General features: G+C 65.4%; 53 protein-coding genes (2 of these 53 cut by a window edge). 29 read left to right on the top strand and 24 right to left on the bottom strand.

From position 1 onward, the window contains the following. The 3 genes in view from ACNFH5_RS05915 to ACNFH5_RS05905 are tightly spaced (at most 53 nt apart) and all read right to left on the bottom strand, a layout consistent with a single transcriptional unit that may run on beyond the window. A protein-coding gene (locus ACNFH5_RS05915; protein ID WP_416744757.1) for a methyltransferase crosses the window boundary here: on the bottom strand, positions 1 to 222 show its beginning. 780 nt of this gene lie to the left of the window's left edge; the window shows 222 of its 1,002 coding nt (coding positions 1-222); the start codon lies at positions 220 to 222; its stop codon lies off the left edge, out of view. Positions 223 to 275: 53 nt separating this feature from the next. Continuing rightward, positions 276 to 1,040 (bottom strand): DUF3658 domain-containing protein, encoded by a 765-nt coding sequence (locus ACNFH5_RS05910; RefSeq protein ID WP_416744756.1) that lies wholly within the window; start codon positions 1,038 to 1,040, stop codon positions 276 to 278. Continuing rightward, the gene (locus tag ACNFH5_RS05905) at positions 1,037 to 2,002 is read right to left on the bottom strand and encodes a 2-hydroxyacid dehydrogenase (RefSeq protein WP_416744755.1); all 966 of its coding nucleotides are present in this window, start codon (positions 2,000 to 2,002) and stop codon (positions 1,037 to 1,039) included. Before ACNFH5_RS05905 ends, ACNFH5_RS05910 begins: the two co-directional genes overlap by 4 nt. Before the next feature lie 375 nt (positions 2,003 to 2,377). On the opposite strand from ACNFH5_RS05905, the gene ACNFH5_RS05900 reads away from it, so the two are divergent. Together ACNFH5_RS05900 and ACNFH5_RS05895 are read left to right on the top strand one after the other, a co-directional pair. Further along, complete coding sequence (locus ACNFH5_RS05900) at positions 2,378 to 3,691, top strand: DUF1266 domain-containing protein (RefSeq protein ID WP_416744754.1); 1,314 nt, start codon at positions 2,378 to 2,380, stop codon at positions 3,689 to 3,691. A gap of 72 nt (positions 3,692 to 3,763) precedes the next feature. Beyond that, positions 3,764 to 4,393 (top strand): LysE family translocator, encoded by a 630-nt coding sequence (locus tag ACNFH5_RS05895; RefSeq protein ID WP_416744753.1) that lies wholly within the window; start codon positions 3,764 to 3,766, stop codon positions 4,391 to 4,393. A gap of 150 nt (positions 4,394 to 4,543) precedes the next feature. On the opposite strand, the gene ACNFH5_RS05890 is transcribed toward ACNFH5_RS05895, so the two are convergent. Further along, positions 4,544 to 5,719 (bottom strand): thiolase family protein, encoded by a 1,176-nt coding sequence (locus ACNFH5_RS05890; RefSeq protein WP_416744752.1) that lies wholly within the window; start codon positions 5,717 to 5,719, stop codon positions 4,544 to 4,546. Positions 5,720 to 5,995: 276 nt separating this feature from the next. Here ACNFH5_RS05890 and ACNFH5_RS05885 point away from each other — a divergent pair, with 276 nt between their 5' ends. From ACNFH5_RS05885 to ACNFH5_RS05870, 4 genes are all read left to right on the top strand, one after another. Beyond that, entirely contained in the window at positions 5,996 to 7,678 is a 1,683-nt protein-coding gene (locus ACNFH5_RS05885) for a fatty acid--CoA ligase (protein ID WP_416744751.1), read from the top strand. 208 nt (positions 7,679 to 7,886) lie between these two features. Further along, the gene (locus ACNFH5_RS05880) at positions 7,887 to 9,809 is read left to right on the top strand and encodes a DUF1302 domain-containing protein (protein ID WP_416744750.1); all 1,923 of its coding nucleotides are present in this window, start codon (positions 7,887 to 7,889) and stop codon (positions 9,807 to 9,809) included. Positions 9,810 to 9,975: 166 nt separating this feature from the next. After that, complete coding sequence (locus ACNFH5_RS05875; RefSeq protein ID WP_416744749.1) at positions 9,976 to 11,343, top strand: DUF1329 domain-containing protein; 1,368 nt, start codon at positions 9,976 to 9,978, stop codon at positions 11,341 to 11,343. Between the two features lie 232 nt (positions 11,344 to 11,575). Next, a complete protein-coding gene (locus ACNFH5_RS05870) occupies positions 11,576 to 14,302 on the top strand; it encodes a LuxR C-terminal-related transcriptional regulator (RefSeq protein ID WP_416744748.1) in 2,727 nt (908 codons plus the stop codon). A gap of 175 nt (positions 14,303 to 14,477) precedes the next feature. Here ACNFH5_RS05870 and ACNFH5_RS05865 read toward each other — a convergent pair whose 3' ends face one another. Then, the gene (locus ACNFH5_RS05865) at positions 14,478 to 15,350 is read right to left on the bottom strand and encodes a hypothetical protein (RefSeq protein WP_416744747.1); all 873 of its coding nucleotides are present in this window, start codon (positions 15,348 to 15,350) and stop codon (positions 14,478 to 14,480) included. 162 nt (positions 15,351 to 15,512) lie between these two features. Between ACNFH5_RS05865 and ACNFH5_RS05860 the strand changes: the two genes are divergently transcribed. Then, complete coding sequence (locus ACNFH5_RS05860) at positions 15,513 to 16,451, top strand: alpha/beta fold hydrolase (RefSeq protein WP_416744746.1); 939 nt, start codon at positions 15,513 to 15,515, stop codon at positions 16,449 to 16,451. 211 nt (positions 16,452 to 16,662) lie between these two features. Here ACNFH5_RS05860 and ACNFH5_RS05855 read toward each other — a convergent pair whose 3' ends face one another. Continuing rightward, positions 16,663 to 17,502 carry a metal-dependent hydrolase gene (locus tag ACNFH5_RS05855; RefSeq protein ID WP_416744957.1) on the bottom strand — a complete coding sequence of 280 codons (840 nt, stop codon included), beginning with the start codon at positions 17,500 to 17,502 and terminating at the stop codon, positions 16,663 to 16,665. Positions 17,503 to 17,623: 121 nt separating this feature from the next. Between ACNFH5_RS05855 and ACNFH5_RS05850 the strand changes: the two genes are divergently transcribed. From ACNFH5_RS05850 to ACNFH5_RS05840, 3 genes are all read left to right on the top strand, one after another. Then, positions 17,624 to 18,643 carry an AraC family transcriptional regulator gene (locus tag ACNFH5_RS05850; RefSeq protein WP_416744745.1) on the top strand — a complete coding sequence of 340 codons (1,020 nt, stop codon included), beginning with the start codon at positions 17,624 to 17,626 and terminating at the stop codon, positions 18,641 to 18,643. A gap of 85 nt (positions 18,644 to 18,728) precedes the next feature. Next, positions 18,729 to 19,370, top strand: coding sequence for an MBL fold metallo-hydrolase (locus ACNFH5_RS05845; protein ID WP_416744744.1), 642 nt, complete (start codon positions 18,729 to 18,731; stop codon positions 19,368 to 19,370). Between the two features lie 84 nt (positions 19,371 to 19,454). After that, positions 19,455 to 20,168: an OmpA family protein gene (locus ACNFH5_RS05840; RefSeq protein ID WP_017519107.1), complete on the top strand. Its 714-nt coding sequence runs from the start codon at positions 19,455 to 19,457 to the stop codon at positions 20,166 to 20,168. Between the two features lie 155 nt (positions 20,169 to 20,323). Here the strand turns inward: ACNFH5_RS05840 and ACNFH5_RS05835 are convergent, their stop codons facing one another. The 4 genes from ACNFH5_RS05835 to ACNFH5_RS05820 all read right to left on the bottom strand — a co-directional run bounded on the left by ACNFH5_RS05835 (position 20,324) and on the right by ACNFH5_RS05820 (position 25,034). Then, positions 20,324 to 21,238, bottom strand: a complete 915-nt coding sequence (locus ACNFH5_RS05835; protein ID WP_416744743.1) for an acyltransferase — start codon at positions 21,236 to 21,238, stop codon at positions 20,324 to 20,326. A gap of 82 nt (positions 21,239 to 21,320) precedes the next feature. Further along, on the bottom strand, positions 21,321 to 23,447 hold the full coding sequence (gene pta, locus ACNFH5_RS05830) for a phosphate acetyltransferase (RefSeq protein ID WP_416744742.1): 2,127 nt from the start codon (positions 23,445 to 23,447) through the stop codon (positions 21,321 to 21,323). A gap of 61 nt (positions 23,448 to 23,508) precedes the next feature. Then, entirely contained in the window at positions 23,509 to 24,699 is a 1,191-nt protein-coding gene (locus ACNFH5_RS05825; protein WP_416744741.1) for an acetate kinase, read from the bottom strand. A 2-nt stretch (positions 24,700 to 24,701) separates the two neighbouring features. Beyond that, positions 24,702 to 25,034, bottom strand: coding sequence for a DUF3565 domain-containing protein (locus ACNFH5_RS05820; RefSeq protein ID WP_416744740.1), 333 nt, complete (start codon positions 25,032 to 25,034; stop codon positions 24,702 to 24,704). Here ACNFH5_RS05820 and ACNFH5_RS05815 point away from each other — a divergent pair. The 3 genes from ACNFH5_RS05815 (at position 25,003) to ACNFH5_RS05805 (ending at position 27,045) form a co-directional block, all read left to right on the top strand. Continuing rightward, positions 25,003 to 25,488, top strand: a complete 486-nt coding sequence (locus ACNFH5_RS05815) for an FKBP-type peptidyl-prolyl cis-trans isomerase (protein ID WP_017519102.1) — start codon at positions 25,003 to 25,005, stop codon at positions 25,486 to 25,488. The two genes, ACNFH5_RS05820 and ACNFH5_RS05815, sit on opposite strands and share 32 nt — an antisense overlap. 217 nt (positions 25,489 to 25,705) lie before the next feature. Further along, on the top strand, positions 25,706 to 26,191 hold the full coding sequence (locus ACNFH5_RS05810; protein ID WP_416744739.1) for a glutathione peroxidase: 486 nt from the start codon (positions 25,706 to 25,708) through the stop codon (positions 26,189 to 26,191). Positions 26,192 to 26,304: 113 nt separating this feature from the next. Further along, a complete protein-coding gene (locus ACNFH5_RS05805) occupies positions 26,305 to 27,045 on the top strand; it encodes a nitroreductase family protein (protein WP_416744738.1) in 741 nt (246 codons plus the stop codon). Here ACNFH5_RS05805 and ACNFH5_RS05800 read toward each other — a convergent pair. Next, positions 27,032 to 27,439: a tautomerase family protein gene (locus ACNFH5_RS05800; RefSeq protein ID WP_416744737.1), complete on the bottom strand. Its 408-nt coding sequence runs from the start codon at positions 27,437 to 27,439 to the stop codon at positions 27,032 to 27,034. The two genes, ACNFH5_RS05805 and ACNFH5_RS05800, sit on opposite strands and share 14 nt — an antisense overlap. Positions 27,440 to 27,546: 107 nt before the next feature. On the opposite strand from ACNFH5_RS05800, the gene ACNFH5_RS05795 reads away from it, so the two are divergent. The 4 genes from ACNFH5_RS05795 (at position 27,547) to ACNFH5_RS05780 (ending at position 31,576) form a co-directional block, all read left to right on the top strand. Continuing rightward, positions 27,547 to 28,437: a LysR substrate-binding domain-containing protein gene (locus ACNFH5_RS05795; RefSeq protein ID WP_416744736.1), complete on the top strand. Its 891-nt coding sequence runs from the start codon at positions 27,547 to 27,549 to the stop codon at positions 28,435 to 28,437. 74 nt (positions 28,438 to 28,511) lie between these two features. After that, positions 28,512 to 29,102, top strand: a complete 591-nt coding sequence (locus ACNFH5_RS05790; RefSeq protein WP_416744735.1) for a TetR/AcrR family transcriptional regulator — start codon at positions 28,512 to 28,514, stop codon at positions 29,100 to 29,102. 80 nt (positions 29,103 to 29,182) lie between these two features. Next, a complete protein-coding gene (locus ACNFH5_RS05785) occupies positions 29,183 to 30,295 on the top strand; it encodes an NADH:flavin oxidoreductase (RefSeq protein WP_416744734.1) in 1,113 nt (370 codons plus the stop codon). 321 nt (positions 30,296 to 30,616) lie between these two features. Next, complete coding sequence (locus tag ACNFH5_RS05780; RefSeq protein ID WP_416744733.1) at positions 30,617 to 31,576, top strand: DegV family protein; 960 nt, start codon at positions 30,617 to 30,619, stop codon at positions 31,574 to 31,576. A 3-nt stretch (positions 31,577 to 31,579) separates the two neighbouring features. On the opposite strand, the gene ACNFH5_RS05775 is transcribed toward ACNFH5_RS05780, so the two are convergent. The 3 genes from ACNFH5_RS05775 to ACNFH5_RS05765 all read right to left on the bottom strand — a co-directional run bounded on the left by ACNFH5_RS05775 (position 31,580) and on the right by ACNFH5_RS05765 (position 35,629). Further along, the gene (locus tag ACNFH5_RS05775; protein ID WP_416744732.1) at positions 31,580 to 32,776 is read right to left on the bottom strand and encodes a glycosyltransferase family 4 protein; all 1,197 of its coding nucleotides are present in this window, start codon (positions 32,774 to 32,776) and stop codon (positions 31,580 to 31,582) included. A gap of 83 nt (positions 32,777 to 32,859) precedes the next feature. Further along, on the bottom strand, positions 32,860 to 33,600 hold the full coding sequence (gene cysZ, locus ACNFH5_RS05770) for a sulfate transporter CysZ (protein WP_233298985.1): 741 nt from the start codon (positions 33,598 to 33,600) through the stop codon (positions 32,860 to 32,862). A gap of 97 nt (positions 33,601 to 33,697) precedes the next feature. Next, positions 33,698 to 35,629, bottom strand: a complete 1,932-nt coding sequence (locus tag ACNFH5_RS05765; protein WP_416744731.1) for a diguanylate cyclase domain-containing protein — start codon at positions 35,627 to 35,629, stop codon at positions 33,698 to 33,700. 424 nt (positions 35,630 to 36,053) lie between these two features. Here ACNFH5_RS05765 and trxB point away from each other — a divergent pair, with 424 nt between their 5' ends. Then, the gene (trxB, locus tag ACNFH5_RS05760; RefSeq protein ID WP_416744730.1) at positions 36,054 to 36,998 is read left to right on the top strand and encodes a thioredoxin-disulfide reductase; all 945 of its coding nucleotides are present in this window, start codon (positions 36,054 to 36,056) and stop codon (positions 36,996 to 36,998) included. A gap of 713 nt (positions 36,999 to 37,711) precedes the next feature. Here trxB and ACNFH5_RS05755 read toward each other — a convergent pair. The 5 genes from ACNFH5_RS05755 to folM form a co-directional block, all read right to left on the bottom strand. Next, complete coding sequence (locus ACNFH5_RS05755) at positions 37,712 to 38,050, bottom strand: HopJ type III effector protein (RefSeq protein ID WP_416744729.1); 339 nt, start codon at positions 38,048 to 38,050, stop codon at positions 37,712 to 37,714. A gap of 12 nt (positions 38,051 to 38,062) precedes the next feature. Continuing rightward, the gene (locus ACNFH5_RS05750; protein WP_138522088.1) at positions 38,063 to 38,374 is read right to left on the bottom strand and encodes a DUF1244 domain-containing protein; all 312 of its coding nucleotides are present in this window, start codon (positions 38,372 to 38,374) and stop codon (positions 38,063 to 38,065) included. A 125-nt stretch (positions 38,375 to 38,499) separates the two neighbouring features. Next, positions 38,500 to 38,871, bottom strand: a complete 372-nt coding sequence (folX, locus tag ACNFH5_RS05745; protein WP_416744728.1) for a dihydroneopterin triphosphate 2'-epimerase — start codon at positions 38,869 to 38,871, stop codon at positions 38,500 to 38,502. 1 nt (position 38,872) lies between these two features. After that, positions 38,873 to 39,433 (bottom strand): GTP cyclohydrolase I FolE, encoded by a 561-nt coding sequence (folE, locus tag ACNFH5_RS05740; protein ID WP_416744727.1) that lies wholly within the window; start codon positions 39,431 to 39,433, stop codon positions 38,873 to 38,875. A 32-nt stretch (positions 39,434 to 39,465) separates the two neighbouring features. Then, entirely contained in the window at positions 39,466 to 40,191 is a 726-nt protein-coding gene (gene folM, locus ACNFH5_RS05735; protein WP_416744726.1) for a dihydromonapterin reductase, read from the bottom strand. Positions 40,192 to 40,332: 141 nt separating this feature from the next. On the opposite strand from folM, the gene ACNFH5_RS05730 reads away from it, so the two are divergent. Together ACNFH5_RS05730 and ACNFH5_RS05725 are read left to right on the top strand one after the other, a co-directional pair. After that, positions 40,333 to 40,788: a flavodoxin gene (locus tag ACNFH5_RS05730; protein ID WP_416744725.1), complete on the top strand. Its 456-nt coding sequence runs from the start codon at positions 40,333 to 40,335 to the stop codon at positions 40,786 to 40,788. Continuing rightward, a complete protein-coding gene (locus ACNFH5_RS05725) occupies positions 40,788 to 41,258 on the top strand; it encodes a cupin domain-containing protein (protein WP_416744724.1) in 471 nt (156 codons plus the stop codon). The genes ACNFH5_RS05730 and ACNFH5_RS05725 overlap by 1 nt, the downstream gene beginning before the upstream one ends. A gap of 81 nt (positions 41,259 to 41,339) precedes the next feature. Here ACNFH5_RS05725 and ACNFH5_RS05720 read toward each other — a convergent pair whose 3' ends face one another. Continuing rightward, the gene (locus ACNFH5_RS05720) at positions 41,340 to 42,236 is read right to left on the bottom strand and encodes a LysR family transcriptional regulator (protein WP_416744723.1); all 897 of its coding nucleotides are present in this window, start codon (positions 42,234 to 42,236) and stop codon (positions 41,340 to 41,342) included. Positions 42,237 to 42,349: 113 nt separating this feature from the next. Between ACNFH5_RS05720 and ACNFH5_RS05715 the strand changes: the two genes are divergently transcribed. Continuing rightward, the gene (locus ACNFH5_RS05715) at positions 42,350 to 42,727 is read left to right on the top strand and encodes a CidA/LrgA family protein (RefSeq protein ID WP_416744722.1); all 378 of its coding nucleotides are present in this window, start codon (positions 42,350 to 42,352) and stop codon (positions 42,725 to 42,727) included. Then, positions 42,714 to 43,400, top strand: coding sequence for an LrgB family protein (locus ACNFH5_RS05710; protein WP_416744721.1), 687 nt, complete (start codon positions 42,714 to 42,716; stop codon positions 43,398 to 43,400). Before ACNFH5_RS05715 ends, ACNFH5_RS05710 begins: the two co-directional genes overlap by 14 nt. Before the next feature lie 6 nt (positions 43,401 to 43,406). Here the strand turns inward: ACNFH5_RS05710 and ACNFH5_RS05705 are convergent, their stop codons facing one another. Continuing rightward, the gene (locus tag ACNFH5_RS05705) at positions 43,407 to 44,120 is read right to left on the bottom strand and encodes a WbqC family protein (protein WP_416744720.1); all 714 of its coding nucleotides are present in this window, start codon (positions 44,118 to 44,120) and stop codon (positions 43,407 to 43,409) included. A 418-nt stretch (positions 44,121 to 44,538) separates the two neighbouring features. Here ACNFH5_RS05705 and ACNFH5_RS05700 point away from each other — a divergent pair, with 418 nt between their 5' ends. The 5 genes from ACNFH5_RS05700 (at position 44,539) to ACNFH5_RS05680 (ending at position 48,523) form a co-directional block, all read left to right on the top strand. After that, entirely contained in the window at positions 44,539 to 45,321 is a 783-nt protein-coding gene (locus tag ACNFH5_RS05700) for a class II aldolase/adducin family protein (RefSeq protein WP_416744719.1), read from the top strand. After that, on the top strand, positions 45,321 to 46,214 hold the full coding sequence (locus ACNFH5_RS05695; RefSeq protein WP_416744718.1) for an alpha/beta fold hydrolase: 894 nt from the start codon (positions 45,321 to 45,323) through the stop codon (positions 46,212 to 46,214). The genes ACNFH5_RS05700 and ACNFH5_RS05695 overlap by 1 nt, the downstream gene beginning before the upstream one ends. 100 nt (positions 46,215 to 46,314) lie before the next feature. Further along, positions 46,315 to 46,608: a hypothetical protein gene (locus ACNFH5_RS05690; protein WP_416744717.1), complete on the top strand. Its 294-nt coding sequence runs from the start codon at positions 46,315 to 46,317 to the stop codon at positions 46,606 to 46,608. Positions 46,609 to 46,719: 111 nt separating this feature from the next. Next, positions 46,720 to 47,631 (top strand): SDR family oxidoreductase, encoded by a 912-nt coding sequence (locus ACNFH5_RS05685; RefSeq protein WP_081516240.1) that lies wholly within the window; start codon positions 46,720 to 46,722, stop codon positions 47,629 to 47,631. Between the two features lie 124 nt (positions 47,632 to 47,755). Then, a complete protein-coding gene (locus tag ACNFH5_RS05680; protein ID WP_416744716.1) occupies positions 47,756 to 48,523 on the top strand; it encodes a crotonase/enoyl-CoA hydratase family protein in 768 nt (255 codons plus the stop codon). Positions 48,524 to 49,223: 700 nt separating this feature from the next. Here ACNFH5_RS05680 and ACNFH5_RS05675 read toward each other — a convergent pair. The 3 genes from ACNFH5_RS05675 to ACNFH5_RS05665 all read right to left on the bottom strand — a co-directional run bounded on the left by ACNFH5_RS05675 (position 49,224) and on the right by ACNFH5_RS05665 (position 51,899). Then, positions 49,224 to 49,571 carry a cupin domain-containing protein gene (locus tag ACNFH5_RS05675; protein WP_416744715.1) on the bottom strand — a complete coding sequence of 116 codons (348 nt, stop codon included), beginning with the start codon at positions 49,569 to 49,571 and terminating at the stop codon, positions 49,224 to 49,226. 40 nt (positions 49,572 to 49,611) lie between these two features. Beyond that, positions 49,612 to 51,033 carry an NAD(P)/FAD-dependent oxidoreductase gene (locus ACNFH5_RS05670; protein ID WP_416744714.1) on the bottom strand — a complete coding sequence of 474 codons (1,422 nt, stop codon included), beginning with the start codon at positions 51,031 to 51,033 and terminating at the stop codon, positions 49,612 to 49,614. A gap of 113 nt (positions 51,034 to 51,146) precedes the next feature. Next, on the bottom strand, positions 51,147 to 51,899 hold the full coding sequence (locus tag ACNFH5_RS05665) for a helix-turn-helix domain-containing protein (RefSeq protein ID WP_416744956.1): 753 nt from the start codon (positions 51,897 to 51,899) through the stop codon (positions 51,147 to 51,149). Between the two features lie 304 nt (positions 51,900 to 52,203). Here ACNFH5_RS05665 and ACNFH5_RS05660 point away from each other — a divergent pair, with 304 nt between their 5' ends. Further along, a complete protein-coding gene (locus tag ACNFH5_RS05660) occupies positions 52,204 to 54,015 on the top strand; it encodes a DUF1302 domain-containing protein (protein WP_416744713.1) in 1,812 nt (603 codons plus the stop codon). Between the two features lie 22 nt (positions 54,016 to 54,037). Continuing rightward, on the top strand, positions 54,038 to 54,381 hold the beginning of the coding sequence (locus ACNFH5_RS05655; RefSeq protein WP_416744712.1) for a DUF1329 domain-containing protein. Its footprint extends 1,027 nt past the window's final position; only the first 344 of its 1,371 coding nucleotides appear in the window; its start codon is at positions 54,038 to 54,040; the stop codon falls past the right edge of the window.

Here is a 54,381-nt window from a genome sequence, read left to right as displayed (position 1 = left end):
CACGGCCGCGTCGAAGGCGCCTTCGGGCGGCGTGGCGCCGAAGTGGCAGCGGCCGGGATAGCGGCCTTCCAACTGGCGGGCGTCGCCGGCGTGCCAGCTCCAGCCCCGGGCCTGCGGCAGGTCGCCGAGCAGAGCGTCGGCGGGCAGGCCGGCGAGCAGGACGCGGCCCTGGAAGCGCTCGATCTGGCGCAGCAGCACTTCACTGGTGGGGGCGTTGGACATGCGGCCTCCTGACAAAAAAGGGCGCGAGTTTAGCAGGGCTGCCGCGGCGGAGCCTAGGCGAGCCGCACCTCGGCGTTCTTCCAGAAGTCGTCGCCACGCAGCTCCAGCGTTCCTGCCGCGACTTGTTCGCGCAGGCGCCAGGCGGCCAGCAGGTCGCTGACGAAGAGGCCGTCGACGTAAGCCATGGTCGGGCCGATCAGCGATTGCACCGGGCGCCAGGACTCGCTGGCGCTGTCCAGCAGGATGCGGTCGATGTGCGTATAGCCGGCGCCGCTCAGTTGGCCATCCAGCCACAGGCGCAGCTCGGCGTTTTCGGCCAGGGCACGCTGCCAGTCCGCCGCCAGGCCATGGCGTTCGGCGGCGTCCAGCTCGCGGCTGGCGGCCAGGGCGTTGGCCAGCTCCTCGGGTTTGAGCATGGCGATGGCGTGGCGGTCTTCGCTGCGGCACTGGCCACTGCCGGCACCGACGCTGCGCAGGATGACGCTTGCTGGCAGCAGCGCGCAGACGCGGCGCAGTAAGAGTTGTTCGCTGGCGCTGTCGCCGTGCCAGAGCGTGACGGAACCGACGTCGGGGCTGTGCAGCCAGTTCACCTCGGTGGCCATCTCGATGGCGATTTCCCGCTCCCGCAGGACCTCGCCACCCAGCTCATGCCAGAACGCGGCGCGTTGCTGGCAGGGCGGGTTATCCACATCACTCAGTGGGCCGACCGCGAGATCGTCCGGCATTACGCGGATTCTCTTCTCGGTCAACACGCCTGCCTCGACGGCCCGGCGCAGGGCATCGGCGGCGCCGTCACCGCAAACCAGATGCAGGCTCATGGCGCCACCACCCGGCGCGGCTCGCCGGCGAAGAAGCCGGTGGCGTTCTCGCTCAATTGGCCGACGATGCGTTGCCGGGCTTCGCGGCTGCCCCAGGCGCTGTGCGGGGTAAGGATGAAGCGTGGTATATCGCCGGCCAGCAACGGGTTGCCGTCCCTGGGGGGCTCCACACTGAGCACGTCGAACGCCGCGCCGCCCAGGTGGCCGCGGCGCAGGGTGTCGGCCAGGGCTTGTTCGTCGACGAGACCACCGCGCGCCGTGTTGATCAGGAAGGCGTGGGGCTTCATCAGATCCAGTTCGCGCTGGCCGATCAAGTTGCGCGTGGCGTCGGTCAGCGGGCAATGCAGCGTCAGGGCGTCTACCTGCGGCAGCAGTTCGTCCAGCGCCAGGCGATCGGCGCGCGGCGGGCGGCCAGGCAGGGCGCCGAGCAACACGCGCATGCCGAAGGCTTCGGCCAGTTTCGCCACGGCGCCACCCAGTTCGCCGTGCCCGAGCAGGCCGAGGGTCTTGCCTTCCAGTTCGACGATGGGGAAGTCCAGCAGGCAGAACTGCGGTGCCTGCTGCCAGCGGCCCTCGCGAATTGCCGCCTGGTAGTCCGGCAGGCGGGTAGCCAGTGCGAGCAACAGCATCAGGGTGTGCTGGGCCACTGACGGTGTGCCGTAGCCCTGGCAGTTGCTCACGGTCACGCCGTGCCGGCGCGCGGCGTCGAGGTCGACGTTGTTGGTGCCGGTGGCGGCCACCAGGATCAGCCTGAGTTCCGGGCACTGCTCGAATACGTCGGCGCCGATGCGCACCTTGTTGCTGATCGCCACCTGCGCGCCCTGCAGCCGCTCGGCCACCTGCTGCGTATCGCTGCGCCCGTGCAGGACCAGTTCGCCGAACGGCGCGCGCAGCGGCGCGAGGTCGAGATCACCGAGGTCGAGGGAGGCATGGTCGAGGAAGACAGCGCGAGCAGGATTCATGAGCGATGACACCTTGATCGAAAGGGCGGGATGAAGGGGATTCTCGGCAGAACCGCCTCCGGGGACAACCCGGGCGGCCCCCGGGTGTGCGCCCTGCTCCCTGTGCACAGATGGTAGATGTTCGAGTGAAAAGTCTGACAGATGTTTCGGGTTTCCCTCATCTACCGTACGCCGCCGGCTCCGTAGATTGCACTCATCGAAACCTTGAGGTGACTTGCGATGATGGGTTGGATTCTCTCTGGCCTTACAGCCTTCCGTGCCCTCGGTGCGCGCGTAAGGTGGCGGAGTGCGGCGCGGGATGTCAGTCCGCGGGCGCTGCCACGCAGATCAAGCGTCGCGGTTGGCCCCGAGCCTTTGCTGTGCTTCGGTGCACTGATGGCGGCCTGCAGTGGCTCGGTCGCGCCGCAACTGGACCGGGAGTGCCCCGAGGACGCCGCTCGCCTGGCGAAGGAGTTGGACGAGTGCTGGGGCATTGATGATCCCCACACCGCGCGAAGCACCTTGCAGGAAATGTTGCTCGAGGCCCACGGCGAGATGCTCGATGACGATTTCCGGCGCTTGCAGCGCAACGAGTCCGGCGCCTTTGATGGGGAACAGCGGCTGCGCTGGCGGCTAGCGAAGCAGGCGTGGTTGAAGGCCGGCCTGGCAGTGCCGCGTGATCTCTCCATGGCGGCTCACGACTTTGAATGTATCGCCTGGCTGGCGCGATGCTGCCATGGCTGCGGTTATCTCAGCGAAGCCGAGGCCTGGCTGACGCTGGCCTGGGTAGCCGACGCGGCGATCCGCCGTTTCACTGACTGGCAGGGCTACGCCGCGTCCTTCGTCCTTGGGCGGGCCGCCCTATTGCGCGACACGCGGCAGACTTCGCTGGCGATCCGGGCATTCAAGGAGCTGATGGGCGGCAAGCAGGAAGAGGCCGCTGCGGCCGGTCTGTGGCAAGCCTACCCGCTTGCGGGCATTCAAGTAGCCGAGGTGGTCCTGCAGTCGGCGCATCTTGTTGAGCCATTCGAGTTGCCTCCCCGGCGGGCGTTGCTGGCCTTCGGCGCGCTGATCGCGACCAGTGGAGGGGCGCGGTCGGATGCGTTGGCGATCGCTGCCCATGAGCGTGAGCAGAACCGGGTATGGTTGGCCGAGCGCTGGGACGCGGCGGATCAGGGCAAGGTTCTCCAGCGCATGGACTGGCTGATGAACCATGGCAGCCGGGTGAAGCTCGACCCCCTGCTTGGACGAGCCGGCGGCGCGGGCTACGTGCGGCAGAGCGGCGGAGACGGGGGCCGGGGCGCGCGCTTCGAACAGGCGCGCCGGGCGCTGCTCAAGGTCGGCCATGATCCGGAGTTGATCGACGCATGCCGCAGCCTGCTCGCCTACGACCTGGAGCGTGCAGCCTTCGGGGCGCGGCTGGCATTCGGCGCCGGCCTGCTTGCCGAGGACAAACTCTGGAATGCCTTGCGCCACATGGCCCGGCAGGCTCGCTCGGCATTCGGCTCCTGGGAGCAGTACCTGATCTCGGCCGTTCTCGGCCATGCCCTGGCCAATGAGGACTGGGAGGCCGGCAAGCGCCTGATCCGCAGTGGCATGGAGTTGCTCGATGGCATCAACCCCTTTGCCGAACATCTCTCGCCCTGGCAAGCCTGCCCGTTGCCGCGACTGCCGGTCCTGCATGGTGTAGCGCAAGCCGGCGCAGGCTAACCTGCGCGACTTGCCGGCAGCCCGACGATTCGTATAGAACTCGCGCTTTGACAGTTTTGGCCGGGAGGCGCGATGTACTGGGCGGAATTTCTCACGGTGGCGTTCATCCATCTGCTGGCCGTGGCCAGCCCCGGTCCGGATTTCGCCGTGGTGGTGCGCGAGAGCGTGGCTCACGGCCGCCGCGCTGGCACCTGGACGGCCCTGGGCGTGGGCAGCGCGATCTTCCTCCACGTCACCTATTCGCTGCTGGGTATCGGCCTGATCGTGTCGCAGTCCATTGTGCTGTTCAACGCGCTGAAATGGCTGGCGGCGGCGTACCTGCTGTACATCGGTATCAAGGCACTACGTGCGCGACCGGCCGACCCGTCCGCCGCCGAGAATACCGCGGCGCCCGTGGCCCGCACGGCGCGGGGGGCTTATGTGGCCGGCTTTGTCACCAATGGCCTGAATCCCAAGGCGACGCTGTTCTTTCTCTCGCTCTTCACCGTGGTAATCAACCCGCATACGCCATTGCTGGTGCAGGCCGGTTATGGCGTGTATCTGGCCTGCGCGACCGCTGCCTGGTTCTGCCTGGTGGCGCTGCTGTTCAGCCAGCAGCGCGTGCGCGCCGGCTTCGCGCGCATGGGCCACTGGTTCGACCGGCTGATGGGTGTGGTACTGATCGGCCTGGGGATCAAGCTGGCCTTCACCGAGTTGCGCTGAGCGCGGCTTTTCGTAGGAGCGAGCTTGCTCGCGAACCACGTCCACGTGGAAGCGGTTCGCAAGCAAGCTCGCTCCTACAGGAAGGATCAGGCACCGAACGCAAATAAAAAGGGGCGCCCGAGGCGCCCCTTTTTCATGCCTGACGGAGTATCAGACCAGCTCGATCGCCACTGCGGTGGCCTCGCCGCCGCCGATGCACAGCGAGGCGACGCCACGCTTGCCGCCCTTCTTCTGCAGGGCGTTGATCAGGGTGACGATGATGCGCGAGCCAGTGGAGCCCACCGGGTGGCCTTGAGCGCAGGCGCCGCCGTAGACGTTGACCTTGGCGTGGTCCAGGCCGTGTTCGCGCATGGCGAGCATGGTGACCATGGCAAAGGCTTCGTTGATCTCGAACAGATCCACGTCGTCCTTGCTCCAGCCGGCCTTCTTGAACAGGTTGGTCATGGCGCCGATGGGGGCGAGGGTGAATTCGGCCGGGTCCTGGCTCTGGGTGGCGTGGGCGACAATCTTCGCCAGCGGCTTCAGGCCACGGCGTGCGGCTTCTTCAGCGGTCATCAGGACCAGCGCGGAGGCGCCGTCGGAGATGGAGCTGGCGTTGGCGGCGGTGATGGTGCCGTCCTTGCGGAAGGCCGGGCGCAGGCCGGGAATCTTCTCCAGGTTGGCGGTCAGCGGTTGCTCGTCGTCCTTCACCACGGTCTCGCCCTTGCGGGTGGTGACGGTGACCGGGACGATTTCCGACTCCAGCGAACCGTCCTTGATGGCGGCCTGGGCGCGCTGCAGGGACTCGATGGCGTAGGCGTCCATCTCTTCGCGGGTGACGTTGTACTTGTCGGCGGTTTCCTGGGCGAAGGAGCCCATCAGGCGGCCGGTGCGCGCATCTTCCAGGCCATCGAGGAACATGTGGTCCTTGATCTCGCCGTGGCCCATGCGCAGACCGGTGCGGGCCTTCTCGATGACGTAGGGGGCGTTGGACATGCTTTCCATGCCGCCGGCAACCATCACGCTGTTGGTGCCCGCCTTGAGCAGGTCGTGGGCCAGCATTACGGCCTTCATGCCCGAGCCGCAGAGCTTGTTGATGGTGGTGCAGCCGGTGGCGGCGGGCAGGCCGGCGTTCAGCGACGCCTGGCGGGCCGGGCCCTGTTTCAGACCGGCGGGCAGTACGTTGCCCATGATCACTTCCTGCACGTCTTCGGGCTGGATGCCGGCACGGGAAATGGCTTCGCGGATGGCGATGGCGCCCAGGTCGACGGCGGAAACGCCGGACAGGCTGCCCTGGAAGCCGCCCATGGGAGTACGGGCGCCGCTGACGATGACGATCTCGGACATGACTCTAACCTCTTCGCTCTTGTTGTAGGAGTGCGCGTAGGGACGGCTGCGCGTCGGCATAACTGCTTCCGCCTTGTTCTGCTCCAGCTCGCAGGCCCCCGCGGACTCCGGGTAAAGGTACCGGGCGTGAACGACCGGGCGTCAGGATTCTACCGCGTGACCGGATGTGGCCATAGAGTCATCGGCAAATCACTCTTTTGACTGATGAATGGACGCCACGAGCGCTCTAGAGTCGGTCTCATCCTGATGAGATCCAGCCTTGAGAGTGCGTACGCCATGCTGAAAACCCGCGTCATCCCCGCTGCACAGAACGCCTACCAGTACCCGCTGTTGATCAAGAGCCTGCTGCTGTCGGGCAGCCGTTACGAGAAAGGTCGGGAAATCGTCTACCGCGACAGCGTGCGCTACACCTACGCCACCTTCAATGAACGCGTCGCCCGGCTGGCCAACGTGCTGACCGACGCCGGTGTGAAGGCCGGTGACACCGTGGCGGTCATGGACTGGGACAGTCACCGTTACCTGGAATGCATGTTCGCCATTCCGATGATCGGCGCGGTGCTGCACACCATCAACATCCGCCTCTCGCCGGACCAGATCCTCTACACCATGAACCACGCCGACGACCGCTTTGTGCTGGTCAACAGTGAGTTCGCCGCGCTCTACCAGGGCATCGCCGGGCAACTGACCACGGTGGAAAAGACCCTGCTGATTACCGACGGTGCGGACAAGAGCAGCACGCTGCCCAACTGCGTTGGCGAGTACGAGACCCTGCTGGCCGCCGCCAGCCCGCGCTACGCCTTCCCCGACTTCGACGAGAACTCGGTGGCAACCACCTTCTACACCACGGGCACCACCGGTAACCCCAAGGGTGTGTACTTCACCCACCGCCAACTGGTGCTGCATACCCTGGCCATGGCCGCCACCATCGGCAGCCTGGACAGCATCCGCCTGATGGGCACGGATGATGTGTACATGCCGATCACCCCGATGTTCCACGTCCACGCCTGGGGCGTGCCGTACGTGGCGACCATGCTGGGGGTGAAGCAGGTGTATCCGGGCCGTTACGAGCCGGAGCTGCTGTGCAAGCTGATCCGCGAGGAGAAGGTGACCTTCTCCCACTGCGTGCCGACCATCCTGCAGATGATGCTCAACGCCGCCGGTGCCAAGGACCACGACTTCGGCGGGCTGAAGATCATCATCGGCGGCAGCGCCCTCAACCATGCACTGTATGACGCCGCCAAGGCGCGCGGCATCCAGCTCACTGCTGCTTACGGGATGTCCGAGACCTGCCCGCTGATCTCCTGCGGCTACCTCAACCAGGAGCTGTGCGCCGGCAGCGAGGACGAGCGCACCACCTACCGCATCAAGGCCGGCGTGCCGGTGCCGCTGGTGGAAGCGGCGATCATGGACGAGCACGGCGAGTTTCTCCCGGCCGATGGCGAGTCCCAGGGCGAACTGGTGCTGCGCTCCCCCTGGCTCACCCAGGGCTACTTCCGTGAGCCGGAGAAGGGCGAGGACCTCTGGGCTGGCGGCTGGATGCACACCGGCGACGTGGCGACCCTGGACGGCATGGGCTTCATCGATATCCGCGACCGTATCAAGGACGTGATCAAGACCGGCGGCGAGTGGCTGTCGTCCCTGGAACTGGAAGACCTCATCAGCCGTCACCCGGCGGTGCGCGAAGTGGCGGTGGTCGGTGTGCCTGACCCGCAGTGGGGCGAACGCCCATTCGCCCTGTTGGTGCTGCGCGACGGCCAGGCGCTGGATGCCAAGGCTTTGCGCGAGCACCTCAAGCCTTTCGTCGAGCAGGGGAACATCAACAAGTGGGCGATTCCCTCGCAGATCGCCGTTGTTACTGAAGTTCCCAAGACCAGCGTCGGCAAGCTCGACAAGAAGCGTATCCGGGTAGACATCGCCCAATGGCAGGAGGCTGGCAGCGCCTTCCTCTCCACGGTGTGACCGACGACCGGCAAGTCACGGTTGGCGGGCGGCCGTGCCAAGCAAGCGCTTGGCACGGCGCAGCCCAGTGATCACGCCACCTTGGGGCCTACGCAAGCGTCTAGTCAGGGCCTTTGTAAGACAAATCACACTTTCGAGCGATCAAGCGTTATAGGGCGCTGGATATAGTCGCCACTACTCATAACAAAAAACACATGGAGTAGCGTCGATGAAAACCATGCAACATATCTGGCGCCTGGCGCGGCTGCCGCTGGCAGTCAGCCTGGCGTCCTCGCTGGCGGCTCCGGCTTCCGCCGTCAGCTTCAACATCGGGGAAATCGAAGGTTCGTTCGACTCGACGCTGTCCGTGGGGGCCAGCTGGTCGACGCAGAATCCGAACAGCAACCTCATCGGCATCAACAACGGCGGCAAGGGCCTGTCCCAGACCTCCGACGACGGCCACCTGAACTACAAGGCCGGCAAGACCTTCTCGAAGATCTTCAAGGGTATCCACGACCTCGAACTCAAGTACGGCGATACCGGCGTCTTCGTGCGCGGCAAGTACTGGTATGACTTCGAGCAGAAGGACGAGAACACCGAGTTCAAGCCGCTCTCCGACCATAACCGCAAGGAAGCCGCGCAGGCCTCCGGCGGCGAAATCCTCGACGCCTTCATCTATCACAACTACAACATCGCCGATCTGCCGGGCACCGTGCGCCTGGGCAAGCAGGTGGTGAACTGGGGTGAAAGTACCTTCATCCAGAACGGCATCAGCGTGATCAACCCGTTCGACGTCACCGCCTTCCGCCGTCCGGGCTCCGAGATCAAGGAAGCCCTGGTGCCGGTGAACATGTTCTACCTGTCGCAGAACCTCACCGAGAACCTCTCCGCGGAAGGCTTCTATCAGCTGGAGTGGGACCAGACGGTGGTCGACAACTGCGGCACCTTCTTCTCCCAGCCGGACGTGGTGGCTGACGGCTGCACCCAGAACCTCGCGGTGCTGACCAACAACGCGGCCTCGATCCGCACCCTGAACGGCCTGCTCGGCCCGAACCTGGCGGTGACCCCGTCGCCGTGGAACGAAGGCCTGGTGGTACAGCGCGGCCCGGACCGTGACGCCCGCGACAGCGGCCAATACGGCTTCTCCCTGAAGTACTTCGCCGACAGCCTGAACACCGAGTTCGGCGGCTACTACATGAACTACCACAGCCGTCTGCCGATCTTCTCCGGCCGTGGCGCCGATGCCTCCAAGGTGGCGCAGATCAACCAGTTGATCACCAACATCGCGGCGATCAGCCCGTCCCTGGCGGCGCAGGCCGGCGCGGCGGCGATGGCGGGCAACTCCAGCTACTTCATCGAGTACCCCGAAGACATCCGCCTGTACGGCCTGAGCTTCTCCACCACGCTGCCCACCGGCACCGCCTGGCAGGGCGAGATCAGCTACCGTCCGAACGCCCCGGTGCAACTGAACACCACCGACATCCTGTATTCCGGCCTGGACCCGGTGTCCATCGGCGGCAACCACGTCTATGACAACGCCTCCGTGCTGACCGGCACCGCCGGCCAGGACCTGCACGGCTACCGCCGCAAGGAAGTCACCCAGCTGCAGACCACCTTCACCCACTTCTTCGACCAGGTCATGGGCGCCGAGCGTCTGACCCTGGTGGGCGAGGTCGGCTGGACCCACGTCGGCGGCCTGGAAAGCCAGAACAAGGCGCGTTACGGCCGTGACCCGGTCTTCGGTCCCGGCCCGCTGAACGGCTCGCTCAATGGCCTGGCCACCTGCGAAGCCCTGAACGCCTCTACCTTGGGCACCACCAACGCCAACAACGTCAGCCGCAACTGCGAAAGCGAAGGCTTCACCACTGCCGACTCCTGGGGCTACCGCGCTCGCGCCATCTGGGACTACAACGACGTCTTCGCCGGTGTGAACCTCAAGCCCAACGTGGCCTGGCAGCACGACGTGGACGGCTACTCCCCCGGCCCCGGCGGCAACTTCGAGGAAGGCCGCAAGGCGGTCAGCCTGGGTATCGACGCCGACTACCTGAACACCTACACCGCCAGCCTGGCCTACACCAACTACTTCGACGGCAAGTACTCCACCGTCGACGATCGTGACTTCGTCAGCCTGAGCTTCGGTGTGACCTTCTAAGCCGGCCGTTCAACCGGCAAGCGGCCCGCCCTCGCGGCGGGCCATCCGCGCGGCCGGGTGACCCGGCCACGCGAGCAGCAGACAAGACCCGCGAACCGTCTTTCCCGGAGCCTCCGGCAAGGGCGGCCAACGCGGTGGGCAAAGACTCAACGAGGACGACAAACGAATGAGAACAACAAAGATCCTGCTGCACACGAGCGCCCTGGCGCTCAGCCTCATCGCCTCCCAGGTGATGGCGGCTGTCTCTGCCGATGAAGCGGCCAAGCTCGGCTCCACCCTGACTCCGATGGGCGCGGAAAAGGCCGGCAACGCCGATGGCTCCATCCCGGCCTGGACCGGTGGCCTGCCCAAGAACGCCGGCACCGCCGACAGCAAGGGCTTCCTCAGCGATCCATTCGCCAGCGAGAAGCCGTTGTTCACCATCACCGCGCAGAACATGGACCAGTACAAGTCCAAGCTGACCCCCGGCCAGCAGGCGATGTTCAAGCGCTACCCCGACACCTACAAGATGCCGGTCTATACCACGCACCGTACCGCCACCGTGCCGGAGAACGTGCTGGAAGCGACCAAGAAGAACGCCACCAGCACCAAGCTGCTGCAGGGCGGCAACGGCCTGGAGAACTTCCAGGTAGCCAACCCCTTCCCGATTCCGAAGGACGGTCTGGAAGTCATCTGGAACCACATCACCCGCTACCGTGGCGGCCACGTACGTCGTCTGGTGACCCAGGCCACGCCGCAGGTCAACGGTTCCTACTCGCTGGTCTACTTCCAGGACGAATTCGTCTTCCGCACCGACCTGAAGGATTACGACGCCAGTAAGCCGAGCAACGTGCTGTTCTACTTCAAGCAACGCGTCACCGCTCCGGCACGCCTGGCCGGTAACGTGCTGCTGGTGCACGAGACCCTCGACCAGGTGAAGGAACCGCGCCTGGCGTGGCTCTACAACGCCGGTCAGCGCCGCGTGCGCCGTGCCCCGCAGGTGTCCTACGACGGCCCGGGTACCGCCGCCGACGGCCTGCGTACTTCCGACAACCTGGACATGTACAACGGTGCGCCGGACCGCTACGACTGGAAACTGGTGGGCAAGCAGGAACTGTACATCCCGTACAACAACTACAAGATGGATGATCCGAAGCTGAAGTACTCGGACATCATCAAGCCTGGCCACCTGAACCAGGACCTGGCCCGTTACGAGCTGCACCGCGTGTGGCACGTGACCGCCACCCTGAAGCCGGGCGAACGGCACATCTACGCCAAGCGTGACTTCTTCATCGACGAGGACACCTGGCAGGCCGTGGAGATCGACCACTACGACGGTCGTGGCACCCTGTGGCGCGTAGCCGAGGCATTCAACCAGTACTACTACAACTACCAGGTACCGTGGTACACCGCGGAAACCCTGTATGACCTGCTGTCGGGTCGCTACCTGGTGCTGGGTCTGAAGAACGAGGAGAAATCCGCCTACGACTTCAACTACAGCGCTTCTGAAAGCGACTTCACCCCGGCAGCGCTTCGCCAGGAAGGCGTGCGCTGATCCCCCGATCCCCACGGGTGGTTCCGCGGTGAAAAAAGACCGGCCTTCGGGCCGGTTTTTTTATGGGGGATCATCTGTCGGATGAATGGAGGAGGGAATGCAAGACGCCTTCTGGTCATGTTGTGAGCAAAGGTAACAAAATCGACTTCTATTCCCGACCGCGAGCGGCTAGGCTCCGTCCACAGTGTGACCTTCGTCGATAGCTATAAGAGCTAGAGCAAGAGCCAGGCCAATGACCGACTTCTCGACTCTGCCAAGACTGACCGATGTTCCCTCCAGCACGGCCGGCAGCCGTTTCTTCCGGCCGCCGCTGCCGCATGGCCACGTCGCCCGTTCGCGTCTGTGCCAGCGCATGGCAGCAGGGCTGGAGGGACGGCTGATACTGGTGTCTGCACCGGCTGGATTCGGCAAGAGCTCACTGGCCATCGAATTCTGTCAGACGCTGGGAAGCCAATGGCGCAGTCTGTGGCTGGGGCTCAGTGCAAGGGATAGCGACCCCGGGCGATTCCTCGAACGCCTGCTCGAGGGGCTGCGCTTGCACTTTCCTACGCTCGGTGATGAAGCCCTGGCCCTGCTGAAGATGCGCCAGCGCCACCAGCCCTTCGCCTTCGAAGCCTGGCTCGACGACCTGCTCGATGAGCTGGTGGACAATCTGTCCGTCGACCGCCCGCTGCTGCTGGTGCTGGACGACTACCACCTGGCTCAGGGGGCGGTACTCGACCGCTGTCTGCAGTTCCTCCTCAATCACCAGCCCGCCGGCCTGGTCGTGCTGGTCACCAGCCGTCAGCGACCGGACTGGCACCTGGCGCGCCTGCGTCTGTCGCGGCAGTTGCTGGAGTTCACCGAGCAGGACCTGCGCCTGACCGTCGAGGAAACCGCGCAGCTGGTCAGCGCCAACGGCGCGCAACTCGACGACAACGCCCTCGACAACCTGGTCGAGCGCAGCGAAGGCTGGATTGCCGGGCTGCGCCTGTGGCTGCTGGCCCATGGCGACGAACTGGCGGCCAACGTGCCGGACCTGTCCGTGCATGGTGCCGAGGAACTGATCCGCGACTATCTATTGGAAGAAGTAATCGACAAGCAGTCGCCGGAGGTCCAGGTATTCCTGGCCCAGACCGCGCGCTTCGAGCGCTTCTCCGCCGAATTGTGCGATGCGCTGCGCGATGCGTACGACAGCGCTTCGATCCTGCGCCACCTGCAGCAGCACCAGGTGTTCCTGGTGCCGCTGGACGAGCACGGCCAGTGGTTCCGCTACCATCACTTGTTCTCCGATCTGTTGCTGGCGCGTCCGCTGCCTGGTTCCGGGCCTTCGACGGCGGCGTTGCACCTGCGCGCGTGCCGCTGGTTCAGCGCCCAGGGGCTGTTCGATGACGCGGTGGAGCAAGCCCTGCGCGCAGGTCACCCGGAGGTGGCGGCGAGCCTGGTGCAGAGCCTGTCCGAGGAACAACTGCTGGCCGAGCAGAACGTCGCCACGCTGCTGCGCTGGAAGATGGACCTGCCCGACAGCCTGCTGGCCAGTACTCCGCGCCTGATCGTGTTGTACAGCTGGGCGCTGGCGTTGGCCTGCCAGCTGGATGCGGCCGAGGAGTTGGCGGCGCAACTGTCGCGCTTCCTGCCCGCCGCCGATGTCACCACCCAGCGCGACCTGCTCGCGCAATGGCAAGCGCTGGCGGGCGTGATCGCCCGTGGCCGCGGCGAGATCGAAGCGGCCGAGCGGCACTGCGAGGAATCCATGCAGGGCCTTGGTCCGGAGCGCTTCGGCCCGCGCCTGCTGTGCCTGTCGACCCTGAGCAACCTGGCTATCGTGCGGGATGATCTCTGGCGCGCCCGCGAGCTCAATCGCGAAGCCCTGGAACTGGCGCAGCGCTTCGGCAACCCGCTGTTCGAGGCCATGGTGCATTACGACCGTGCCCGCGTTCTGCAGGCGCGCGGCGAGGTGCTGCGTGCCGAGGAAGAAGTGCGCCAGGGCCTGGCGCGGCTCTCTGGTCTGTCCTCCCAGCGCCGCTATGCGGTGCGTGGCCGGTTGATGCTTTACCAGGGCTACCTGCGCAGCCTCGCGCTGCAGCCGGAGGAGGCGCGCAAATACCTCAAGGCCGGCATCGAGGAGGCCCGCGCCTGCCGCGACATCAGCCTGGTGATCGGCTTCTGCGTGCTGGCCAGCCTGGAAGGGCGGCTGGGCAACTTCACCCGCGCCTTCGCCCAGCTCGCCGAAGTCGAGCGGATGATGCATGTGTGGGACGTGCCGCCGGTCTACTACCTGTCGGCTATCACTCTGATCAAATGCGAACTCTGGCTCGGCCAGGGCCAGGTCGAACTGGCCACCGCCTGGCTCGAGCGCCTGCGCGACACTTACACCGGCGACGAACCGGCCACACCGCCGGAGTGTTCGCCGCAGCTGCCGCGCCACGTGGAAATGCTCCAGTCCCAACTGGAGCGCCGCGAGGGCCGCATGGCTGAAGCTGAGGCGCGCCTGCGAACTGTGGCCAGCGGCGCCCTGCAAGGTGGTGCGCAGTTGCAGGCGCGCTTTGCCCAGGGGCAGTTGGTTGCCTTGCTCTTGCAGGGCGGCCGCGAGCGCGAGGCGTCCTTCGAACTGGGCGAGTGCCTGAACGGCCTGGCCGTCGGCCTGCTGGTTCCGTTGCATGACGTGCTGCTGCAGCATCCGGAATGGCTGCGCGAGCAACTGGCCGTGCGGGCTTCCTCGCCGGCCATCGACGCCCTGCGCGAACGCCTGCCGACGCTGCCGGAACGTAGCGCGGTGCCCAGCGACTGCCTGAGCGGGCGCGAGCTGGCGGTGCTGGAGCTGATAGCCCAGGGCTGCTCGAACCAGGAAATCAGCGAGCGCCTGTTCATCTCCCTGCATACCGTAAAGAGCCATGCCCGGCACATCAATGACAAACTCGGCGTCGAGCGCCGCACCCAGGCGGTGGCGCGGGCGAAGGAGATGGGGTTGTTGCGCTAGGGCGCTGGCCGAGCCTTCCGACGTCAACGGCTGGTGTAGGAGCGGACTCTGTCCGCGATTGGCCCGAGACTGCACAGCGGTGGCAAGCGATCGCGGACGGAGTCCGCTCCTACCTAGGCCGGTTCGAGCAGGAGCAGGGCTCCGGCGCAGCAAGCCGCCACCGCTGGCGCCAGACTCACATCCCCTTCTTCTTCTCGCCCTCCACCGGCGCACTCAGGTCCAGCCCTTTCGGCGCCGGCTGCCCCTTGGTCGGTGGCGCCAGCTGCTTCTGCACATCCGCCTGGATTGCCTGCAGCACCGGCAGCAGATCACGCATGTTCTCGCGCACTTCCGGGTAGGCATGCTTCTGCGCCAGTTCATCCACGCGCATCAGCAGTTGCACGCGCACTTCCGGCGGCAGGTGGATGAAGAGTTCGGGCAACTGCTTGGCCAGCTCGGCGCTGTAGAGCACCAGGTCCTGGCGGTCGAACTGGGCGGTCAGGCCCAGGTAGTCCAGCGCACTGCTGGTGAGCATCGAGGCGGCGGCCTTGGCTTCCTGCATGCCCTGCAGGCGCACCGGATTGCGCTGCTCGCTCTGCGCCAGGGTCATCCAGAACTCCACCGTCAGGTTGAACAGGATCGCCTGTTCGCGCAGCGAGTAGCTCATCAGGCCCAGCGCCTCGGCGCCATAAGGCTGCTTGGCGGCGCGGAAGTTGAAGTACAGGCGCATCAGCTCCTTGAGCTTGAACAGCACCTCGCGCGCCTCGTTCTGCCGCAGCTCGAGCGGGGCATAGATGTTCAGCTGCGGGCGGAAATTTTCCTCGCTGACCATGCGCTGGTAGATCGGCCCGGTGAACTCGCCGCTGCGCCGGGGCAGGCCGTTGACCTGGGTCTCGTCGATCTTCTTCAGCGCGTCGATCAGCACCTGGTAGTCGGCGCTGGTCCAGTTGCGCTGGATGTCGGGAATCTTCTGGCCCAGGTAATACAGGTCGGCGGACAGGGCCGGGCGGCACAGGAGCAGCAACAGCACGGCCAGCGGCCACAGCGAACGGCGAGTCAGGATCGGCACGAACGGGCTTTCCTTGCGCGAGGGCGGGTCGGGCTAGGTTAGCGGGGTGCGCGGCCTGCGTCATCCCGTGACGGGTCTCGACACTACCTAGGTTGGGCGCGACAGCGCGGGCGCTGTGGTGTGATTGGGCTTTAGAACAACAAGCACGGGAGTCACTCGTCCATGACCGCCACATTGTCTGTGCAACCGCCGCTGGCCGAGGGCCTGGCCCGCTATGGCTTCGGCCCGCTGCCGCTGGCCGCGCTGAAGGCACGCTATGCCTCGCCCGAGTCCGGCTCGAAGTTCATCCATGTCGACGGCTTCGACATTCATTACCGTGACGAAGGCAGCCCGGACAAGCCGGTGCTGGTCATGGTCCACGGCGTGATGGCTTCGCTGCACACCTGGGACGGTTGGGTTGCTGAACTGTCCCAGCACTTCCGCATCGTTCGCCTCGACGTGCCCGGCTTCGGCCTCACTGGCGGCGGCCAGGACCGCGAGTACGACGGCGAGCGTCTGGTGAAGGTGTTCGGCATGTTCCTCGACCGCCTGGACCTCAAGCATGTCTCCATCGCCGGTAACTCCCTGGGCGGCTACATCGCCTGGAACTATGCGCTGGCCAATACCCATCGCGTCGAGCGGCTGATCCTGATCGACCCGGCCGGATACTACATGCAGAAGGTCCCGCTGATGATCGCCAGCGCGGTGCTGCCGGGTGCCGGCATCATGATGCCGATGTGGATGCCGCGCGCCCTGGTCGCCCAGGGCATCAAGGAAGTCTACGGCGATGCGCGCAAGATCAAGCCGGGTGTGATCGACCGTTACTACGACATCAGCCGCCGGCCGGGTAACCGCCGCGCGATGATCGACATCTTCCGCGTGCTGGTGAAGGCCAACCGCGAGGAACTGCCCACCACCCCCAACCGCGTTGCTGCGCTGAAGGTGCCGACGATGCTGATGTGGGGTGAGCGCGACCGCTGGATTTCGCCGCGCCATGTGCCGATGTGGCAGCGTGATGTACCGGGGATCGAAGTAAAGGTGTATCCGGGCGTGGGGCATATCCCGATGGAGGAAATCCCCGAGGAGTCGGCGGCGGATGCGTTGCGTTTCCTGCATGCCTGACTGTTGATCAGTCCTTGAAAAGCCCGGCCCAGTGCCGGGCTTTTTCGCGAGCTGCTTTTTGTAGGAGCGAGCTTGCTCGCGAACCGCATGAGCCCCAGGCTCGCCAGCCGAGCAAAGACCTTCGCGAGCAAGCTCGCTCCTACAGGGGACTCTGCGTCCGCAAACGAAACCGCCCCGACTAGGCGGGGCGGTGTTCGGAGCGAAAGGCGGATCAGCCGGCGTGGGCCATCGGCTGCGGGTCGTACTCCTTGCGCACCTCGTACAGCACATCGAGATTGTTGTGCTGCCACGGGTGGAAGTCGGACTTGAAGAAGTCCAGGTATTCGCGCAGCAGCGGGCGGAACACGCCGTGCTTGCCCCAGGTCCACTTGATGCCGTCGCGCCAGACGCGCCAGTTCCACAGCAGGCCATCCACCTTGAGCATGTGCACCAGGCCGCGGAAGGTATCCAGCACGAAGAAGAAGGTCGCCATGCGCATCGCCCGACGCAGCAGCTTGCGGCTACCGCAGACCTGGTTGTAAACGTCGAAGGCCACTGCCTTGTGCTCGGTTTCCTCCAGCGCATGCCAGCGCCACAGGCGCTGCATCACCGGGTCGGCGCCTTCCATGGTGCGCGGGTCGGTCAGCAGCCCGTTGGCCATGATCGCGGTGATGTGTTCCAGCGCGGCGGTTGCGGCGAGTTGGCGGCGGGCTGGGAATTTCTTCTGGGTGAAGCGGATGCGCGCCTGGGCGCGCTTTTCGATGGCGGTGACGTCATAGCCCAGGTCGCGCAGGCGCTGGCTATAGGTCAGGTGCTCACGGCTGTGGTGGCCTTCCTGGCCAATGAAGCCGCGGATCTGTTCCTTGAGCACCGGGTCGGTGATCTGGTCGCGGAACTGTCGCACCGAGTCGATGAAGAAGCGCTCGCCGTCGGGGAAGAGCACCGACATGGCGTCGAACAGATGGGACTTGAAGGCGTCTCCGCCGTGCCAGTGACGCGGCAGCGGATCGGGCAGATCGAAGTCCATGTGCCGGGGCTTGATCTCCAGTCCTGCAGGGGTGGTGCTGGCCATGGCGGCTCCAGTGTTGTGGTTATCCATGGTCAGTACTCTGGGCTTGTAGGGAAAGCGTCACAAGGTTATTGTCTGCCAACTTTCCGGTCATATCCGGCCAGCGGTCACTATAAGAAAAACCATGAAACAACCGCTCAATTTCACCGCCGAACTGGTGCCCGTCGCCTATGCGCAGGCACTCCTGGACCTCGCCGAAGAACTGGGCGTGCCGCGCACGCGTTTGTTCGAGCTCGCCCGCGTGCGCTCCGAAGTGCTGCAGAGCCCCAACGGCCGGCTGTCCTTCGTTGACTTCCACCAGCTCTCCAGCGCCGCCCTGGCGCACTGCAACGAGCCGGCCTTCGGCCTGTTGCTGGGGCAGCGGCTGAATGTCTCCACCCACGGCATCCTCGGTTATGCGGTGCTTTCCAGCGCCAACCTCGAACGCGCCATTGCCTTTGCCCTGAAGTACTACCGAGTGCTCGGGCTGGCCTACGACCTGGAGATGGTGGAAGACCACGGCGTCTCGTACCTGCGCGCCAGCGAGTCGATTCCCCTGGGCCCCACCAGCCGCTTCGCCGCCGAAGGCCTGATGACCAGCCTGCACACCATCGCGCGCTTCCTGGTGGGCGAACCGCTGCAGGGCGTCAGCGTCGGTTTCGCCTACGCCGAGCCAGACTACGCGGACCGTTACGCCGAAGTGTTCGGCGGCGAGGTGCTGTTCGACCAGCCGTTCCACTTCATCGGCTTGCCCAGCGAATACCTGACGCGGCCCATGGCGCTGGCCAACCCGGCCACGGTGCAGATGTGCGAGCAGCAGTGCGAGGCGCTGCTGGCCACGCTGGACGTGCAGGAAGGCCTGCTGACGCGCATTCGCCGCTTGCTGCTGGCGCGCCCCGGCGAGTTCCCCGACCTGGAAAGCGTCGCAGCCGACCTGCACACCAGCGGCCGCAGTCTGCGTCGACATCTTTCGAACCTGGGCACCACCTACCAGGAGGTGCTCGACGATGTGCGCAAGCGCTTGGCCCTGCAATATCTCACCACAACCCACCTGCCGCTCTACGAGATCGCGCTGCTGCTGGGCTTCAACGATCCGTCGAACTTCCGCCGGGCGTTCCGCAAGTGGACTGGCAAGCTGCCCACCGACTACCGCCAGGGCGACTGAATCCTCGAGCCGGTACGACTCGCCATGGCGCGGCGGAATCGGCGAAAATACCCGCCGTGTTCTTCCGCAACCCAGCGAGTCTTCGATGAGCGAACAGCCTGCCCTGATCCGCGAAACCTTCCCCGTCGGCCCCTTGCAGTGCAACTGCACCATCATCGGCGACCCGCTGACGAAGAAGGCCATCGTCGTCGACCCGGGCGGCGACCACGAGCTCATCCTGCAGCGCCTCGACGCGCTGGGGCTGAAGGTGGTCAGCATCATCCACACCCACGCGCACCTGGATCACTTCCTCGCCTCCGGGCAGATGAAGGAGAAGACTGGCGCGACCCTGCACCTGCACAAGGACGACCAGTTCCTCTGGGACCACCTGGAAATGCAGTGCCGTATGTTCGGTGTGCCTTATACCCCGGTGCCTTCCCCCGACCAGTGGCTGGCCGACGACGAGGAACTGGCCTGCGGCTGTGGCGTGGCGCTGCATACACCGGGGCATACGCCCGGCTCGTTGAGCTTCTGGTTCCCCCAGGACAAGCTGCTGATCGCCGGCGATACGCTGTTCCGCCGCAGCATTGGCCGTACCGACCTGTGGGGCGGCGACTATGCCACCATCGAGCGCTCGATCCGCGATCGCCTGTATTCGCTGGACGAAGAGGCGACCGTGGTCACAGGTCACGGCCCGGATACCTGCCTGGGCGACGAGATGCGGGAGAACCCCTTCATCCGCGCTTAAGGTTGCTGCGGAATTATTTGCACGACCTAAGCTCTAATCTGCCGCCCGATAATGGGTGTTTCGCTATTCGAGGAGTCATCCGACATGTTCACCGCACGTAGTCTGTCCATGGTCGCGGCTGCCACCGCCTTTGCCCTCATGGCCGGTTGCGCCTCCCAGAACCCCTATGACCCCAATACCCAGGCTCCGCCGGCCGAGGGCGGCATGAGCAAGACCGCCAAGTACGGTGCGCTGGGTGCACTGGCCGGTGCCGTCGCCGGTGCTGCGATCAACCACGACAACCGTGGCAAGGGCGCAATGATCGGCGCTGCCGCCATCGGTGCCGCCGCCGCCGGCTACGGCTACTACGCCGACAAGCAGGAAGCCAAACTGCGCCAGCAGATGCAGGGCACCGGCGTGCAGGTCGAGCGCCAGGGTGACGACATCAAGCTGATCATGCCGGGCAACATCACCTTCGCCACCGATTCGGCGAACATCGCGCCGTCGTTCTACACCCCGCTGAACAACCTGGCCAACTCCTTCAAGGAGTTCAACCAGAACAGCATCGAGATCGTCGGCTACACCGACAGCACCGGCAGCCGCCAGCACAACATGGACCTGTCCCAGCGCCGGGCGCAGTCGGTCGCGACCTACCTGACTTCTCAGGGTGTCGATGGCACTCGCGTCAGCACCCGCGGCATGGGGCCGGACCAGCCGATTGCCTCCAACGCCGACGCCAACGGCCGCGCGCAGAACCGCCGCGTGGAAGTGAACCTGAAGGCGCTGCCGGGCGCACAAACCCAGCAATACCAGCAGTAAGCACCGCTCATGAAAAAGCCCGCCGATTGGCGGGCTTTTTCGTTGCGGCACCTCGTGGGGCGCTTGGCTGAACCTGTAGGAGCGAGCTTGCTCGCGAACGGGAATCGCTCGGCGTTGGGCGGTTCGCGAGCAAGCTCGCTCCTACAAAAGCCGGCTCACGCTTTGGCTGCAGCGGGAAATTCGCGGTGCAGTTGGGTCAGCAACTGGTCCTTGCGCTCCCACAACTGGTTCACCCACAGCTGGAATTCGGCGCGGTAGCCCTCGTCCTGGTCGTAGCTCTTGCCGACGAACTGGCGGGGGATTTCCATTTCCTCGAAGCGCACCACCACCGCCCGCAGGCGGCCGGAGAGCAGGCACCAGAAGGTCGGGCGACCGTCAGGGTAATGGATGGTGACGTTGACCAGGGTGCGCAGCTGTTCGCCCATGGCGTCGAGCACGAAGGCGATGCCGCCGGCCTTGGGCTTGAGCAGGTGCTGGAACTGGGAGTTCTGCTCGTCATGCTTGGCCTGGGTGAAGCGGGTGCCTTCGAGGAAGTTGAAGATCGCTACCGGAATGCGGCTGAACTTGGCGCACGCCTTGCGGGTGGTTTCCAGGTCCTTGCCTTTCTTTTCCGGGTGCTTGGCCAGGTAGGCCTTGGTGTAGCGCTTCATGAAGGGGAAATCGAGCGCCCACCAGCACAGACCGATGACCGGCACCCAGATCAGCTCCTGCTTGAGGAAGAAGCGCAGCAGCGGGATGCGGCGGTTGAGCTGGTACTGCAGCACGAGGATGTCGACCCAGCTCTGGTGATTGCTGGTTACCAGGTACGAGTGGTCGTACTCCAGGTTCTGCAGGCCCTGCACGTTCCAGCTGGTGTTGCGGACCAGGTTCATCCAGCCCTTGTTGCAGGTGATCCAGCTTTCGGCGATCACGCTCATAACCTTGCTGAGCGCCAACTGGGCTGCACGGAAAGGCAGCAGCAGCTTGATGATCGACATGCTCAGCAGTGGAATGCACCAGCACAGGGTACTCACCACCAGAATCAGAGTGGCGAGGATGCCGCGCAGGGTGTGCGGAAGGAAACTCAACATCGAGGAATGGTCCTTGTACGTAGGCGCCCGGTCGGCCGGGCGCGTGATGCGTTCGTGGGCACATCCCTCGTGCCTTGGGGTATCAGCCGTCCTTGCCGCTGTCCGCCTGGATCGCCGTCAGTGCGATGGTGTAGACGATGTCGTCCACCAGCGCGCCGCGTGACAGGTCGTTCACCGGTTTGCGCAGGCCCTGCAGCATCGGCCCGATGCTGACGCAGTCGGCACTGCGCTGGACCGCCTTGTAGGTGGTGTTCCCGGTGTTCAGATCGGGGAACACGAACACGTTGGCGCGTCCTGCCACCTGGCTCTCGGGGGCCTTCAGACGACCCACGCTGGCAATGGCGGCGGCATCATACTGCAAGGGGCCGTCAATCAACAGATCGGGGCGTTTTTCCCGCGCGATGCGCGTAGCTTCGCGGACTTTCTCGACATCTGCGCCGCTTCCCGACTCGCCGGTGGAGTAGCTGATCATCGCCACCCGCGGGGTGATGCCGAAGGCCTGCGCCGAGGCGGCACTCTGCAGGGCGATCTCCGCCAGGTCACTGGCCGAAGGATCGGGATTCACCGCGCAGTCGCCATAGACCACCACCTGGTCGGGCAGCAGCATGAAGAATACCGAGGACACCAGGTTGTAGCCAGGCGCGGTCTTGATCAGCTGCAGGGCAGGGCGGATGGTGTTGGCGGTGGTGTGGATGGCACCGGAGACCAGCCCGTCCACCTCGTCGAGGGCGAGCATCATGGTGCCCAGCACCACGTTGTCCTCCAGTTGCTGCTCGGCCATCGGCGCGTTCAGGCTCTTGCCCTTGCGCAGCTCGACCATGGGCTCGACGTAGCGGCTGCGCACCAGATCCGGGTCGACCACTTCCAGGTCCTCGGGCAGCACGATGCCCAGCATCTGCGCCACGGCCTGCACGTCGTCGGGTTTGGCCAGCAGCACACAGCGAGCGATACCGCGGGCATGACAGATGGCGGCGGCCTGCACGGTGCGCGGCTCGCTGCCTTCGGGCAGGACGATACGCTTGCCGGCACGGTTGGCGCGCTGGGTCAGCTGGTAGCGGAACACGGGCGGCGACAGACGCAGTTCATGGGGGGAGCCGCAGCGCTGCTTCAGCCATTCGAAGTCGATGTGCTCGGCGACGAACTCGGTGACGCGCTCGGCGCGCTCGCGGTCGTCCACCGGAATTTCCTTGTTCATCCGCGACAGGTCGCCGGCGGTATCGAAGGAACCGGTCTTCACCGTCAGCACCGGCAGGCCGCTCTGCAGCGCGCTGCGGCACAGCTCCATGATCCGCGCGTCCGGCGTCAGGCCCGAGCACAGCAGCAGGCCGGCCAGCGGCACACCGTTCATGGCGGCGAGGCAGGCGGCAAGGATGATGTCGTCGCGGTCGCCCGGCACTACCACCAGCACGCCAGGCTTGAGCAGGTGCACGGTGTTCGGTGCCGAGGGCGCGCAGAGGATGATCTTCTGCACGCGGCGTTGTTCGTAGTCGCCGGCGTTGAGCACGCTGGCGTCCAGCAGGTCGGCCACGTCGCGGGTGCGCGGGGCATTCATCTCGTCCTGCCAGGGGATGCAGCCGAGCAGGCGCACATCGCCGTCGCGCAGCAGCGGGGAGTGTTCCTTCAGGCGTTCGCCGAACAGCCGTGCGGCTTCTTCGGCATCACGCGGCATGTCGTCGCTCTCGCCGCCACGCACCTTGTTCACGATCAGGCCGGCCAGGTGCGGGTCGCGCGGGCCGCCGAACAGTTGGGCAAGAATCTCGATGCGGTCGGACAGCTCGCCCACCGTCTCGTTGTCCGGCGCGGAGACGAGGATCACTTCGGCGTCCACGCTGCGCGCCAGGTGCGCGTTGATACGCGCGGCATAGCTGGCGTGCTTGGTCGGCACCATGCCCTCGACGATCATCACGTCCTTGTCCACGGCGACGCTGTTGTACATGCCGACGATGTCTTCAAGCAGTTCGTCGAGCAGGCCGTCGCCCAGCATGCGCTCGACCTTGGTCAGCGACAGCGGAGTGGGCGCGTTGAGGCCGTGGGTGCGTGCGACCAGTTCGCTGGAGCGTTCCGGGCCATCATCCCCGGCGTGGGGCTGGGCGATAGGCTTGAAGAAGCCGACTTTCAGGCCGGCGCGTTGCAGGGCGCGGATCAGGCCCAGGCTGGTGGACGTCAGGCCGACACCGAAACCGGTCGGTGCGAGGAAGAAGGTGTGCATCCGGGCTCCTTAAGCCGTACGGGAGTGGTTTGTGCCCTTGTGGGGCGCAACCGATGAATCTTCAGTCGAGCACTGCCAGGGTGTCGAGTGCGATCTGCTTCTCCTCGTTGGTCGGGATCACCAGCACGCGAGGGTGGCCCGGCAGGTGGATCGGCCCGCCGACGCCGCGCACGCAGCGGGCGTTGGCTTCGCCGTCGAGTTCGAGGTTGAGCACGTGCAGGTGCTTGACCGTGAGGTTGCGCACCAGCGCGGAGTTCTCGCCGATGCCACCGGTGAAGATGATGCCGTCCAGGCGCGGCAGCGCACAGGTCAGCGAGGCCAGCGACTTGGCCAATCGGTAACAGAATACTTCGATGGCCAGCGCGGCATTGGCGTGGCCCTGCTCGCGGGCGTGCTCCAGGGTACGCATATCATTGGACAGCCCCGACAGGCCGAGCAGGCCGCTGTCGTGGTTGAGCATGTGGTCGATCTTCTCCAGGCTCCAGCCCAGGGTGCGCGCCAGGTGGCTGTGCAGGTTCGGGTCGACGTCGCCCGAGCGGGTGCCCATCATCAGGCCTTCCAGCGGGGTCAGGCCCATGCTGGTGTCGCGGCTCTGGCCGTTGGCGATGGCGCAGGTGGAGCTGCCGTTGCCCAGGTGCGCGGACAGCCAGTAGCTGTCGCCCACTGCCAGCCCGCTCATCTCCGCCGCCTTGTGGCTGACGTAGCGGTGGCTGGTGCCGTGGAAGCCGTAGCGGCGCACGTGCTGCTCGCGGTACAGCGGCTCGGGGATGGCGTAGCGGTAGGCGCGCTCGGGCAGGCTCTGGTGGAAGGCGGTGTCGAACACCGCGATGTGCGGCAGGTTCGGGTAGAGCGCCATGGCGGCGTCGATGCCCACCAGGTTCGCCGGGTTGTGCAGCGGCGCCAGCGGGGAGGTCTCGCGGATGGCACTGAGCACTTCGTCGGTCAGGCGCGAGGCCTGGGTGAAGCGCTCGCCGCCGTGCACCACGCGGTGACCGATGGCGTGCAGCTCGCCCTGCGCAGCCTGGGCCACCAGTGGCAGCAGGCGGGCGAGGGCGGCCTTGTGGTCACCGCCGGGGAGCTCCAGGGTTTGTGGCTGCTCGTCGGTCTCGCCCTGCCAGCGCAGGCTGGCGCCATTGGAGCCGAGGCGCTCGGCCAGGCCGTGGAGAATAAAGTCTTCGCGCCCTTCTCGAACCAGAGCGAACTTGATCGACGAACTGCCGCAGTTGATCACCAGGATATTGCGAGCCGGCATGCCTACTCCTTGTTGCTGTCGGATTGCCTGGCGCACCAGCCGCAGGGGAACCAGCGGCCAATCTGCGCCATGCGCTGCTGCGGGTCCAGCACCCAGGGCCGCGACTGCCAGGGCGGCTGGTGGCGCAGGTGCTGGGTGTGGCCGCAGGACAAGACTGCCACCCAGTGGCCGTCTTCGTCCTGATGAAAGTCAAGCAGGCGCGGCGGGGCCGCGTCATCCCGTCCGTCCGTCTTCGGGTCGCATTCGGGGGCGTCGCCGCGTAAACTTACGCGCTCAACTTCTATATCAGATAGGTTTCGAACCATGCAGATCGCGGCCAACAAGGCGGTTTCCATCGACTATACCCTGACCAACGACGCGGGTGAGGTCATCGACAGCTCCGCTGGCGGCGCTCCGCTGGTCTACCTGCACGGTGCCCACAACATCATCGGCGGCCTGGAAAAGGCCCTGGAAGGCAAGCAGGTCGGTGACGAGCTGGACGTGACCGTCGAGCCGGCCGATGCCTACGGCGAATACAGCGCCGAGCTGGTCGCTACCCTGACCCGTGAAATGTTCGAAGGCGTGGACGAGCTGGAAGTCGGCATGCAGTTCCACGCTTCCGCTCCGGACGGCGGCATGCAGATCGTCACCATCCGCGACATCGAAGGTGATGACGTGATCGTCGACGGCAACCACCCGCTGGCCGGCCAGCGCCTGAACTTCAAGGTGAAAGTGGTCGACATCCGCGACGCTTCGGCTGAAGAAGTCGCCCATGGCCACGTCCATGGCGAAGGTGGTCACCACCACTGATCGCTGTCGCCCGGTCGGTCAGCGACCGGGTGAAGCCATCATTGAGCTGCTACGCTCAATCGGGAAAGGCGCCTTCGGGCGCCTTTCTCATGCGACCTGATCTACTGCAACAAGGCCAGGGCATTTTTCCCGCATCGACTGGGATTGCGCAGCACGACGGACAGGTTGTCCGCTCCCTGCGCGGGCACTTCGTGCCTACTTCTTCAAGGAGCAAGCAATGAGCGCTTTTCACGATCTGACGCTGCATGGTCTAGACGGCCAGGATCTGCCGCTGGCCCCGCTCAAGGGCAAGGTCGTGCTGGTGGTCAACGTCGCCTCGAAGTGCGGCCTGACTCCGCAGTACGCCGCTCTGGAAAACCTCTACCAGCAATACAAGGACCAAGGGTTCGTGGTACTGGGCCTGCCGTGCAACCAGTTCGCCGGGCAGGAGCCGGGCAGCGAATCCGAGATCCAGTCGTTCTGCTCGCTGAACTATGGGGTCAGCTTCCCCATGTCGGGCAAGCTCGAGGTCAACGGCTCCGAGCGCCATCCGCTGTACCGCCTGCTGGCGGGCGAGGGCGCCGAGTTTCCAGGCGACATCACCTGGAACTTCGAGAAATTCCTCCTCGGCCCGGATGGCCGCGTGCTGGCCCGCTTCAGCCCGCGCACTACGCCGGATGATCCGGCGCTGATCCATGCAATCGAGAAGGCGCTGGGCGCCTGATCCTCCCCGGCGGGAGAGGGCGCATACGCCAATCCCGCCGGCATTTCTCCCCTCTGTCTTGTTCCGCGCGGGGAGCGGCGGCTTAATCGGGTGACTTGTTTCCGGAGCCCGCCATGAGCCGTTTCGCCGCCGAGTCCGCCTGTCTGCCGGCCACACCCGATGCCCTGCGCGCGCTGATCGAACAGCGCCGCGCGATACGCCGTTTTCTCGATGAGCCAGTGCCTGACAGCGTTCTGCGCGACAGCCTGGAACAGGCGGTGCTTGCCCCCAATGCCTGCAATCTGCAGCCGTGGAGCTTCCAGGTGATTCGCGATGCCGAGCTGCGGCGCCGATTGGTGCCGGTGTGCCTGGGGCAGAACGCGGCGCGCACCGCGCCGGTGCTGATCGCTGTGCTGGCGCGCCCGGATACCTGGCGCGAGTCCTGTGCGGCCATCCTCGATCAATGGCCCGAGCCCCAGGTGCCGGAGAAGGTCCGGCACTTCTACGAGCGCACCGCGCCCTTCCAGTACAACCAGGGCGTCTTCGGCCTGCGTGGTCTGTTCAAGCGCGTCCTCTACAGCGTGGTCGGACTGCGCCGTGCGCTGATGCGCCAGCCCAACAGTCATGCCGAGATGCGTCTGTGGGCGGTGAAGTCCACCGCGCTGGCGGCGCAGAACCTGATGCTCGCGTTGCAGAGCCACGGCTACGCCACCTGTCCCCTTGAGGGCTTCGACGAAGTGCAGTTGCGCAAGGTGCTGGAGATTCCCCGCCGTGCCGTGCCGATCATGCTGCTGGCGGTAGGGCGGGCTGCCGACAACGGCGTCTACAACCCGCGCCTGCGCTTTCCGCTGGAGCAGCGCGTCAGTTGGCACTGAGCGCATCGGGCCGCGTCAGCACGCCCATGCGCCCGCCGCCGAAGGACCAGTCATCGGCCTCGCTGGTGGTGATCTGCACCATGACATCCTCGCTGGCGATGCCCAGGCGTTCACCCAATTGCGCGTTCAAGCGGCGGTAGAACGCCTGCTTGGTCTGGGCGTCGCGCGGGCGGCCGATGGTGATGGCGATCAGCACGAAGTCGTCGCTGCGCGGCCCGCCCAGGTAGTGGCGGTTGAAGACGAATTCTTCTGCCTCGTGCTGGTGGATCATCACGAACTGGTCGCCCTCCGGCACGTTGAAGGCCTCGTGCATGGCGTCGTAGACGGTGTCGGCGAGCTCGCGCAGGTACTCGGCTTGCTTGCCCTTGAGCAGGGATATGCGGACGGTAGGCATGGCGCCGTTCCTCGGTGAGTGATTGACGAGTTCAGGCTAGCCCGGCAAGTTAATTCTGAAAATCGGGAAATATTTGACAGATAGTTCGATTATTCAGGATGGTTGCCATGGCCCGCGTCAACTTCGACCTGGACGTGCTGCGCACCTTCGTCACCGGCATCGAGCTGGGCAGCTTCGCCCGCGCCGCGGATCGCCTGGGGCGTTCGACTTCTGCCGTCAGCGCGCAGTTGAAGAAGCTGGAAGAACAGGCCGGCACGCCGGTGCTGCGCCGCGAAGGACGCGGCATGGCGCTGACCGAGGCGGGTGAGACCCTGCTGGCCTACGCTCGCCGCCTGCTGGAGTTGAACGACGAAGCAGCCGGCGCCTTGCGCGGCGGTTCCCTGGAAGGTCGGGTGCGCCTGGGTTTGCAGGAAGACTTTGGTGAAACCCTGTTGCCCGCGGTGCTGGCGCGTTTTGCCCGCGCCCATCCGAAAGTCCGTATCGAGGTGCGCACGGCGCGCAATCAACAGCTCATTGAAGGCGTGCGCAATGGTGAGCTGGATCTGGCGCTGGCCTGGGAAACCGGCGAGCGTACGCCGCACATGGAGCGCGTCGGGGCGGTGGCGCAATGCTGGATCGGTGCGCCGGAAGCACTCCCGCCCCCCGGCGCGGCCCCCTTGCCGCTGGTGATGCTGGAGGCGCCGTGCCTGCTGCGCAGCGCGGCTACCGCGGCGCTGGATCGGGCCGGCATTGCCTGGCGTGTAGCGTTCACCAGTGCCGGGCTGTCCGGCATCTGGGCGGCGGTTGGCGCAGGGCTGGGTGTCGGCCTGCGCACGCCTATCGGTTTGCCGGCCAGCGTTCAACGGCTGGATGCCCAGCGCGCCGGGCTGCCGACCATGGCGCCGTTGGGGCTGTGCCTGCATCGCAGCGAGGCCGAGCCGGAAGCGGTGGTGGAGCGCCTGCGTGAGTTGCTGCAGGAGGGCGTCGCGGAGCTGCTGGAAAACCCGACGATTCGCTGATCCGTTTCTGAGGGAAAATCACTGCGATCAATGGTGCTGGAAAAAGCGAGACGACCGGTCATATTCTTGCGCCCATGAACAGTATCCGACTCGACAAACGCGACCTGATCCTCGCCAAGGGCTCCCTGGCGATGACCCGCAGCGGCTACCACGGCACCGGCGTGCAGGACATCGTCCAGGCCGCCGGCATTCCCAAGGGCTCCTTCTATCACTACTTCGAGAGCAAGGAAGATTTCGCCCTGCAGGCCCTGGAGCATCTGTACGCACCGCGTCTGGCGCGCTACGCCGAGGCGCTGAGCAACCCGGCACTGGGCCCGCGCGCACGTATCCTTACCTATTACCGCGAGCTCCTGGCGCACTTCGCCCGCCAGGAGAAGCTCGAATACCACTGCTTCATCGGCAGCCTGAGCTTCGAGATGGCCGAGCTGTCGCCAGCCATCGCCGAACGGGTCGACGGTATCCTCCAGCAGTCCATCGATACCCTGCGCGACTGCCTGGCCGACGCCCAGCGTGCGGGTGAACTGCCGGCAGCGGAAGACGCCGAATCCCTGGCCGAATTTATCGGCAATGCCTGGCAGGGCGTGTTGGCGCGGATGAAGGTCAGCGCCTCGCTCAAGCCCGTGGAACGCTTTATCGAACGTCTGGAGCATTTGCTTCAGGCCTGATCTGCCTGAGTCATCCCAACCCTTTTCAGCCCTTCATAAAAAGTGAGACGACCGGTCGCCTGGTCGTCATGGAGACTGCAATGACTGCATCCGTAAACACCCTGTTCTCACCCTTCCGCCTGGGCGGCCTGGAACTGCCCACGCGTATCGTGATGGCGCCGATGACCCGCAACTTCACCCCGGGCGGCGTACCCCACGCCCAGGTGGTCGAGTACTACCGCCGCCGCGCCGCCGCCGGTGTCGGCCTGATCGTCACCGAAGGCACCACGGTCAACCACAAGGCCGCCAATGGCTACCCGAACGTGCCGCGCTTCCATGGTGAAGATGCCCTGGCCGGCTGGAAGCAGGTGGTCGACGCCGTGCACGCCGAAGGCGGCAAGATCGTCCCGCAGCTGTGGCACGTCGGCGCCGTGCGCCGCCTGGGTACCGAGCCGGACGCCAGCGTTCCGGGCTACGGCCCCAGCGGCAAGGTCAAGGACGGCACCGTGCTGGTCCATGAGATGACCAAGGAAGACATCCAGGAAGTCATCGCCGCCTTCGCCCAGGCCGCCGTCGACGCCAAGGCCATCGGCATGGATGGCGTGGAAATCCACGGCGCCCACGGCTACCTGATCGACCAGTTCTTCTGGGACGGCAGCAACAAACGCACCGACGAATACGGTGGCAGCCTGGCCAACCGTTCGCGCTTCGCCATCGAGCTGATCCAGGCCGTGCGCGCCGCGGTCGGCCCGGACTACCCGATCATCTTCCGCTTCTCCCAGTGGAAGCAGCAGGACTACAGCGCCCGCCTGGTGCAGACCGCCGAAGAGCTGGAAGCCTTCCTCAAGCCGCTGTCGGATGCCGGCGTGGACATCTTCCACTGCTCCACCCGCCGCTTCTGGATTCCGGAATTCGAAGGCTCCGACCTCAACCTGGCGGGCTGGACCCGCCAGCTCACCGGCAAGCCGACCATCACTGTCGGTAACGTCGGCCTGGATGGCAGCGAGTTCCTGGCCTTCTTCGGCAACACCGAGGAAGTCGCCCAGCCGTCCGGCATCGATGGACTGCTGGAGCGCCTGAACAAGGAAGAGTTCGACCTGGTGGCCGTCGGCCGCGCCCTGCTGGTCGACCCGGACTGGGCGGTGAAAGTGCGTGACGGCCGCCTGGCGGACATCAAGCCCTTCAGCCGTGATGCGCTGATGTCGCTGGCCTGATTCGCGACCTGATGTGAAAAAGCCCCTGGCATCGAAGGTGCCAGGGGCTTTTGCTTTTCGTAGGATCGAGGGCGACGTCCGGTTCTTGCTCGCGAACCGAGTCCGCGGCGGAACCCGTTCGCGAGCAAGCTCGCTCCTACAAGGTTTGCGCCGGTTATGGCGAATCATTGATTGTCTGAATGGTCTGAAAGCGCCGTCCTAGGCGTTTACAAATCTTTTCCGAGACCCACCTTTCCGCATGCTGACTTCCCAGTCCGAAACGGGCAGAGTATGAACGCGTTCACACAACAATAGGCCGGGAGACGGCCATAGGAGTAAGTCATGCGGATCGGCTTGGTAGTCGATGCAACCTGCGACCTTCCCCCCGAATTCCTTGCTGCCAACAATATTCGCGTGCTGCCCATCGGTATCCGTGTGGGTGAGCGTCGCATCGTCGATGACCGCGACCCCGACACTACCCTCAAGTTCTATTCCCAGGACCTGCCCAAGGTCGGCCCCGAGGATGGCAGCGAACCGCTGACGCCGGCGCAGACCCACGACTGGTTTCTGGAGCAGCTGGTCACCGATTTCGACTACGTGATCTGTCTGACTGTGACCAGCCAGCGCAGTCCGATCTTCGAGCACGCCACCCAGGCTTCCTTCAGCCTGCTGCAGAGCTACAAGGAGCGCCGCGCCGCCGCCGGTATTGCCGGGCCGTTCGCGCTGCGGGTGATCGACAGCCAGACGGTGTTCGCCGGCCTCGCCGTGCTGGCCGCCGAAGGCGTGCGCCTGCTCGGCGAAGACCAGCACCCCAACGCTGTGCGCACCCGCCTTGAACAGCTCAGCCAGCAGATGAACACCTTCCTGGTCGCCAGCGACCTGGGGCACATCCGCCGCCGTGGATTCCAGAAGGGCGACCGCAGCAGCATCGGCGATCGTCTGCGCGGTGCCTTCCTCGGCCTGGGTTCGATGCTGGACATGAAGCCGGTTCTGAGCCTGGTGCAGGGCGAGGACAAGCCGGTTTCGGTGTCGCCGAACTACGAAAAATCCGCTGAGCGTCTGCTCAACTTTGCCCGCGCGCGGGTCGAGGCGGGCGAGTTGCTGGCGCCGCAGATGTGCCTGAGCTATGCCGGCGATCCCACCGCCCTGCGTGACCTGCCCGGTTTCGCCGCGCTGGAAGCGGCCTGCCAGGCCAAGGGCGTGCAGGTGCACCTGGCAATGCTCAGCCCCACCGGCGGAATCAACCTCGGCGCTGGTGCCATGAGTCTGTCCTTCGCTGCCGAGCCCAAGCCCTTCGCCTGACCGCTACTTGTGAGCTTCAGGATGGCCCAGGCTGCCGGGATTCTTCCCCGGCAGGCCTGCGCGGCAGGCTTCCTGCAGATATCCTTCGAAACGCTCGACCACCGTGTCCCACGCCTGATGGATGGCGTGGTGACGCGCGTTGAGACGCACCCGGCGCAACCGCTCCGGGTCTCCCAGCAGCCAGCTCGCGGCCTCGAAGAAGCTCTGTTCTTCTCCCGGCACGCCCAGCACGCCATTGTGCCCGTGGCGGATGTGCTGGCCGGCGGCCGCCTGGTCGAAGGCAACCACCGCCAGCCCTGAGGCCAGCGCTTCCAGCACCACGTTGCCGAAGGTTTCCGACAGGCTTGGGAAGAGGAACAGGTCGCCGCTGGCGTAACGCCGGGCCAGTTCCTCGCCACGTTGCAGGCCGCAGAACACCGCTTCGGGCAGGTCCTTCTGCAAGTGCGCGCGCTGCGGGCCGTCGCCGACTATCACCAGCCGCAGCTTGAGTTGCGGATGCGCTGCACACAGGGCGCGGAAGCTGCTGCCCAGCAGCGAGAGGTTCTTCTCCGCGGCCAGCCGGCCGACGTGCAGCACGGCGATATCGCGCTCGCCCAGGCCCCATTCGCGGCGCAGCGCTTCATCGCGCCGGACAGGGTTGAACAATTGGCTGTCGACGCCGCGCGACAGCTGCGCCAGGCGTTCGAAGCCGCGTCGCTGCAACTCCATGGACTGGCTGGCGCTTGGCACCAGGGTCTGCTGGGTGCGGTTGTGGAACCAGCGCAGGTACAGCGTGACCAGGCGCATCAGCGGGCCGAAGCCGTAGTGCGCGCTGTACTGCTGGAAATTGGTATGGAAGCCGCTGATCACCGGAATCCGCAGACGCCGCGCGGCGCGCAGGGCGGCGAGGCCGAGCGGACCTTCGGTGGCGATGTAGAGTACATCCGGGGGGAAGCGATTCCAGTGGCGCAGCAGCTTGTGCAGGCACGACTGGCCCCATTGCAGGCCGGGATAGCCTGGCAGCGGCCAGCCGCGGGTGAGCACGAGTTCGCCGTCGCTGTGACGGCCTTCATCGCCCTGCTGGCGCGGGCGCACGACCTGGATCTGGTGTCCGAGGCGCAACAGCCCCGAGGCCAGCCGGCCAAGGGTGTTGGCGACGCCGTTGATTTCCGGCGGAAAGGTTTCGCTGATCAGCGCGATGCGCAGGGGAGTCGTGGTCATGCTCGCAGTGTCCCGGCGCGCGGTGGCGCGCCGATGACAATGCGATGATCGATAGGTGACAGCCGCCGAGGAGCGGGAACCGGTTACTTCACCAGCGCCTTCTCGCCGCCTTCACGCACCCAGAACAGCACCGCGCCGGCCACGGCGGCGGGCATGGCGACCAGGTTGACCACCGGGATCAGCAGCGCCAGGTAGGTGATGCCGCCAAAACCCATGCACGCCCAGCGCTTGCTGCGCAGCCAGGCGAGCATCTCGTTCCAGCCCAGCTTGTGGTTGTCCGCCGGGTAGTCGATGTACTGCACGGCCATCATCCACACGCCGAAAATCAGCCAGAGCGGTGCGGCGATCAGATTCAGGCCGGGGATCAGGCTGAGAATGAACAGCGCGATGGCACGCGGCAGGAAGTAGCCAAGCTTGCGCAGCTCGCGGCCGATGGTGCGCGGCACCATGGCCATCAATTCGCCCCAGCTGAACTCGGGGAAGTCGTCGGTGCCGCGCACCACCACCTCGACCTTCTCCGCCAGGAAGCCGTTGAAGGGCGCGGCGATGATGTTGGCGATCATGGTGAAGGTGAAGAACACGATCAGCAGCACCAGCGCCACGAACAGCGGCCAGAGGATGAACTGCAGGAAACTCAGCCAGTCCGGCAGGGTCGGCATCAGCCAGTCGACCCAGTGGCTGAACTGGTTGATGGCAAAGCCGATCAGGCCGACGAACAGCAGGATGTTGATGCTCAGGGGCAGCAGGACGAACAGCCGCAGGCCGGGGCGCATCATCAGTTTCAGGCCTTCGCTGAGGTATTGCGGGCCGCTCAGGGTGGACATTGGCATCTCCAGGTGTGAACCGTTGGCGACCTTAGCAGACCCGGCGAACGACCGGCGAGCCGTCTGTTTTGCCGGGTATGTGTTCTCCCTGCCGCTCTCAGGCGGGCGTATAGCGATTGCAGCGGTTGCGGTCCTGCTTGGCCTGGTACATGGCAATGTCGGCGGCGCGGGTGAGGGCATCGGCGTCGCCGGCATCCTGCGGGTAGAAGGCAATGCCGATGCTGGGGGTGACGAAATCGATCACCTGGCCGCCCAGATGGTAGGCGCCGCCCAATACGCTCAGCAGGCGTGTGCCGAGGGCTTCGGCCTGTTCCGGCTCGGCGTTCTCCAGCAACACGGCAAACTCGTCGCCGCCCAGGCGGAAGGCCTGGTCCGGTTGGCGCAGGCTGCCGCGCATGCGCTCGCCCACCGTGCTGAGCAATGCATCGCCGATGGCATGGCCGAAGCGGTCGTTGACCTGCTTGAAGCGGTCCAGGTCGATGTACAGCAGGGCCACCCGGTTGCTGTGCACGACCGCGTGCTGCAATTGCTCATTGAAGGCCTTGCGGTTGCCCAGTTCGGTGAGGGTATCGCGGTACGCCAGGTCGATCAGTTGTTTCTGGTAGGCCACCTGGTCACTGATGTCGCGCAGGATCCCGCGGAACCCGAGGAACTCGCCGTGGGCGTCGCGGATCGCCGAGAGCCGCGTCTCGCAGCTCACCAGCCGGCCGTCGCGGCGCTTGAAGGGGGCGGAGAAGGTGGTTTCCTGCTCATCGTCGCGGGCCTGCTGGTAGAGGCCCTGTGCGCGGCGCAGGTCATCCTCCTGCAGCAGGATGCTGAAGTGCTGGCCGTCCAGCTGCTCGGCGTCGTAGCCGAGCATGCGGCATAGCGCGGGGTTGAGGGTGCGGATGACGCCCCGGGTGTCCATCTCGAAGTAGCCGTCGCGGATCGCGTCGAGGATCGCCCGGTCCCGCGCCTCGCTTTGTTCCAGGCGGTCGAGGGTGCGGTTCATCTCGGTGGCCAGCTGGCCCAGTTCATCCGCCCCTTGCGGGCTCAGCCGCGAGGGGGTGTCGTCCTGGCCGATGACCGCGACTTCGCGGTTCATGGTGGTGACCCGGCGGATGATGCGGAACTCCAGGGCGATGTAGGCGAGCAGGGTGGCGCCGCCAAGCAGGGCCAGGGTCAGGTAGAGGAACAGGCGCACGGCCTGTCGGCCTTGCTGGTACAGCGGCCGGGGGCTGGTGAGTTCCAGGCGCAGTTGCGGTTTGCCACGGGAGTCGAGATAGAGCAGCGACATCTGCTGGCTGTTCTCGTCCAGCAGGCGCCGCGGGCTGAGCAGGGTGGCGCCGCGCCCGGTGGGGATGTTCAGGGTACGCCAGTCCTTCTCCAGCACCTGGTCCTGCACCAGGCGCAGGGTCGCGCCCATCTGGGTCTGCAGGTTGGACATGCGCGCGTTGTCCAGCAGCACGCCGGCGATCACCGCGCCGGCGGGCTTGGCGGTGCCGGAGGTATTGCTGATCGGGTAGCTGAGCAGCAGTTGCGGAACACCCTCCACCTGCAGCAACTGGTCGAGGCTGTGGCGCGGGTCGTCGTCCATGTCCAGCGCGCCCAGCCGCAGCGCCGTTTCCAGGATGCTGCGGCGCAGCTGATTGGCGTCCGGCACTTGCTGGCCGGGGAAGCGCTGGGGCAGTTCGTCGAGCTTCCATTGCTGGGCGAGTATGTGGCCGTCGCGGTCGACGTAGAGCACATAGTCGAAGCCGAGGATGCCGAGCAGGTCCTGGTCGAGGTTGTCCTCGACGAAGCGCGCCTGCGGCAGGCGCATGAACTGGTAGCTGGAGTCCCACCAGGCGTAGCTGTGGACGATATCGAGGTTGCGCTGTTTCTCGTAGGCGATGCGGTTGTGGACGATGCGCACCTCGTCGGCCAGGCGCTGGCGGTCCCCGCGATCGAAGCGGTCGAGCAGGATCATGTCCGACAGCAGCCAGACCCCTGCGAGGCTCGCAGTGAACAGGGGCAGGCACAGCCATAGCAGGCGGGCGCGAAGGTTCATGGTGGTACTGGTGACCTTTGGTTTGCTTGAGTCTAGCCATCCAGGCAATGGGCGCCCGTCGCATAGGGACAGCCTATGAGGGGCATTGAGATTGGGCATTTCAGCAGGACCTGGCGGCGGCGATAAGCTGCGCGCCATGTGGTATCGAACGAGTTCGAGGGTCGATCCGACACTCCCTGACTTATCTCAAGGAGCCGAGGGCGACTGCGGAAATCCCTGACTTATCTCAAGGGTTTCCCGGAGTTCTTCGGGACAATGCAAAGCGTGACTCAGGTCACACCGCATTGCCCACGGTCTCCGGGCCATGCGGTCCGCGCAAGAAACTTTTACGTGGAGCTGCCGCCCTCCCAACCTTCCCCCTGGTGCTTTGGCAGCTCCCTTTTCTTTTGCACCCCCGCTCCTCATCCGAGCACTGGAGGCTGTCATGTCTGATCGTCACGCGCGCGTCATCATTCTGGGTTCCGGGCCTGCGGGCTACAGCGCCGCGGTCTATGCTGCCCGCGCCAACCTCAAGCCGCTGCTGATCACCGGAATGCAGGCCGGCGGCCAACTGACCACCACCACCGAGGTCGACAACTGGCCAGGCGATCCCCACGGCCTGACCGGCCCCGCGCTGATGCAGCGGATGCAGGAACACGCCGAGCGCTTCGAGACCGAAATCGTCTTTGACCACATCCACGGTGTCGACCTGGCTGGCAAACCCTTCGTGCTCAAGGGCGACAGCGGCACGTACAGCGCCGATGCACTGATCATCGCCACCGGTGCCAGTGCGCGATACCTGGGCCTTCCCTCGGAAGAAAGCTTCATGGGCAAGGGCGTATCCGCCTGCGCCACCTGCGACGGCTTTTTCTATCGCAACCGCGAAGTAGCGGTGGTCGGCGGCGGCAACACCGCCGTGGAAGAAGCGCTGTACCTGGCCAACATCGCCAGCAAGGTGACCCTGGTGCATCGCCGCGAGAGCTTCCGCGCCGAGAAGATCCTGCAGGACAAACTGCGTGCGCGTATCGCCGAAGGCAAGATCGAGCTGCGCCTGAACGCCCAGGTGGAAGAAGTGCTGGGCGACGACATGGGCGTTACCGGCGTGCGCCTGCGCCACAACGATGGAGAAGCTTCGGAGCTTGCGGTCGACGGCCTGTTCGTTGCCATTGGCCACACGCCCAACACCTCGCTGTTCGAAGGCCAGCTCGAGCTGAAGGACGGCTACCTGGTGGTGAACGGCGGCCGTGACGGCAACGCCACAGCGACCAGCATTCCCGGTGTATTTGCTGCCGGCGACGTGGCGGATCACGTCTACCGCCAGGCGATCACCTCCGCCGGCGCCGGCTGCATGGCCGCGCTGGATGTGGAACGTTATCTGGATTCCCTGTAACGGCCCGAAGAGCCGGCGTGCAGGAAGGGGCCCCGCTATGCGGGGCCTTTTTCTGTCCGTATCGCGGGAAAAGGGATCGTTGCAGGGCGGATAGCGCGCAAACGTTATCCGCCCCACGTATCGGGGTTTCGGCCTGGCTCTTCGTAGGAGCGAGCTTGCTCGCGAACCGCACAACGCCTACCTGGCAGGTTCGCGAGCAAGCTCGCTCCTACAGGTGCAGACCGTGACGCGCGAAATAAAAAAGGCCCCGCTATGCGGGGCCTTTTTCTGCCCGTATCGCGGGAAAAGGGATCGTTGCACGGCGGATAGCGCGCAACCCCTTATTCGCCCTACGTGCTGGGGCTTAGGCCTGGCTTCTCGTAGGAGCGAGCTTGCTCGCGAACCGCACAACGCCTACCTGGCAGGTTCGCGAGCAAGCTCGCTCCTACAGGTGCAGACCGTGGCGCGCGAAATAAAAAAGGCCCCGCTATGCGGGGCCTTTTTCTGTCCGCATCGCGGGAAAAGGGATCGTTGCAGGGCGGATAGCGCGCAAACCGTTATTCGCCCTACGTACTGGGGCTTAGGCCTGGCTTCTCGTAGGAGCGAGCTTGCTCGCGAACCGCACAACGCCTACCTGGCAGGTTCGCGAGCAAGCTCGCTCCTACAGGTGCAGACCGTGACGCGCGAAATAAAAAAGCCCCGCATTAGCGGGGCTTTTTCATCGAGCTAAAACCTCAGCCGCGGCGCGACAGCGGCTGGCGCTCGAAGTTGACGCCGGCCAGCCCGGTGTTCTGCAGGGCGCGGATGTTGGCGTGGTCGGTGCCCTCGGGGTGCTCGCGCACCGCGCGGTAGTGCTCGCCGAACGCCAGCAGCGATTCTTCTTCGCTCAGGCCTTCGAGAATGGCGAAGCCCAGGGTCTTGCAGGAACCTTCGTTCTGCCCGGCGGGGTTTTCCACGCTGCCGTTGGTGAAGGCACTGGGGGTGTAGCTGTAGTGCTCGGCGATGTACGCCAGGGTATCGGTGAACAGGTGCTGCTCGCTGCGCAGGCGCGAGCGGAAATCGGTCAGGGTCATCAAGGCAAACTCTTAGTGTTTCTTCGCGTTATCGAAGGCCGTCTGCTGGGCAGGGGTCGCTTCCGTCTGGTACTTGGCCTTCCATTCGGCGTAAGGCATGCCGTAGATCTCTTCGCGGGCCTGATCCGGGCTGACAGGCAGGCCCATGTCGTCCGCCGCTGCCTTGTACCACTTGGACAGGCAGTTGCGGCAGAACCCGGCAAGATTCATCAGATCGATGTTCTGCACGTCCTTGCGGGTACGCAGGTGCTGCACCAGGGTGCGGAACGCGGCGGCTTCCAGTTCGGTGCGCTGCTCGTCGGTCAGGTTCATCGGCTCGGTCATGGCAGGTCTCTCAACAAGGGCGCATCGGAGGCGCATGGCGGGGCTGGCGAGATTCTAAGAGGCGGGCGATCTGCCAGCAACGCCCGTTGGCCGACTGGCACGGGCGTACTGCTGGCGCCGGACGCTCAGCGCTGGGCAGCGAGGGCGATGGACACCGACTCGGCGAAGCGCAGGGCGTGGGGCTTGTCCACTTCCACTTCGGCGTAGTGCACGGCCGGGTTGGCCATGACTAGGTCGAGCAGCTCCTGGGTCAGGCGTTCGAGCAGGGCGAAGCGGTTCTCTTCCACGTGGGCGATGATCGCCTTGGTGATGGTGCGGTAGTTCAGCGCGTGGTCGATGTCGTTGACCTGCACCGCGTCACCGGCGGGGTAGAGGATGGTGAGGTTGATCAGCACATCCTGCTTGTTGAGGATTTCCTCCTCCTTGATGCCGATGTAGGTGCGCACGCGCAGATCCTTGACCCGGATTCGCGCCATGCCCGGCTCCAGTTGCGTCATTTCACTTGCTCCGTCCGATCAGTTGCAGGAATTCCTGGCGGGTATTGGTGGACGCGCGGAACGCGCCGAGCATCACCGAAGTGTTCATCACCGAGTTCTGCTTCTCCACCCCGCGCATCATCATGCACATGTGCTGCGCTTCGATCACCACCGCCACGCCGGCGGCGCTGGTGACCTGCTGGACCGCCTCGGCGATCTGGCGGGTCAGGCTCTCCTGGATCTGCAGGCGACGCGCGAACATGTCGACGATGCGCGCGACCTTCGACAGGCCCAGCACCTTGCCGGTGGGAATGTACGCCACATGGGCCTTGCCGATGAAGGGCAGCAGGTGGTGTTCGCACAGCGAGTAGAGCTCGATGTCCTTGACGATGACCATCTCGTCATTGTCCGAGGCGAACAGCGCGCCGTTGACGATTTCCTCCAGCGTCTGCCCGTAGCCGTGGCAGAGGTACTGCATGGCCTTGGCCGCGCGCTTGGGGGTGTCCAGCAGACCTTCGCGGGTCGGGTCTTCGCCGAGCCCTTTGAGAATCTCACGGTAGTGGTGAGATATGTCTTCGATCATGGTGGGAGTTCCTCGTGCCCGCGCCGGGCGGGTCATTTGAGGTGCCGGCCGCCGTTGACGGTCAGGGTGGTGCCGGTCACGTAGGGGCTGTCGAGCAGGTAGCGCACGCTCTGGTAGATCACGTCCGGGCCCGGCTCGATGCCCATGGCGGATTTCGCCAGGGTGCGGGCGCGGTAGGCGTCGTCGTCGCCGTCGTTGAACATGATCAGTGCCGGCGCGATGCCGTTGACCTTGATGCGCGGTGCGAGGCTCGCGGCGAAGGACAGCGTGAGGTTGTCCAGGCCGGCTTTGCTGGCGCAGTAGGCGATGCGGTTGGCGCTGCCCTTGCGGGCGACGTCGTCGGAGAGGTGGATGATATCCGCCGGGGCGCCTCGCTCGCTGGCGTCGCGTTCGAGCAATGGCGCGCAACGCAGGTTGATCAGGTAGGGCGCGAGCATGTGCAGGCGGAACAGCGATTCAAAGGCCTGGGCTTCCTCGCCGGGCGTGTCGCCAATCCACGCGGAGGCGTTGTGGAGGATCGCGCGCAGGCTTTGGGTGTGGGATTTCAGCTCGTCGATGAAGGCAAGGATGCCGGCTTCATCGGCCAACTCGGCGTGCAGGCAGGTGGCGCCCAGCTCGCGCAGTTCGGCAATGCCGGGTTTTTCCTGGCGATAGGTCGCGATGACCGGCTGGCCGTCCTGCAGCAGGCGTTTCGCGCAATGCAGGCCGATGCGCTGGCTGGCGCCGGTGATCAGGATGGGGGCTGGGGTCTGGCCCATGCGCGCCTCGCGAAAATCCTTGGAAAGGCCGCGCGAGACAATATCCGAGCGGCCGGGTAGGGCAAAACTATACCAGCCCCGGCGCGGTGCGGCACGGATGGGGCATAATGGGCGGCCTTGTCTTGCCTTGTGGGAGTGAACATGAAAGTCGCCATCCTGTCCGGATCGGTCTACGGCACCGCCGAAGAAGTCGCGCGTCACGCCAAGCGCCTGCTCGAAGCCGCTGGCTTTGAAGCCTGGTTCGACCCCCGCGCCACTCTGGATGCGATGGTCGAATTCGCTCCCGAAGCCTTCCTGGTGGTGACCTCCACCACCGGCATGGGCGATCTGCCCGACAGTTTCCAGCCGCTGTTCCACGCCATCCGCGATCGCCTGCCCGCCGACTGGCGCGGTCGCCCTGGCGGCGTGCTGGCGCTGGGCGATTCCAGCTATGGCGATACCTACTGCGGCGGAGGCGAGCAGGTGCGCGAGCTGTTCGCTGAACTGGGGGTAACGGAAGTGGTGCCGATGCTGCGCCTGGATGGCAGCGAGACGGTGGACCAGGAAACCGACTCCGAACCGTGGCTGGCTGAGTTCATCAGCGCGCTGAAGGCCTGATGCATCCCCGCGCCCGCTACCTGGTCGATACGCTGCAGCTCGCCCCGCACCCCGAGGGCGGTTTCTACCGGCGCGTGTTCGAATCCGCTCTGAAGGGCGCCGATGGCCGGCCACAATCGTCGGCCATTCTCTTTCTCCTGCCTGCCGGCACTGTCAGCCGCTGGCACCGTGTGGATGCTGACGAGCTCTGGCACTTCCACGAAGGTTCGCCACTGGAGTTGCTGACCGCCGACGCTCCGGAGTCCGCCGTGCGCATTGAAACCCTTGGCCCGGTGGGCGAGGGCAGTCTGCCGCAACGCGCTGTGCCGGCCCATGCCTGGCAGGCGGCGCGCTGCCTGGGCGATTACGTGCTGGTGGGTTGTACCGTTTCGCCGGCGTTCGAGTTTGCCGGGTTCGGGCTGCTGGCCGATGATGCCGATGCGCAGCGGGCGTGGCCGAAGCTGGTCGGCGAGTTTCCCGAGCTGCTCTGATCAGGTTCGCGAGCAAGCTCGCTCCTACAGGTTGGCACCTGAGCGCTCTCTTGTAGGAGCGAGCTTGCTCGCGAACCCGCATCACGCCGTGCCTGCCGGATGCAACGGCATCTCCAGCATCAATCCTAGCCACGCCTTGGCCGCGTTCGACAGATACGCATCACGCCGCCAGATGAAGCTGATATCCCAGTGCAGGTCCGGTTGGCTCAGCAGCACGCGCACCAACCCTGGCCGCTCCAGATCCTTTGCCACCACGCGCGGCAGCAGTACCACGCCTTGCCCGGCGGCGACCAGTGCGCCGAGAAAATCTGCCTGACCGCTGCGGCCGCCTTCCTTCGGCTCGAAACCAGCCTCGCGGCAGGCGCGCAGCAAGCGGTCGTTGAGCGTGAAACTCTGCTGGTAGAGCAGGAAAGGCGTATCGGACAGCTCCTTCAGCGCCAGGCTTTCCCGCCCGGCCAACGGGTGGGCGGAGGGTAGCAGGACGTCCAGCGGCTCGTTGCAGAAGGGCTGCCAGTCGAAGCCGGGATCGTCCGGTGTGAGGCCGCCGCCCAGCTCCAGTTCGCCGCTGTGGACCATCTCTTCCATGGTCTTGCTGCCGCCCTCGATCAGGTGCACGTCGATGTTCGGGTAGCGTCGCCGGTATTCGGCGAAGCGCCCGGCGAACAGCGCGTCGGCGCCCAACAGCGGCAGGCCCAGACGCAGTTCGCCGCGGTGCAACTGGGTAAGGTCATCCAGCTCGGTGTGCAGTTCGCGGCGCAGGCGCAGCATGTCTTCGGCGCGGCGCAGTACTACTTCGCCGGCGGCGGTCAGGCGAATGTGCGGGCCGCTGCGCTCCAGCAGTTGTACGCGCAGGCTCTGTTCGAGCTGGGCAATCTGCTTGCTCACCGCCGACTGGCTGGCGTTAAGGTGCACCGCCGCCTGGGTGAAACTACCGTGGCGCACGACTTCGGCGAAGGTGCGCAGCTGCTTGAATTCCATTCTGGAATGGCTCCGATTCGATCTATTCGCTTTGGGGATGATAGGCGCGGGCGTAGGCTTTGCGCCATTCCCAACCGATTTCTCCACCCGCTCAACGCATCGAGATCGCCGCCATGTTCCGCCGCGCCGCCCGCCTGATTTTCGAACTCGCCGTCCTCGCCGCCTTCTGGTGGGTCGGCGGCTGGATCGCCACGCTCACCGGCCTGCCGCTGCCGGGCGGGGTGATCGGTCTGGCGCTGCTGCTGGTGCTGTTCGCCTGCGGCGCGATCCGCCCGGCTCTGCTGCAGGGCGGTGCCGGCCTGCTGCTGGCGGAGATGCTGTTGTTCTTCATCCCCGCGTTGATGAGCCTGCTGGATTATGGCCCGCTGCTGCGCAGCGACGGCTGGAAGATTCTGCTGGTGATCACCGCCAGCACCGTGATGGTGATGCTCTCCACCGCACTGGCGGTGGAATGGATGTGCAACAGGAGTTCGCGCCATGAGCCTCGATAAGCAAGCCCTGTTCTGGTTGGCCGTCACCCTCGGCGGATACCTGCTCAGCCGTACCCTCTACCGCCGCTTCCAGCAGTACTGGCTCTCGCCCATCGTCTTCGTCCCGGTGCTGCTGTTTGCCCTGGCGATCCCGATGCAGGCGCGCTACGCCGACTACGCCCGTGACACCAGCTGGCTGGTGGCGCTGCTCGGCCCGGCCACAGTGGCCTTCGCCATTCCGATCTGGCAGCAGCGCGCCTTGCTCGCCCGCCACTGGCCGGCCCTGCTGACCGGCATGCTGGCCGGTACCACCATGGCCATCGGCAGTTCCTGGGCGCTGGCCCATGCGCTGGCGCTGGACGGCCAGGTGACCCTGTCGCTGATCCCGCGCTCAATCACCACGCCGTTCGCCATGGAGATGTCCCACGACCTGGGTGGCGTTCCTGCGTTGACCGCCGCTTTCGTGATGATCACCGGGGTATTTGGTGCGCTGATCGGCGGTGTACTGATGAAACTGCTGCACCTGCGCTCCGCCCTGGCCCGTGGCGCGCTGCTGGGCGTTGGCGCCCACGGGGCGGGCACCAGTCGGGCTTATGAGTTCGGCGGGGAAGAAGGTTCGGCGGCGGGGCTGTTGATGGTGCTGACCGGGCTGTTCAACCTGCTGATGGCGCCGGTCCTGGCCTGGTGCCTATAGGAAGGCTCAGCTCAGCTGGTAGGCATCGAGCATGCGCGAGGTGTCGGCGGGAGAGTTGAACATCATCACGTCGATGATCGACAGGCCCGCCTCGAAGGTCGGGCGCTTCTGTTCATAGGGCGTGATCTTCGGCTCCTGGAAGCGCAGGGTCAGCCCGGCGGCGTCGTACTTGCTGCGGTCGAAGAAGCTCTGCCCGCCCGGCGGGTTCCAGTACTCCTCCACATTGCCCAGCGCCTTGCAGATGTTCAGCGCCCATTCGTCCGGCGCGGTCGGCCGCTCCATCGGCAGTTCCATGCGCGAGAGCACCGGCATCTGCCGCGGGAAGCCGAGGTAGGAACAGGTCGCTTCCAGGGTGCACTTGTTCAGCGAGACGATGTCCTCGAAGGGGTGATCCAGCGAGGCGGCGATCATCTCCCGTACGTCGCGGTAATAGGGCGCGACCTTGCGGTACACGTCCAGTTGCGAGAACAGGGTGCGGCGCCAATCCTGGCGGTTGTCCAGGAGCACGTCCTTGATCAGCGTCTCTCGGTGGTGCTTGATCCGCGGCACGCGGATATATGACCAGCCGTCCTGCTGCTTGAGGATGCGATTGCGTTCGATCCAGCCGTGGTGGATGTACTGCACGGTGTCGAACAGGACGAACAGGTCGGTGTGCTTGATCAGGCTGAAGTAGCCCAGGTATGGAAAGAAATAGGGCTGCATGATGGCGGTTCGTTTCACGTCGGCTGCCTCGTTTGCCGAACTGGAGTCTCCTCCCGACTCCCGGGTACTTCTCGAACGCATTGCGAAAGATATTGCGAAATGTTGCCAAATGAGTCGGCGACGCCGAAAGGGGCGCCGGGGCAGGGATGAAATTCGCGCACGCTTCCGCCAGCCCTGACGTGCGAGCTGGCTGCCGCACTGTCTGGATAGCGCTTTTGGAGGGAGTCGCCGGGGCGCCGTGTCTTACTGCGCCGTTGGAACCGACTTTGCCCACTATAGGTTGGGAAACCGCTTGCGCAAGGCAAGTTGTCGGCCCGTGCTTATAGGGGAACATTCGCCAGACACTGCCAGAGGAAACTGTCAGTTCCGTGACAGTCGATATCCCGCCGCGCTGACTAGACTGCGCCATCTAACAACAACGAAGAGGCTACCGACCATGCACGCCGCTCATCCGCTGCCCACCGTGAACGTCAAGGATCAGGTCTCCGCCGCCGAATGGCAGACCCGCGTCGACCTCGCCGCCTGCTACCGGCTGATCGCCCTGCAGGGCTGGGACGATCTGATCTTCACCCACATCTCCGCCAAGGTCCCCGGAACTGAGGACTTCCTGATCAACCCCTACGGCATGATGTTCCACGAGATCACCGCGTCGAGCCTGGTGAAGGTGGACGCCTCGGGCAAGAAGCTGATGGACAGCCCGTACGACATCAACCCGGCCGGCTACACCATCCACAGCGCCATCCACGATGTCCGCCACGACGTCGCCTGCGTCCTGCACACCCACACTGCCGCCGGTATCGCTGTCTCCGCGCAGCAGCAGGGCCTGCTGCCGATTTCCCAGCAATCGTTGTTCGTCCTTTCCAGCCTGGCCTACCACGGCTACGAGGGCGTGGCGCTGAACCATGACGAGAAGGCACGCCTGCAGGCGGACCTGGGCGAAGCCAACTTCATGATCCTGCCCAACCACGGCCTGCTGACCTGCTCGGCGACCATCGCCGACACCTTCCTGATGATGTTCACCCTGCAGCGCGCCTGCGAGATCCAGGTGCTGGCCCAGGGCGGCGGCGCCGAACTGATCATGATCCCGCAGCAGATTCTCGATGGCGCCCGCGCCATGGCCGCCGCCGTGACCAAGAGCAAGCAGGGCATGGGCGGCGCGCTGGCGTGGCCGGCACTGCTGCGCAAGCTGGACCTGCAGAACCCCGGCTACCGCGACTGATGGCGCTGGCCGGCATCGCCCTGCGCGACTGGCGCGCGCAGGGCCGCGACTTCACCTTCCGTGCCAATGATCGGCAAGACAGGGCAATACGTTACTGGAGCGCCGGCAGCGGCGCTCCACTGCTGCTGGTCCACGGTTTCCCTACCGCCTCCTGGGACTGGCATTACCTTTGGCAACCGCTGGCCGAGCGGTATCGGTTGATCGCCTGCGACATGCTCGGCTTCGGCGATTCGGCCAAACCCAAGGGGCACGACTACCGCATCCTCGAACAGGCCGACCTGCAACAGGCGTTGCTGGAGCACCTGGGCGTGCATGAGCCAGTTCACCTGCTGGTGCATGACTACGGCAACAGTGTCGGCCAGGAGCTGCTGGCGCGGCACGAGGAAGGCGGTTTCGCCCTGGCGTCGCTCGTCTTCCTCAATGGCGGGCTGTTTCCGGAGACCCACCGCGCGGTGTTGTCGCAGAAACTGCTGCTCAGCCCCTTCGGTTCGCTGTTCGGCCGGCTGTTCGACCGCAAGCGCCTGGCGCAGAACTTCGCCAAGGTGTTCGGCCCGCAGACTCAACCGTCCGAAGCGGAGCTGGATGCCTTCTGGGAGCTGATCCGCCATAACGACGGGCCGCGCGTCATGCACCGGCTGATCCACTACATCCTGGACCGTCGCCAGCACCGCAAACGTTGGGTCGGCGCGATGCAACGCACGTCGGTGCCGCTGCGCCTGATCGACGGCCCGGAAGATCCAATCTCCGGCGCGCACATGGTGGCGCGTTACCGCGAACTGATCCCGCAGCCGGACACCGTCGAACTGCCCGGTATCGGCCACTACCCGCAGGTCGAGACGCCGGAGCAGGTGCTACAGCATTATCTGGCGTTCCGACAGGAACGGGCACCGTAGTTAAGGACCGATCCACCTGCAGATTAGGAACTGACTGATAGATCGGCCCTGAGTGGCAGCGGTAGCTTCCCCGGTTTTTGTCCAGCCGGAGGTCGCTGCCATGCCACTCAAATCCGTCATTCCTGTCCGCCAGCCGCAGGGTTCGCTGCTGTACCGGGCACTGCTGCACCTGCGTCGGGATTTCGCCTTCGTCGCCATTCCCGTGCTCCTGGTGCTGGTCGGAGCCTGCGCGGCCGGCGGCTACTACGCCTGGATCACGCAGAACTGGGTGCCCGCCGCCCTCGGCGCGCTGGCACTGTTGCCGGCTTTCGGCCTGCTGCTGTTCTGGAGCGAGTACGACTGGTGGCTGTTCAAGCTCGGCCCGCGCGATGACCTGAACATGCCGATGCGCTGACGGATCATCCCCTGGCCTTATCGAGCACCATTCAGCCTTGGTCGTCTTGGTTGTGACCGGATCGTGACTGCCGGACACTCGAAAAAAACCATTCTGCCTGGAGCCCCAATCATGAGTGATGCCCTGCGTTTCGACGGAAAAGTCGTGATCGTTACCGGAGCCGGTGGCGGCATCGGCCGTGCCCACGCCCTGCTGTTCGCCAAGCACGGCGCCAAGGTGGTGGTGAACGACCTGGGTGGTAGTACTCACGGTGAGGGCGCCAATGCCTCGGCTGCCGACCGTGTGGTCGCGGAAATCCGCGAAGCGGGCGGCACTGCGATTGCCAACCACGATTCGGTGACCGACGGCGAGAAGATCGTCCGCCAGGCCGTCGAGGAATTCGGCCGCATCGACGTGGTGGTGAACAACGCCGGCATCCTGCGCGACAAGACCTTCCACAAGATGGAAGACGCCGACTGGGACCTGGTCTACAAGGTCCACGTCGAGGGCGCCTACAAGGTGACCCGCGCGGCCTGGCCATTCATGCGCGAGCAGGGCTACGGCCGGGTGATCTTCACCTCGTCCACCTCCGGCATCTACGGCAACTTCGGCCAGAGCAACTACGGCATGGCCAAGCTGGGCCTCTACGGCCTGACCCGCAACCTCGCCATCGAAGGTCGCAAGAACAACATCTTCGTCAACGCCATCGCCCCCACCGGCGGTACCCGCATGACCGAAGGCCTGATCCCGCCGCAAGTGTTCGAAGCGCTCAAGCCCGAGCTGGTCAGCCCGCTGGTGGTGTACCTGGGCAGCGAGGCCTGCCAGGAAACTTCCGGCCTGTTCGAAGTGGGCGGCGGCTGGATCGGCAAGGTGCGCTGGGAGCGCAGCCTGGGAGTGGGCTTCGACCCGCGCGAGGGCTTCAGCGTCGAGGACGTGGCGGCCAACTTCGCGCAGATCTGCGACTTCGAGAACGCCGCGCATCCCAAGGACAACGTCGAAGCATTGCGCGAGATGATGGCCAACCTGCAGAAATACGCCGGTTGATCCGGCCAGCCTGACCGGCGGAACGGCCAGCGGGGCTGTTCCACGGCGGCGAACGCAGTAAGGTGAAAGGGCCGGCTCAAAGCCGGCCCTTTGCTTTTCTGCTTCCCGGCCCGAGGAGTTCGCCATGAGCGTGATAATCCAGAAGAACGGCCCGGTGACCACCCTGGTCATCGCCCGCCCTGCGGTGCGTAACGCCGTGGACCGGCCTACCGCCCAGGCGCTGGCCGATGCCCTGCGCGAGTTCGAGCTGGACGAGCAGGCCCGCGTCGCCGTGCTGACCGGCGCCGGCGGGACCTTCTGCGCAGGCGCGGACCTCGCCGCCGTGGCCGAGGACGGCGAGCGGCGCAACCGCCTGGAAACCGAAGGTGATGCGCCCATGGGGCCGAGCCGCATGCAACTGTCCAAGCCGCTGATTGCCGCCATCGAAGGCTACGCCGTGGCCGGCGGACTGGAGCTGGCGTTGCTGGCGGACTTGCGGGTAATGGCCGAGGACGCCGTGTGCGGGGTGTTCTGCCGACGCTTCGGCGTGCCGCTGATCGACGGCGGCACCGTGCGCTTGCCGCGCATTGTCGGCCAGGGCCGGGCGCTGGACCTGATCCTCACCGGCCGCCCGGTGGGGGCGCAGGAAGCGTTCGCCATGGGGCTGGCCAATCGCGTGGTGGCGAGCGGGACGGCGCTGGAAGCGGCGGAGGAACTGGCGCGGGAGATCGCCGACTTCCCGCAGCGCTGCATGCTGGCGGATCGGGCGAGCGTGTTCGCGCAATGGGAGCTCTCGTTCGACGTGGCGCTGGCCAACGAATTCCAGGGCGGGATGGCGGTGATCGAAAGCGGCGAGACGGTGGACGGAGCTAAACGCTTCGCCGACGGGGAAGGGCGGCACGGGAAGTTCTGATCGAAGTGACGTTGTGGCTGTAGGAGCGAGCTTGCTCGCGAACTCGCCCAGCGCTGGCGCTGCCGGTGAATCCATTCGCGAGCAAGCTCGCTCCTACAGAAATCGGCTGAGCTCCAGGGTTAGGGAGAGGGAGACGCCAGCGGGCTGGCCCCTCCCATCCCCCCCCAACAGCCCGATCAATCGCGCTCGATGATCACATAGGTCTTGCGGGTGGTTTCTGGATGACCCACGCGCGATGGACTTTGGGCGGGGCTAAACGCTTCGCTGACGGGGAAGGGCGGCACGGGAAGTTCTGATCAAGGTGACGCCCTGATTGTAGGAGCGAGCTTGCTCGCGAACTCCCCCCCAGCGCCGGCGCTACCGGTGAATCCATTCGCGAGCAAGCTCGCTCCTACAGATATCGGCTGAGCTCCAGGGTTAGGGAGAGGGAGACGCCAGCGCGCTGGACCCTCACATCCCCCCAACAGCCCGATCAATCGCGCTCGATGATCACATAGGTCTTGCGGGTGGTTTCTGGATGACCCACGCGCGATGGACTTTGGACGGGGCTAAACGCTTCGCCGACGGGGAAGGGCGGCACGGGAAGTTCTGATCAAGGTGACACCCAGATTGTAGGAGCGAGCTTGCTCGCGAACCCGCCCAGCGCTGGCGCTGTCGGTGAATCGGCTTCGCGAGCAAGCTCGCTCCTACGAAGAGCAGGTCAGTCGCGCTCGATGATCACATAGGTCTTGCGTACGGTTTCCTGGATGTCCCAGATGCCCAGGCTGTTCTGCGGCAGCAGGAAGGCGTCGCCGGCCTGGAAGGCGATCGGCTCGCCGCCGTCCGGGGTGAAGGTGCCGCGGCCGGAGATGAAGTGGCAGAACTCCTGCTCGACGATCTGGCGGCGCCAGCGACCGGGGGTGCATTCCCAGATGCCGGTTTCCACGCCGTCTGGGCGTTCGATGGATTCCACTCGGGTTTCCGAGATCGGCTCGCCCAGGGGCACGGCCACCGGGTTGGCTTCACCGAGTTGCGCGTGCAGGGTGTCTTTCAAGTGGGTCAGTTTCATACGGGGCTCCAGTGGGGTTCTTTATCGGAGGGGCGGCGCTTCAGCCGACCTTCCAGGTCATCAGGTTTTCCATGCTGGCGGCGACCTTCTCGGCCAGCCGGCGGCGCCAGGGTGCGCTGTGGGGGTTGGCCAGCACATCGTCCTCGTGCACGAAGCTGCGGATGATGGCGTTGTAGCCGATCCAGCGGCAGGGTTCGGGCTCCCAGCCACGCAGGCCGTCCTGCACGCTGCGGTCGTTGATGACCCAGGGCTGGCGGGTGAGGGCGCTGTCCTGGCCGAGGATCAGGTCGGCAAGGGTGCGGCCGCCCAGGTTGGTGGCGCCGACACCTTCGCCGCCGTAGCCGCCGGCGAGCGCTATGCCGTTGCGGCGGTCGATCAGCATGTGCGGGTGGAAGCGCCGCGACATGCCCAGGTTGCCGCCCCAGGTATGGGTAATGCGCACGTCCTTGAGTTGCGGGAACAGCTCGCTGAACAGGTAGCGGCGCAGCTCCACTTCATCGTTGGTCAGGCTGAAGTCGTTGCGCAGCTTGCCGCCGAAGCGGTAGCCGCCGCGAGCGCCGAAGGCCAGGCGGTTGTCCGGGGTACGCTGGCCGTAGGTGACCTGGCGGCTGAATTCGCTGAAGGCCTGGCCCTTGTCGAGGCCGATCTCCGCCCAGACCGATTCAGGCAGTGGCTCGGTGGCCACCAGCAGGCTCTGCACCGGCAACTGGTAGTTGCCCAGCGGCGGCAGGTCGGCGGCATAGCCTTCGATGGCTGGCACCACCCATTGGGCTTTCAGTTCGCCCTGGTCGGTGCGCAGCAGGCCGGGTGCCCAATGGGTGACGCGGCTCTTCTCGAAAATCTGCGTGCCCTGGCGTTCCACGGCGCGAGCCAGGCCACGGACCAGCTTGGCCGGGTCGATGGTGGCGCAGTGCGGGGTGTGGATGGCGCCCAGCGCGCTGGGAATGCGCAGTTGCTCGGCCAGCTCGCTCTTGCTCAGCCAGCGGTAGTCGTCTTCGGTCAGGCCTTCGGCGTGCAGGTGGGCGAGGTACTCGCGCAGGCGGGTTTCCTGCTCCGGATAGCGCGCGGCGGTATAGAGCACACCGGCCTTGCGGTAGTCGCAGTCGATACCTTCGCGGTCGAGGACGCGGGCCACTTCATCGGGGATGTCGTGCAGCAGGTCATAGGATGCGCGGCGCTGCTCGGGCGACAGGCCGGCGAGCAGGCGGTCTTCGCCGAGCATGTTGCCCATCAGCCAGCCGCCGTTGCGGCCCGAGGCGCCGAAGCCGGCGGTTTCGGCCTCGACGATGGCGATCTTCAGCTGCGGTGCGCGCAGCTTCAGGTAGTAGGCGGTCCACAGGCCGGTGTAACCGGCGCCGGCGATGGCCACATCGACGTCCAGGGTGCCCTGCAGGGACGGCCGCGGAACGAGATCATCGTCCAGCTGGTTCATCCACAGACTGATATGACGCCATGCCGACATAGACGACTCCAAAAGGAAGAAGGGGGAATGTCGGCAAGCCTAGATTTGGCGCGGGGTTCTGTCGTGCGCGCGGGTACGCGAGGATTGCTCGCGTACCCGCCGGCAGGGGCGCATCAGGCCTCTGCCTGTTCCTCGCGCAGGCGCTTGAGGTACTCGCGGGGGGACTGGCCGGTCTGCTGGCGGAAGCAGCGATAGAAGGCCGAGAGCGAGTTGAAGCCGGCGGAGAAGGCCAGCTCGTCGATGCGCGAGGGCAGCGGCGGGCGCAGTTGGCTGAGCAGGTGGGTCAGGCGCGTTTGGTTGACGTACTGATAGAAGCTCAGGCCCATCACCTGGTTGAGCAGGTAGGAAATCTGGTTGCGTGTGTAGCCGGTGGCGGTGGCCACCTGGGTCAGGTCGAGGTCCGGCGCCAGGTACGGCTGGCTCTTGCTGAAGTAGTCCTCCAGGTCGCTGGCCAACTGGCTGAGCTGGCGCGGCGAGAGACCCAGACGGCTGGTGGCCGGACGCGGGTCGATGGCCTGCGGACGGCTTTCGCCGCCTTCGCGTACCACCGAGGCGTATTCGTTGATGCGCCAGATCAGGCCATCACGCACGGTGATCGCTTCGCTGGAATGGAAGGTCGCCAGACGCCCGCTCAGGGTCACCGCGATGCGGTACTGGATGAAGGCGGTGTCGCCGTCCACGCGGATGCGGTCGATGTGGTCGAGGAATTCTTCCGGGCGGCTGGGCATGGTGCCCTGCACGTAGTCGCGCAGGTCGGTGTAGCCCAGGGTGCGGTTCTGGAAGAAGTCGTTGTACTGCACCTGCGGGTGATACAGCGCGAGCACCGCTTCGAGGTCGCGATGCTTCCAGCACTGGTGGTAGCGCAGCACCACCTCGCGGGTCTGCTCGGTGAGGTGGCTGTCGGTCGGGCGTTGGTCGATGGCATGCATAGGGGGCTAAGAATGCCCCAGACGGCGCTTCTCGGGTAGTGGCAAAGCACCTGCCGGGTGCAAGGCACTATCCATCGTCTCGATGATCCGTCATCGCCTGCACCAATATCGCCCGCCAGAGCCTGTCCCAGAGGGGGGATTCACTCTTTCGGGCGACACGCCAAATACCACCTTGGAGCGCTTACTCCCTGTCAGGTCGCTCAGTAGGGTAAGGCCACCTAGACACCGTCAGGAGAGCCGCATGACAACAAAAACAAGGCGCGGATTCTTCCAACCGCAACTTCTCGCCACTGCTGTCGCCCTGGGATGCGCCACCCAGGCTCAGGCAATCAACTTCAATATCGGGGAAATCGAAGGACAGTTCGATTCCAGTCTGTCCGTGGGGGCCAGCTGGAGTACCCAGAGTCCGAAAGAGGATCTGATCGGTGCCGCCAACGGCGGCCACGGCATGACCCAGACCAACGACGATGGCCGGCAGAACTTCCGCAAGGGCCATACCTTCTCGAAGATCTTCAAGGGCATCCACGACCTGGAGCTGAAGTACGGGGACTTCGGCGTGTTCACCCGGGGCAAGTACTGGTATGACTTCCGCCTGAAGGACGAGGGCGTTGCCTTCAAGGATCTTTCGGACGACGGCCGCAAGGAAGGCGCCAAGTCTTCCGGTGCGCAGCTGCTCGATGCCTTCGGCTACTACAACTACGCCATCGCCGACATGCCGGGCACCGTGCGCCTGGGCAAGCAGGTGGTGAGCTGGGGTGAAAGCACCTTCATCGGCAACAGCATCAACACCATCAACCCCATTGATGTCTCTGCCTTCCGCCGTCCCGGTTCGGAAATCAAGGAAGGCCTGATCCCGGTGAACATGCTGTACATGTCGCAGAGCCTGACCGACGCGCTGTCCGTGGAAGGCTTCTACCAGCTGGAGTGGGACCAGACGGTGCTGGACAACTGCGGCACGTTCTTCTCTACCACCGACGTCGCTGCCGACGGTTGCAACACCAACTACAACATCCTCGACCCGGCTACGGTCAATTCGCTGAATGCGCCGGCGACCAAGGCACTGCTCAATTCCCTGGGCGTCACCGTCACCCCCGAGGGCCTGATGGTGCCGCGTGGTGCCGACCGTGACGCACGTGACTCCGGTCAGTGGGGCCTGGCCCTGCGCTGGCTGGGCGATGACGTGGAATACGGCGCCTACGCCATGAACTACCACAGCCGTACGCCGATCGTGAGCATGAAGAACGCCGGCACCGCTGACATCGGCAATGTCCTGCGCGCGCTCTCCGTGCCCGGTGGCGCCGCGCTGGCCCAGCCGCTGCTGCTGGGGCGTGGCAACTACTTCCTGGAGTACCCGGAAGACATCCGCCTGTACGGTCTGAGCTTCTCCACCACCCTGCCCACCGGTACTGCGTGGAACGGCGAGATCAGCTACCGGCCGAACATGCCGCTGCAGCTCAATACCACCGACATGACGCCGTTGCTCGCCACTACCGTGGTCGGCGGCTTCACCAGTGGTGGTGCGGCCGGCGCGCTGGCTCAGGCCAACCGCATCAGCCACGGCTACGTGCGCAAGGAAGTGACCCAGGCACAGACCACCTTCACCCACTTCTTCGACCAGACCATGGGCGCGGACCGCCTCACTCTGGTGGGCGAAGTCGGCATGACCTACGTTGGCGGCATGACCGATGAAGTCGGCGAGCGCTACGGTCGTGACTCGGTCTACGGCGTACCGGAGAACGCCACCGCGCGGAACGAGTACGGCAGCGGCGGCTTCTACACCTCGTCGTCCTGGGGTTATCGCGCCCGCGCCATCTGGGACTACAACAACGTCTTCGCCGGGGTGAACCTCAAGCCGAACCTCGCCTGGTCCCACGACGTGCACGGCTACGGCCCGGTCTTCAACGAGGGCAGCAAGGCTGCCAGCCTCGGTATCGACGCGGACTACCAGAACACCTACACCGCGAGCCTGAACTACACGAACTTCTTTGGCGGCGACTACAACACCATCGTCGACCGGGACTTCGTTTCGCTCAGCTTCGGCGTGAACTTCTGACCTGCCTGCTCAAGGAATCGACATGAGAACGACAAGAATCCTCCAATGCGGCGCGCTGGCCCTGAGCCTGCTGTCCTGCGGCGTGATGGCGGCGGTGTCCGCCGACGAAGTGGCCAAGCTGGGCACCAGCCTGACGCCGATGGGCTCGCAGAAGGAAGGCAACGCCGATGGCAGCATCCCGGCCTGGACCGGCGGCATCTCCCGCACCGCCGGCAAGCTGGACGCCAAGGGCTTCCTCTCCGACCCGTTCGCCGACGAGAAGCCGCTGTTCACCATCACCGCGCAGAACGCCGATCAGTACAAGGGCAAGCTCTCCGCCGGCCAGCTGGCGATGTTCAAGCGCTACCCGGACACCTACAAGATCCC

The organism is Pseudomonas sp. NY15435 (assembly GCF_048068295.1).
GTDB lineage: Bacteria > Pseudomonadota > Gammaproteobacteria > Pseudomonadales > Pseudomonadaceae > Pseudomonas.
This window is presented reverse-complemented; position numbering and strand designations above follow the sequence as displayed.

Excerpts from the sequence above, each read along its gene's own strand:
- ACNFH5_RS05695 (WP_416744718.1), top strand. The coding sequence starts at position 45,321 with ATGGCGCTGGCCGGCATCGCCCTGCGCGACTGGCGCGCGCAGGGCCGC.
- ACNFH5_RS05845 (WP_416744744.1), top strand. The coding sequence starts at position 18,729 with ATGAGCGAACAGCCTGCCCTGATCCGCGAAACCTTCCCCGTCGGCCCC.
- ACNFH5_RS05750 (WP_138522088.1), bottom strand. The coding sequence starts at position 38,374 with ATGACCGAGCCGATGAACCTGACCGACGAGCAGCGCACCGAACTGGAA.
- ACNFH5_RS05820 (WP_416744740.1), bottom strand. The coding sequence starts at position 25,034 with ATGGAAACCGCCTTGTTGGCCGCGATCTGCATGGTTCGAAACCTATCT.
- ACNFH5_RS05680 (WP_416744716.1), top strand. The coding sequence starts at position 47,756 with ATGAGCGTGATAATCCAGAAGAACGGCCCGGTGACCACCCTGGTCATC.
- ACNFH5_RS05660 (WP_416744713.1), top strand. The coding sequence starts at position 52,204 with ATGACAACAAAAACAAGGCGCGGATTCTTCCAACCGCAACTTCTCGCC.
- ACNFH5_RS05775 (WP_416744732.1), bottom strand. The coding sequence starts at position 32,776 with ATGACCACGACTCCCCTGCGCATCGCGCTGATCAGCGAAACCTTTCCG.
- ACNFH5_RS05885 (WP_416744751.1), top strand. The coding sequence starts at position 5,996 with ATGCTGAAAACCCGCGTCATCCCCGCTGCACAGAACGCCTACCAGTAC.
- ACNFH5_RS05825 (WP_416744741.1), bottom strand. The coding sequence starts at position 24,699 with ATGCCGGCTCGCAATATCCTGGTGATCAACTGCGGCAGTTCGTCGATC.
- folE (WP_416744727.1), bottom strand. The coding sequence starts at position 39,433 with ATGATCGAAGACATATCTCACCACTACCGTGAGATTCTCAAAGGGCTC.
- ACNFH5_RS05785 (WP_416744734.1), top strand. The coding sequence starts at position 29,183 with ATGACTGCATCCGTAAACACCCTGTTCTCACCCTTCCGCCTGGGCGGC.
- ACNFH5_RS05905 (WP_416744755.1), bottom strand. The coding sequence starts at position 2,002 with ATGAATCCTGCTCGCGCTGTCTTCCTCGACCATGCCTCCCTCGACCTC.
- ACNFH5_RS05790 (WP_416744735.1), top strand. The coding sequence starts at position 28,512 with ATGAACAGTATCCGACTCGACAAACGCGACCTGATCCTCGCCAAGGGC.
- ACNFH5_RS05880 (WP_416744750.1), top strand. The coding sequence starts at position 7,887 with ATGAAAACCATGCAACATATCTGGCGCCTGGCGCGGCTGCCGCTGGCA.
- ACNFH5_RS05720 (WP_416744723.1), bottom strand. The coding sequence starts at position 42,236 with ATGGAATTCAAGCAGCTGCGCACCTTCGCCGAAGTCGTGCGCCACGGT.
- ACNFH5_RS05895 (WP_416744753.1), top strand. The coding sequence starts at position 3,764 with ATGTACTGGGCGGAATTTCTCACGGTGGCGTTCATCCATCTGCTGGCC.
- ACNFH5_RS05765 (WP_416744731.1), bottom strand. The coding sequence starts at position 35,629 with ATGAACCTTCGCGCCCGCCTGCTATGGCTGTGCCTGCCCCTGTTCACT.
- ACNFH5_RS05810 (WP_416744739.1), top strand. The coding sequence starts at position 25,706 with ATGAGCGCTTTTCACGATCTGACGCTGCATGGTCTAGACGGCCAGGAT.
- ACNFH5_RS05910 (WP_416744756.1), bottom strand. The coding sequence starts at position 1,040 with ATGAGCCTGCATCTGGTTTGCGGTGACGGCGCCGCCGATGCCCTGCGC.
- ACNFH5_RS05800 (WP_416744737.1), bottom strand. The coding sequence starts at position 27,439 with ATGCCTACCGTCCGCATATCCCTGCTCAAGGGCAAGCAAGCCGAGTAC.
- ACNFH5_RS05730 (WP_416744725.1), top strand. The coding sequence starts at position 40,333 with ATGAAAGTCGCCATCCTGTCCGGATCGGTCTACGGCACCGCCGAAGAA.
- ACNFH5_RS05815 (WP_017519102.1), top strand. The coding sequence starts at position 25,003 with ATGCAGATCGCGGCCAACAAGGCGGTTTCCATCGACTATACCCTGACC.
- ACNFH5_RS05850 (WP_416744745.1), top strand. The coding sequence starts at position 17,624 with ATGAAACAACCGCTCAATTTCACCGCCGAACTGGTGCCCGTCGCCTAT.
- folM (WP_416744726.1), bottom strand. The coding sequence starts at position 40,191 with ATGGGCCAGACCCCAGCCCCCATCCTGATCACCGGCGCCAGCCAGCGC.
- ACNFH5_RS05685 (WP_081516240.1), top strand. The coding sequence starts at position 46,720 with ATGAGTGATGCCCTGCGTTTCGACGGAAAAGTCGTGATCGTTACCGGA.
- ACNFH5_RS05675 (WP_416744715.1), bottom strand. The coding sequence starts at position 49,571 with ATGAAACTGACCCACTTGAAAGACACCCTGCACGCGCAACTCGGTGAA.
- ACNFH5_RS05890 (WP_416744752.1), bottom strand. The coding sequence starts at position 5,719 with ATGTCCGAGATCGTCATCGTCAGCGGCGCCCGTACTCCCATGGGCGGC.
- ACNFH5_RS05870 (WP_416744748.1), top strand. The coding sequence starts at position 11,576 with ATGACCGACTTCTCGACTCTGCCAAGACTGACCGATGTTCCCTCCAGC.
- ACNFH5_RS05875 (WP_416744749.1), top strand. The coding sequence starts at position 9,976 with ATGAGAACAACAAAGATCCTGCTGCACACGAGCGCCCTGGCGCTCAGC.
- ACNFH5_RS05700 (WP_416744719.1), top strand. The coding sequence starts at position 44,539 with ATGCACGCCGCTCATCCGCTGCCCACCGTGAACGTCAAGGATCAGGTC.
- ACNFH5_RS05715 (WP_416744722.1), top strand. The coding sequence starts at position 42,350 with ATGTTCCGCCGCGCCGCCCGCCTGATTTTCGAACTCGCCGTCCTCGCC.
- ACNFH5_RS05900 (WP_416744754.1), top strand. The coding sequence starts at position 2,378 with ATGGCGGCCTGCAGTGGCTCGGTCGCGCCGCAACTGGACCGGGAGTGC.
- ACNFH5_RS05780 (WP_416744733.1), top strand. The coding sequence starts at position 30,617 with ATGCGGATCGGCTTGGTAGTCGATGCAACCTGCGACCTTCCCCCCGAA.
- ACNFH5_RS05690 (WP_416744717.1), top strand. The coding sequence starts at position 46,315 with ATGCCACTCAAATCCGTCATTCCTGTCCGCCAGCCGCAGGGTTCGCTG.
- ACNFH5_RS05795 (WP_416744736.1), top strand. The coding sequence starts at position 27,547 with ATGGCCCGCGTCAACTTCGACCTGGACGTGCTGCGCACCTTCGTCACC.
- ACNFH5_RS05835 (WP_416744743.1), bottom strand. The coding sequence starts at position 21,238 with ATGTTGAGTTTCCTTCCGCACACCCTGCGCGGCATCCTCGCCACTCTG.
- cysZ (WP_233298985.1), bottom strand. The coding sequence starts at position 33,600 with ATGTCCACCCTGAGCGGCCCGCAATACCTCAGCGAAGGCCTGAAACTG.
- pta (WP_416744742.1), bottom strand. The coding sequence starts at position 23,447 with ATGCACACCTTCTTCCTCGCACCGACCGGTTTCGGTGTCGGCCTGACG.
- trxB (WP_416744730.1), top strand. The coding sequence starts at position 36,054 with ATGTCTGATCGTCACGCGCGCGTCATCATTCTGGGTTCCGGGCCTGCG.
- ACNFH5_RS05860 (WP_416744746.1), top strand. The coding sequence starts at position 15,513 with ATGACCGCCACATTGTCTGTGCAACCGCCGCTGGCCGAGGGCCTGGCC.
- ACNFH5_RS05725 (WP_416744724.1), top strand. The coding sequence starts at position 40,788 with ATGCATCCCCGCGCCCGCTACCTGGTCGATACGCTGCAGCTCGCCCCG.
- ACNFH5_RS05840 (WP_017519107.1), top strand. The coding sequence starts at position 19,455 with ATGTTCACCGCACGTAGTCTGTCCATGGTCGCGGCTGCCACCGCCTTT.
- ACNFH5_RS05855 (WP_416744957.1), bottom strand. The coding sequence starts at position 17,502 with ATGGCCAGCACCACCCCTGCAGGACTGGAGATCAAGCCCCGGCACATG.
- ACNFH5_RS05670 (WP_416744714.1), bottom strand. The coding sequence starts at position 51,033 with ATGTCGGCATGGCGTCATATCAGTCTGTGGATGAACCAGCTGGACGAT.
- ACNFH5_RS05710 (WP_416744721.1), top strand. The coding sequence starts at position 42,714 with ATGAGCCTCGATAAGCAAGCCCTGTTCTGGTTGGCCGTCACCCTCGGC.
- folX (WP_416744728.1), bottom strand. The coding sequence starts at position 38,871 with ATGACGCAACTGGAGCCGGGCATGGCGCGAATCCGGGTCAAGGATCTG.
- ACNFH5_RS05805 (WP_416744738.1), top strand. The coding sequence starts at position 26,305 with ATGAGCCGTTTCGCCGCCGAGTCCGCCTGTCTGCCGGCCACACCCGAT.
- ACNFH5_RS05755 (WP_416744729.1), bottom strand. The coding sequence starts at position 38,050 with ATGACCCTGACCGATTTCCGCTCGCGCCTGCGCAGCGAGCAGCACCTG.